At 61.7% G+C, this 43,336-nt stretch carries 36 protein-coding genes and 2 pseudogenes; 16 read left to right on the forward strand and 22 right to left on the reverse strand.

Going from position 1 to position 43,336, the window contains the following annotated elements; genetic code table 11:
- Positions 1 to 863, reverse strand: an 863-nt coding sequence (locus ACS5Q1_RS22035; RefSeq protein ID WP_473100185.1) for a hemerythrin domain-containing protein, incomplete at its 3' end; no start/stop codon positions are given.
- A gap of 1,075 nt (positions 864 to 1,938) precedes the next feature.
- Between ACS5Q1_RS22035 and ACS5Q1_RS22040 the strand changes: the two genes are divergently transcribed.
- On the forward strand, positions 1,939 to 3,150 hold the full coding sequence (locus ACS5Q1_RS22040) for a patatin-like phospholipase family protein (RefSeq protein ID WP_473100186.1): 1,212 nt from the start codon (positions 1,939 to 1,941) through the stop codon (positions 3,148 to 3,150).
- A gap of 1,463 nt (positions 3,151 to 4,613) precedes the next feature.
- On the opposite strand, the gene ACS5Q1_RS22045 is transcribed toward ACS5Q1_RS22040, so the two are convergent.
- Positions 4,614 to 4,832, reverse strand: coding sequence for a dodecin (locus tag ACS5Q1_RS22045; protein ID WP_473100187.1), 219 nt, complete (start codon positions 4,830 to 4,832; stop codon positions 4,614 to 4,616).
- Between the two features lie 1,223 nt (positions 4,833 to 6,055).
- Between ACS5Q1_RS22045 and ACS5Q1_RS22050 the strand changes: the two genes are divergently transcribed.
- The gene (locus ACS5Q1_RS22050) at positions 6,056 to 6,259 is read left to right on the forward strand and encodes a GcrA family cell cycle regulator (protein WP_473100219.1); all 204 of its coding nucleotides are present in this window, start codon (positions 6,056 to 6,058) and stop codon (positions 6,257 to 6,259) included.
- A gap of 16 nt (positions 6,260 to 6,275) precedes the next feature.
- On the forward strand, positions 6,276 to 6,605 hold the full coding sequence (locus tag ACS5Q1_RS22055) for a hypothetical protein (protein WP_473100188.1): 330 nt from the start codon (positions 6,276 to 6,278) through the stop codon (positions 6,603 to 6,605).
- Between the two features lie 60 nt (positions 6,606 to 6,665).
- On the opposite strand, the gene ACS5Q1_RS22060 is transcribed toward ACS5Q1_RS22055, so the two are convergent.
- The 8 genes from ACS5Q1_RS22060 to ACS5Q1_RS22095 all read right to left on the reverse strand — a co-directional run bounded on the left by ACS5Q1_RS22060 (position 6,666) and on the right by ACS5Q1_RS22095 (position 14,525).
- Positions 6,666 to 6,857, reverse strand: coding sequence for a hypothetical protein (locus ACS5Q1_RS22060; protein WP_473100189.1), 192 nt, complete (start codon positions 6,855 to 6,857; stop codon positions 6,666 to 6,668).
- A gap of 670 nt (positions 6,858 to 7,527) precedes the next feature.
- The gene (locus tag ACS5Q1_RS22065; RefSeq protein ID WP_473100190.1) at positions 7,528 to 7,656 is read right to left on the reverse strand and encodes a hypothetical protein; all 129 of its coding nucleotides are present in this window, start codon (positions 7,654 to 7,656) and stop codon (positions 7,528 to 7,530) included.
- A gap of 981 nt (positions 7,657 to 8,637) precedes the next feature.
- Positions 8,638 to 9,534 carry a DMT family transporter gene (locus ACS5Q1_RS22070; protein ID WP_473100191.1) on the reverse strand — a complete coding sequence of 299 codons (897 nt, stop codon included), beginning with the start codon at positions 9,532 to 9,534 and terminating at the stop codon, positions 8,638 to 8,640.
- A gap of 44 nt (positions 9,535 to 9,578) precedes the next feature.
- Positions 9,579 to 11,207: an NADP-dependent glyceraldehyde-3-phosphate dehydrogenase gene (locus ACS5Q1_RS22075; protein ID WP_473100192.1), complete on the reverse strand. Its 1,629-nt coding sequence runs from the start codon at positions 11,205 to 11,207 to the stop codon at positions 9,579 to 9,581.
- A 35-nt stretch (positions 11,208 to 11,242) separates the two neighbouring features.
- Positions 11,243 to 11,938 carry a bifunctional 4-hydroxy-2-oxoglutarate aldolase/2-dehydro-3-deoxy-phosphogluconate aldolase gene (gene eda, locus ACS5Q1_RS22080; protein WP_473100193.1) on the reverse strand — a complete coding sequence of 232 codons (696 nt, stop codon included), beginning with the start codon at positions 11,936 to 11,938 and terminating at the stop codon, positions 11,243 to 11,245.
- Positions 11,935 to 12,876, reverse strand: a complete 942-nt coding sequence (locus ACS5Q1_RS22085; protein WP_473100194.1) for a sugar kinase — start codon at positions 12,874 to 12,876, stop codon at positions 11,935 to 11,937. Before ACS5Q1_RS22085 ends, eda begins: the two co-directional genes overlap by 4 nt.
- A gap of 114 nt (positions 12,877 to 12,990) precedes the next feature.
- The gene (locus ACS5Q1_RS22090; protein WP_473100195.1) at positions 12,991 to 13,764 is read right to left on the reverse strand and encodes a GntR family transcriptional regulator; all 774 of its coding nucleotides are present in this window, start codon (positions 13,762 to 13,764) and stop codon (positions 12,991 to 12,993) included.
- Between the two features lie 236 nt (positions 13,765 to 14,000).
- Positions 14,001 to 14,525 carry an ureidoglycolate lyase gene (locus ACS5Q1_RS22095; RefSeq protein ID WP_473100196.1) on the reverse strand — a complete coding sequence of 175 codons (525 nt, stop codon included), beginning with the start codon at positions 14,523 to 14,525 and terminating at the stop codon, positions 14,001 to 14,003.
- A 348-nt stretch (positions 14,526 to 14,873) separates the two neighbouring features.
- Between ACS5Q1_RS22095 and ACS5Q1_RS22100 the strand changes: the two genes are divergently transcribed.
- A complete protein-coding gene (locus tag ACS5Q1_RS22100; RefSeq protein WP_473100197.1) occupies positions 14,874 to 15,866 on the forward strand; it encodes a 2-hydroxyacid dehydrogenase in 993 nt (330 codons plus the stop codon).
- 61 nt (positions 15,867 to 15,927) lie between these two features.
- Positions 15,928 to 16,905, forward strand: a complete 978-nt coding sequence (locus ACS5Q1_RS22105) for a TRAP transporter substrate-binding protein (RefSeq protein WP_473100198.1) — start codon at positions 15,928 to 15,930, stop codon at positions 16,903 to 16,905.
- A 122-nt stretch (positions 16,906 to 17,027) separates the two neighbouring features.
- Here ACS5Q1_RS22105 and ACS5Q1_RS22110 read toward each other — a convergent pair whose 3' ends face one another.
- Positions 17,028 to 17,168 (reverse strand): hypothetical protein, encoded by a 141-nt coding sequence (locus ACS5Q1_RS22110; RefSeq protein WP_473100199.1) that lies wholly within the window; start codon positions 17,166 to 17,168, stop codon positions 17,028 to 17,030.
- Positions 17,169 to 17,439: 271 nt separating this feature from the next.
- On the opposite strand from ACS5Q1_RS22110, the gene ACS5Q1_RS22115 reads away from it, so the two are divergent.
- From ACS5Q1_RS22115 to ACS5Q1_RS22145, 7 genes are all read left to right on the forward strand, one after another.
- Entirely contained in the window at positions 17,440 to 18,462 is a 1,023-nt protein-coding gene (locus ACS5Q1_RS22115) for a TRAP transporter substrate-binding protein (RefSeq protein WP_473100200.1), read from the forward strand.
- Positions 18,463 to 18,656: 194 nt separating this feature from the next.
- Entirely contained in the window at positions 18,657 to 19,856 is a 1,200-nt protein-coding gene (locus ACS5Q1_RS22120; protein WP_473100201.1) for a mandelate racemase/muconate lactonizing enzyme family protein, read from the forward strand.
- Positions 19,857 to 19,866: 10 nt separating this feature from the next.
- Entirely contained in the window at positions 19,867 to 20,634 is a 768-nt protein-coding gene (locus ACS5Q1_RS22125; RefSeq protein ID WP_473100202.1) for an SDR family oxidoreductase, read from the forward strand.
- Positions 20,635 to 20,706: 72 nt separating this feature from the next.
- Positions 20,707 to 21,738 (forward strand): L-idonate 5-dehydrogenase, encoded by a 1,032-nt coding sequence (locus ACS5Q1_RS22130; protein ID WP_473100203.1) that lies wholly within the window; start codon positions 20,707 to 20,709, stop codon positions 21,736 to 21,738.
- Positions 21,739 to 21,823: 85 nt separating this feature from the next.
- Complete coding sequence (locus ACS5Q1_RS22135) at positions 21,824 to 22,846, forward strand: TRAP transporter substrate-binding protein (protein ID WP_473100204.1); 1,023 nt, start codon at positions 21,824 to 21,826, stop codon at positions 22,844 to 22,846.
- Between the two features lie 115 nt (positions 22,847 to 22,961).
- On the forward strand, positions 22,962 to 23,567 hold the full coding sequence (locus ACS5Q1_RS22140) for a TRAP transporter small permease (RefSeq protein WP_473100205.1): 606 nt from the start codon (positions 22,962 to 22,964) through the stop codon (positions 23,565 to 23,567).
- Positions 23,564 to 24,844, forward strand: coding sequence for a TRAP transporter large permease (locus tag ACS5Q1_RS22145; RefSeq protein WP_473100206.1), 1,281 nt, complete (start codon positions 23,564 to 23,566; stop codon positions 24,842 to 24,844). Before ACS5Q1_RS22140 ends, ACS5Q1_RS22145 begins: the two co-directional genes overlap by 4 nt.
- Positions 24,845 to 25,160: 316 nt before the next feature.
- On the opposite strand, the gene ACS5Q1_RS22150 is transcribed toward ACS5Q1_RS22145, so the two are convergent.
- The 10 genes and pseudogenes from ACS5Q1_RS22150 to ACS5Q1_RS22195 all read right to left on the reverse strand — a co-directional run bounded on the left by ACS5Q1_RS22150 (position 25,161) and on the right by ACS5Q1_RS22195 (position 37,450).
- A complete protein-coding gene (locus ACS5Q1_RS22150; protein WP_473100207.1) occupies positions 25,161 to 25,337 on the reverse strand; it encodes a hypothetical protein in 177 nt (58 codons plus the stop codon).
- Between the two features lie 560 nt (positions 25,338 to 25,897).
- Positions 25,898 to 26,290 (reverse strand): annotated as a pseudogene (locus tag ACS5Q1_RS22155) (Tn3 family transposase); the annotation flags it as partial.
- 197 nt (positions 26,291 to 26,487) lie between these two features.
- Positions 26,488 to 28,710, reverse strand: coding sequence for a tyrosine-type recombinase/integrase (locus ACS5Q1_RS22160; protein ID WP_473100208.1), 2,223 nt, complete (start codon positions 28,708 to 28,710; stop codon positions 26,488 to 26,490).
- Entirely contained in the window at positions 28,707 to 29,291 is a 585-nt protein-coding gene (locus ACS5Q1_RS22165; RefSeq protein WP_473100209.1) for a tyrosine-type recombinase/integrase, read from the reverse strand. Before ACS5Q1_RS22165 ends, ACS5Q1_RS22160 begins: the two co-directional genes overlap by 4 nt.
- Positions 29,227 to 29,775 (reverse strand): site-specific integrase, encoded by a 549-nt coding sequence (locus ACS5Q1_RS22170; protein WP_473100210.1) that lies wholly within the window; start codon positions 29,773 to 29,775, stop codon positions 29,227 to 29,229. Before ACS5Q1_RS22170 ends, ACS5Q1_RS22165 begins: the two co-directional genes overlap by 65 nt.
- Positions 29,776 to 29,840: 65 nt before the next feature.
- Positions 29,841 to 32,426: pseudogene (locus tag ACS5Q1_RS22175) on the reverse strand (Tn3 family transposase); the annotation flags it as partial.
- Between the two features lie 155 nt (positions 32,427 to 32,581).
- Complete coding sequence (locus tag ACS5Q1_RS22180; protein WP_473100211.1) at positions 32,582 to 33,658, reverse strand: XdhC family protein; 1,077 nt, start codon at positions 33,656 to 33,658, stop codon at positions 32,582 to 32,584.
- A gap of 38 nt (positions 33,659 to 33,696) precedes the next feature.
- On the reverse strand, positions 33,697 to 35,997 hold the full coding sequence (locus ACS5Q1_RS22185; RefSeq protein ID WP_473100212.1) for a xanthine dehydrogenase family protein molybdopterin-binding subunit: 2,301 nt from the start codon (positions 35,995 to 35,997) through the stop codon (positions 33,697 to 33,699).
- On the reverse strand, positions 35,994 to 36,977 hold the full coding sequence (locus ACS5Q1_RS22190; RefSeq protein ID WP_473100213.1) for an FAD binding domain-containing protein: 984 nt from the start codon (positions 36,975 to 36,977) through the stop codon (positions 35,994 to 35,996). Before ACS5Q1_RS22190 ends, ACS5Q1_RS22185 begins: the two co-directional genes overlap by 4 nt.
- A complete protein-coding gene (locus tag ACS5Q1_RS22195; protein ID WP_473100214.1) occupies positions 36,974 to 37,450 on the reverse strand; it encodes a (2Fe-2S)-binding protein in 477 nt (158 codons plus the stop codon). Before ACS5Q1_RS22195 ends, ACS5Q1_RS22190 begins: the two co-directional genes overlap by 4 nt.
- Before the next feature lie 255 nt (positions 37,451 to 37,705).
- On the opposite strand from ACS5Q1_RS22195, the gene ACS5Q1_RS22200 reads away from it, so the two are divergent.
- The 4 genes from ACS5Q1_RS22200 to paoC all read left to right on the forward strand — a co-directional run bounded on the left by ACS5Q1_RS22200 (position 37,706) and on the right by paoC (position 42,647).
- A complete protein-coding gene (locus ACS5Q1_RS22200) occupies positions 37,706 to 38,284 on the forward strand; it encodes a TetR/AcrR family transcriptional regulator (RefSeq protein WP_473100215.1) in 579 nt (192 codons plus the stop codon).
- Between the two features lie 599 nt (positions 38,285 to 38,883).
- Complete coding sequence (gene paoA, locus ACS5Q1_RS22205) at positions 38,884 to 39,477, forward strand: aldehyde dehydrogenase iron-sulfur subunit PaoA (protein ID WP_473100220.1); 594 nt, start codon at positions 38,884 to 38,886, stop codon at positions 39,475 to 39,477.
- Entirely contained in the window at positions 39,474 to 40,424 is a 951-nt protein-coding gene (locus tag ACS5Q1_RS22210) for an FAD binding domain-containing protein (RefSeq protein ID WP_473100216.1), read from the forward strand. Before paoA ends, ACS5Q1_RS22210 begins: the two co-directional genes overlap by 4 nt.
- A 3-nt stretch (positions 40,425 to 40,427) precedes the next feature.
- On the forward strand, positions 40,428 to 42,647 hold the full coding sequence (gene paoC, locus ACS5Q1_RS22215) for an aldehyde oxidoreductase molybdenum-binding subunit PaoC (protein WP_473100217.1): 2,220 nt from the start codon (positions 40,428 to 40,430) through the stop codon (positions 42,645 to 42,647).
- A 378-nt stretch (positions 42,648 to 43,025) separates the two neighbouring features.
- Here the strand turns inward: paoC and ACS5Q1_RS22220 are convergent.
- Positions 43,026 to 43,336 (reverse strand): transposase (locus ACS5Q1_RS22220; protein ID WP_473100218.1); only part of this gene is annotated, 311 nt, incomplete at its 5' end.

Consider the following 43,336-nt stretch of genomic DNA (forward strand, 5'->3'; position numbering starts at 1 on the left):
TCGCTTCTGCGCCGGGTGTTAGAGGCCCGCCGGCGTGTCAGGTCATGCCAAAACCGGGCACCAGAGGTCCTACGGAGCGCGCTCCACCAGCTGGCGTCGGTCTTCGCCGACGTCGCATTGGAGCTGTCCTGGAGACCACGGGCCAAAACCGTACTGGACTGTGCGGCCGCCCGGAGATTGTGGGCCGCGTCTTCGCTCAGCCCCAGGGCCTCGCCGTCGGCCCGGCCAACGATCTGCAGGCCCTGGCCCGTTGTGCGGCGGGTCAGCTCTGACAAGGCGCCGAAGCTGGTCCCCATCGCCTCCTGCATGGCGTGCGCCATGGTCTGGGCACTTTCGACGCTGGCCCGCAGCGTGTCGGCCACGTCCTCCGTCACGCGCTGGACGGCTTCGGTCTGCTCACGGGCCCGGCGGTTATCGGCGCGTTTCATCTCATCAATGGTCGCCATCTCATCCTCCACTGTCTCGACCATGGCGTTGGCTTCCTCGTCACTCAGCACCTTGAGCACGGCGGGAAGCAGCTCCTTCCGGTCGTCGCGGATGTGCTGCTGAAATACGTTCCGCAGCTCGGTCACTTGGCTGATGAACTCAGCACTGTTCTTGGGCATCCGCTCCAATTCGCTGAGGAGCGCGGCCGTCTCCTCATTGTCAGTGATGGCCTCCCGCAGGAGATCGTGCATTCCGTGCCGGGTCAGCACCGGAAACAGATGTTCTTCCTGGAGGGTGGCGAGAAGCCCCAGCTCTTCTTTCAGCTCCGCATACAGCCGCTCGCGGGTTTTGACCGCGGTGTCAGAGGTCGCGAGAAGCTTGTCGAAGAGCCCGTTGGCCTTGTCCGGCGGAGCCTGGCTGAACCGTCCGTTCGTCATTGGTCCTCACAAGGGATGAAAGCGACCGTCTCAAGCGCTGTAGGTTGCGCCACAGCATGTGACACCTTTATGTCGACGGGACGAAAAACATCACGCGCGCCGCAAGGCCGACAGGGCCATACGTCGCGCCCGCGATCGGCGGCTCGTCTGGCGTGGACTTGCTACTCAACAGCCAGGACGTTTGTCCCTCAACCCCGGCCGCTCACGGAGCGGCCCGCTCTTGCTGTTCTTAACGCGGATTAATTCGTCAACGATGATCAAGGTTCCACGCTCTGTCGTGCGACAAAGCAGACCGCAATGCGCAAGCCGCCATTGCAAGAAGTCTCTGGCCTTTCGACCAGCGAAGTCAGGAGCATGGCCGACAGATCGCACCCGAGCAGGGCTATGGCTTCTCATGCCGCCGAAGCGTGCCCCTGTCGTTCTTATTTCGTGAACAAAGCAGCACTGGGGTGTCATTCGACCTCCATCCGTATATGAGCCGTATATGAGTGGAAACTGGCTTGCCGTCGAAACAAATTGAAGTCGCGTGTTGTCGTCCAGAAAGCCGGTTGCTGAGGTGACTGATCTCCCTCGGAAATCGTGAGTCCGTGCTCGCAGGTCATCTCCGCAAGATCTTCGGCAAGCAGATCGCCAGCTCTTGCAGGAGGAAGAGGTCGACCCGAACGGTGCCAATTTCCCGTTCATCAACGACAAAGGTATGTGCACCCATCGGATCCTATTGTCCCAAGCGATATTCAACCAGGCTACGGCTCCATAGGGCGAACTCATGGCAAGTGTGTCTCCAGGAGCAGCCTTCCGGTTTGATTGGAAACACTGACTGGTCATTTGGGGACGCTACCCTACAATTCGCCCTCTTGTCTAACGGGATTGGTCGACGCAACGGACAGGATACCTTTGCGATCTGATGTTCTGCGCGAATGGCATCTGCGCAACAGCGCACTCGGAATATGCAGTGTGGCGAGAGAACAGGCATTCACCGTTTTGAAATGGGATTTCCTCATGATCGAAGACGGATCAGAATCGTACCGTACCGCACGTCTTTGAGACCTGATGCTACATTGCGTGGTTTGCCTCGATGAGATCATCACCTGAAGTCAGGTCTGCTCGACTCGATCAGGAGCAATGCGTCGAGGCACATGCATCGGCCTCAATCGGTCATCCTCATGAGAGTCGCCAAGAAGCGAGATCCCTTTCACTCGCTCTTCAGGGTGGCGGGTCGTTCGGAGCATTCACCTGGGGCGTGCTCGACCGGCTCCTGGAGGAGGAGAATCTTTTGTTCGATGCTGTCAGCGGAGCAAGCGCTGGAGCTGTGAATGCTGTTCTCCTGGCGTCAGGCCTCGTGGACGGTGGTCGAGTGGGGGCAAGGAACCGGTTGGAACGCTTCTGGCAGCGAGCCAGTGAGGCTGCTCCCCGAATCCAGCCCGGCATTGCCGCCGCGATCGCAACCCGTATTCTGTCGCCGTATCAGTTCAACCCGTTCAACCTGAATCCGCTTCGCGCGCTTCTCGCCAACGAAATCGACTTCGATGTTCTGAGAGACAACCCAAGCCTACGCCTCCTGATTGGGGCGACGCGCGTCCGCGACGGCAAGATGCACGTCTTTCAGGAGAAAGATCTCACAATCGACGTCATTCTGGCTTCAGCCTGCCTGCCCGTGATCCATCACGCGGTTTCCATTGATGGTGAGACGTATTGGGATGGCGGCTACTCGGCCAACCCGCCGCTGATCCCGCTGGTCGCGCGATCTCAAGCATCCGAGATCCTCATTGTACAGATCATGCCCACGGCCGGGGCCGACATGCCGACAACGGCTTCTGAAATCGTGAAACGGATGGAACAGATTACGTTCAACAGTTCGCTCCTGCGCGACATGGATGCTCTTGCGGCGATGACGAAGCTCGCCGAGGTTGAGGTCCAAGGGTCACGTCTGCTCCAGAGACTGCAGAAGTTGCGTCTTCACCATGTCTCGGCTGAGACGGAGTACCCTCTGCTGAGCCAATCCAGTGCCCTGAACCTGGACTGGCGCTTTCTGTGCCAGCTACGAGATGCCGGGCGGGTGGCGGCAGATCGCTGGCTCTCTGGAGGCTCAGAGCTACCATCCATTGATCCGTCCAGAGCTGCAAGTCCACCACAGACTGCGGGACTGCCTCCCTCGACGAGAACACAATCGATCACCTCACCACTATCTTTGAGCGTGAGACACCTGTGGCAGAAGTCGCAGAAAAGGCTGGCAAAGCTGCTCAGTCTGTCCTGGAGAACCTCATCTGGCGGGGATGAAGCCGACTGACCCGACTGAGACCAGTAGTCTGAGTTCTTATGCGGTCAGAACAAGGGCTGTTCCTGTCGAGCCTGTGCTTGGCAGCCGATCTCATCAGACGTGGGAATGTGCGACGCATGATTATCGCCGATTGCCGAGATAGAGAGGCCATGAGCCACTCGACTGATGCTCATCCGCTAAAGCATCGGACCCAAAAGTGGACTTGCACGTCTGGGATCTATCCGATGCTTCTTCTTTAGACGAGAGCATCGTTCTTGCGGAAAACCGGGTCCACTTTTCCGCACGATGCTCTAAGGAACACCTGAGAGCCCGCACAGTCGCTCAGTTTATGATTTGCGCGAAATGTTCTGTGCGGGTTCCGCATAGGTCATATGCATGGACCGACCTACCACAGTACAGCCATCCCGCTCATTCTTCTCGCAACAACACGAACGGAAGCGCTCGGGATCATCCGTGTCTGACAGCACAGGAGATGGCCCATTGTCGATCGCATTCTTGCAAGCGGTAGATCGGCACCCGCCTCAGCTGCAAGAGGCATGGGTTACCAGCAAAATCTTTCTAGACGTCGACCATCGGATCGTTCGCCCGCTTGGTCCAAAGCCAATTCCAAGAGTGCTCGCTTTGCGGCTGGCGGAAACGGTCCGGGAGGCCATGTTTCGGCTGGAGCAGAGCTTCCCTTACACCAAGCCGGTCCGGCATAGCCGCCCCAGCGCTAACCGGTGAGCCTTACATGATCTTTCTCATGTTTTTCCGGGTGGCGACCCGTGTCTGGAAGCATGCCAGGAAATCCAAGTCGAGATAATCGCGCTCTCAAAAATATCTGAGGTCAGAGCCCGCGGGCTCTGCGATACAGCTGCTCAACCAAGATTTGAGCCCATGCTGATAGCGCTTATTCTCAACAGGATCCAAAGGTGGCTCATTTATCGCGCGACCATTCGAGAACTCGAATGCCTCCTGGAGTGAACACCTGGCGGTCTTGGCATCGGGCGCAAGGACATCAGGAAAGTCGCAGGCCAGGCGACCCCAGCCGCGCTGATACGATGATCATCGCGCTCACAACCTGAAGTGCTCTATCCCCGGAGACTGCCGCATGACCCAGGCTGTTCAAGAACAGGCCGCCCTGCCCGAGCCGCGAGGGCTGCTGGTCTCGCGCACGCTCACAATGCAGGTCTGCTCTGAACTATCCGTTAGAGCCGTTCTGTTGCCTGTCTGTCATTCCTGTGGACCGGAGTGAAATTCAACTTGAGAAAGATCTCATAAACGGAAGTGAGGATCGCAATCATTCTTGCGGGCCGCGCGTTCGTTAAACGAGCGGATAGAGGCATCGCATTGGGACGATGGCGCGGTGCGCGGCGACTGTGATACCACCACATGTTGAGCCGCGCTGTGCAGCACGTGTCGGTCAAGCGAAGGGCCGACGGCCCGGCCATCCTCCCGGACGTTGGACCGACCTGAAGGGCTGGTGCCCTTTGTTACGGAGACTCGTCTTCCAGAGTAAAGCCGGCCTTGAGCACAACTTGGTAGTGGCGGACCTCACCGTCCTCCACATGCCCGCGGGTCTGCACGACCTCAAACCAGTGCAGATTTCTCAATGTCTGGCCGGCACGCTTGATCGCCGTCTGGATGGCATCCTCAATGCTGGTCTCGGACGAACCGACGAGTTCGACCACCTTGTAGACATGATCTGGCATGGCACGCTCCAAATTATGATCTGGAGAGCAGATAGAAGCTTATGCCGAGATTGCCAGTCACACGATGTTCCGTAAGATGGATCGGGGACATGATCCTGCCGAGCCATCGAACAGGGTGATAAGGTCATTAGCCAACACGCTGCGGGTGGTGATTCAAGCCGTCACAAAACGGAATTTTGCAACCTGCCGCTACGGCAGCTGCGCACACAACAGGAGAGCGACACTGCCAGCTGTCAGAACTGTGGCCAGCAGAATGCCATCAACCAGTACATTCGAAGTTGGCCTGGGACTTACGAACCGCCGGATCACCGCGCAGCCCGCCTTGTGAAACGAGTTTCGCGGAATGACCCTGGACCAAGGATGCGGCCGTGGCGCGCCTGCAAGGGAAATCGGATCATCGAATAGCTCCCTGTCGAAGAGTGACCGTCTGGTGGCATTGCGAGGCCGATCGTCGGCTTGCTGCTGCAGCTGAAGGGGCATTGCTGTTACGAAGTTCTCCTGCCGCGAGACGATTGCCCCCGTCATCGTCGCGGACCTCGAGAGCCTCTGCGCTCGACAATAACCACCTGGGCCTGACGCGGGCGGGCGCGAGCCGCTCCTATCACTACTGCAGCAGTGCTCTCTGCTGCATTCAGAACCTCCGGCCGGACCTCAGCCTCTGGCAAGCCCATCAACTGCGCTGCGATCTCGATCTGAGCCTCGATGTGCCCGGTTAAACCTTGAGCGGCTGCGATGGCTTCGTTGAGTGCGGGAGGATCATGGCGTGTTCTTCGACGACTCCATTCGGCAGGTGTTTGCTTGCGACCCATCTGACCAATTCCCCTTGACCGACAGGACAACGCCCCGAGCAGGAATTTGTGCGTTGCACAATTGTCGCAGTCGGTCGGAAAGAGCGATTCGGGCGAGCGGTCATCCCTGGTTCCGCCTTCCGGCGGCTTGGCGGCAAAGCTTGGCTTTCAGCCGGCCAACTGCCTGTCATGAGCGAGCGTCGAGCGCTCCGCGTCCTGATCCGTGAGACGTCAAAGCCCGCTTCACCCGATCTCGTCTCATTTCGTGTGGCCGCTGCACCTTCAGCGTCACGGGCGATCCAAAGCGCCTGAGGGCGGGTTACCTCACCATATCCAACATTCGTCACGACCAAGGGGCTCAAGCCACCCAAAACTGCAGCCGATGGAACCTGTATGGCACTTGTCCGCTATCACCAGGTTACCCTCATGAGCCCGATGGTACTGTGTCTGAGATTGCTGAGCCCTCCCCGCGCGATCGAACCTCTCTTGAAGCTTCGGGCGCAGCAGTGCCGCTTTGTCGTCTCGGACGCTGGATCAGAGACGATCTTCTGCGGCGCGCCAACAGCGCCAGGGACGAGCTGGTGCCCCTGGCACAGGCGGCTGGTTTACACCAAACCGCTCTCCCCTCGGCTCGCCTGAGCGTTGGGTCCGTCTCGTGACTGCTTCTGACCGGTATCCCCGAACGCCAGACGGCCGCTACTTTGTTGTGCAGGGACGGCTCTGGCGCTTGAGCAATCCCGCTCTGGATCCTGCCGACCGAGAACGGCTCGTGGGTGAGTTGATGACGGCGCGCCGCGCAGTGCACGAGGCACGTGGTGAGGAGGCGACGCGAGCGGTCCGGATGCAGGTCGCCGCCGCAAAGACAGCGCTTGGTGAACGAGGTCCCGTGTGGTGGAGCGATGGTGCTCCGGACTACAACCGTCGCAGGGTGATGAACACGCCCTATGCGGACTGGTATGCGGCCTTATCCGATCCAGAGACTTAGAGCCCTGAGATAATCCGCTCTGCCGCGGGTTTGGCCATCTCTTCTGCTGAGGAGGCTCCGTTAACCGACCTTCGGAACATCGTCCCCGGGTGGCTCGGATGGCTCCGGTGGCAGCAGGTCCGGCTCCTCGTCGGGCTCAGGCTCCGTCTCGGGAACAGGCGTCGGCCAGTTAGGCTGCGGAGGCACTGGAATGTCGGGCTGCGGCGTATCAGGGTAGGGAATAGGCGTATCAGGGTAGGGAATATCAGACATGAGCATACCCTCAGAATCTTTTCAGGAAGCCGCTGCGGCTTGCCAGGTTCCTTTCCCCGGTAACTTTCGTGTCCAGGGGCTAGATAGGAAGGGGAGACGCCCATGCGCCTCCTCCTTGGCGCCTTTGAGTTCGACGTCAGGCTCGGCACCTCAGACAACCCAGCATCCGTCAGGGCGCACGTCTGCGCGCTGGCCGACAAGGATGGCTGTTCATCACGCTGGGGTGTTTTTCCACTGAAGAGATTGAATTGCCGGAGGCATCCGACCGGCGCCCGCGATCGCAGCGTCAGGCGTGGATCTGATCTGCACCATCTGAATCACGCACAGGCAGCCTCGCCTTCCCTCTCCTTCTGGATCAGGCGAACCAGAGACGGAGCAATCCTAAAATATGCGATGCGTGGGACGCGGTGCGGCCTCTCTCATAAATGTCGACGGGCTTTCGCCCTGCCGTGAACCTAGGACACAACCATGCGAGGGAAAGCTGCGTCTGGACGAGGGCATGCTGGCCATTGAGCCCTCTCCTAACAAAGAGAAGCGCCTCGCGTGTGCAGAGGCGCTTGAGTTCCAGGGAGGACCGCCCTCCAGCCGCTCCTCGTGGACTGGACCAGAATGCCCGATCAACGCGACTGTGGCTGTATCGAAAAGGACACAGGCCCAGGACAATGCGCCCTCAGAGACTGGCGAGCAGGAGACTGACCCCGATCAGGGCAGCAAGTGAGGCGACAAATCGGATGGCAGCCGACATGAATGTCGGCGTGAGCACAGGAGACGCGGACGCTGTGACTTCTGTCTGCTGCATGGTGAAGACCTTCAAAATTCGGCTGGTTCTGGGAAATTGGTGAAACAAGCGATCGATCGTGCCTCTCGGCCGGAGTTCATTTGCTCGATTGGCGCGCGGATGTCTGTAGCCTGCGGGACACAGGGCCTACCTTGATGCTGGTGCTGTGGGCAGTCCCGTCTCGTCGGCAGCGGCAAAAGGTCGGAGCAGGACCATGCGGCCCCGCACACCAATGTGAGGCGCGGCTAAACCTCCGCCGCACCCGTTCGTTTGCTGGCTGTCGGCTGCTGTCGGGACTTGCGCGTGTAGGCGTTCGGCCTGGTCCTTGGTGCGGGCGGATCAGCGGGGTTGTCCGATTCCGATTTCCGGCTGCTGAAGACCACCATGCAGCAGCTCAGGGCGAACAAAAACGGCATCACCAGAAAGGCGAAGATCTGAGGATCAGTCATTCCGATGAATTGCGAAGTGCTATGGTTGAAGGCTGCTACCCTTAGCACGCTGGTGTCATTGCGCTACGCCGGCCAGGACGGGGCTGGCATGCGTGATTGTCGCCTCCTATGAGCGGCCTCCATCGACGATGGGCGTCATTCCCTTGGCCCGCGAGCGCCCTGATTGAGGCATGAGACAGCGCCTCAGCCGGGGCGCTTTCAGAGTGCGCACGGATGAGCTGGATTCCTATACGGCGAAGGGATTCACAGCGAAGCCGCTGCAATCTCACACGCCCTGAGAGGCGGTATGCCGGTTGTTGGTCTTCACCAGCGGGTGGCCGAGCCAGGCGCATAACTCGTCCAGGGATGAGAAATCATGCTCACTCTTCCGGAAGGGCAAGGGCCGCCTGTTCCGTGGCAAATCCTCCAACAACTCGGCGGTCCAGGTGTAGGGTTGGCGTGAGCCGTTCCTGACAACGCTGGCAATGATGGTGTCATGCAGGAGAAGGTCATAGGCGCTGGGCGCCAGCTGGCTCAGGTGGTAGCAGCGCAGAGATCTGCTCTGTGCACTGATCTACTTTGCAAGAGCAGACGACACCCTAACCGTGCGCTCGCGATGGGCGGTGTAGAGGCCACTGGTGATGATCACGCTCGCACCAGCCAGCGTCCATTCGTCCGGCACGTTGCCGAATATGATGTGGCCTAGGAGTCCGGACCAGACGAGTTGGCTGTAGGAAAACGGCGCGAGGACGGAGGCGCGCGCCTGCTGGAACGCCAGCACGACCAGCCATTGCGCAGCGGTGGAGGCTACACCCGTGACGAGCGCCAGACCCACCTCATGCCACCCCGGCGTCACCCACGCGAATGGTACGAGAGCTGAGGTGACCAGCAAGCCGATGACCGCTGCATAGGCCAGGGAGACCAGGGGACCGTCGGCCACGCTCATCTTGCGCGTCACCACCAGGGCAACAGCCCAGCTGGCAGCCGACAGAATGGGCAGGATCGCAGCCGGATCGAACGCGCCTACTCCAGGCCTCACAACAATAAGAACGCCAAGAAGCCCTACCACGACGGCACTCCAGCGCCTCCACCCGACCACCTCTCCGAGGATCGGGATCGAAAGGGCGGTCACGATCATCGGCGAGATGAACGCGATGGCCGTGGCCTCGGCCATCGGCAGGAAGGCCAGTCCCATGATGAAGAAGATGGACGAGCCGAGCACACCGAGCGCCCGCAGGGTTTGCAGGATCGGTCGCTTGGAGCGGAGAGCATGTGCCTGTCCCGTGCCGACCGCAGTCCCCAGCATCAGGAGGGTGAACACGCAGAACCGCAGCCACGCCACCTCAACCGCGGGCAGGGTCGCGGTCATGAGCTTGGAGGCCGCATCCGAGCAGGAGAAGAAGGCCAGCGCGGCCAGCATGAGGACGATGCCACGCAGCGGCCGGTCGCGAGGGATGGCAGGTTCATTCATCGAGATGATCGGCTACCTTCGGTTCCACCCCAATGCAGTACCCGTCAAAAGATGAACCGCGTGTTGATGAAGTTGGATTTGTGCTCGGTCACAATGGTGTCCAGCAACTGCTTGTTGGCTTCTGTCTGCTTGGTGGCGATCATGGAGCGGATCGAGAACGAGCGCAGAGCATCGGTGACGGACAACGTGCCCTCGGCTGAGTCCTTGCGTCCAGTAAACGGAAACACATCCGGCCCACGCTGGCACTGACAGTTAATGTTGACGCGGCAGACCTGATTGACGAGCGGATCGACGAGGCGACCGATCTGGTCGGGGCTCGAGCTGAAGATGCTGACCTGCTGCCCGTGTTCGGATGTGATGACATATTCGAGAGCTGTTTCGAGATCCTCGAACGGCATCACGGGGACAACCGGCCCGAACTGCTCCTCCCGGTAAAGCTTCATGCCATCCTTTACGGGATAGACAACTGCTGGATAGAACAAGGTTCCACAAACCGCTCCGCCACCTTCGTTGACAACGCGGGCTCCCTTGGCCTTGGCGTCCTCAACAAGCTGGGTCATGTAATCGACCTTGCCAGGCTCTGGCAGCGGCGTGATGCTCACCCCCTTCTCCCAAGGCATGCCGACCTTGAGCTTGCCCAGCTCCTCCGTAAATCGGCGCAGGAAAGGCTCGACGACCGACTGATGAACAATCAGCATCTTGAGGGCTGTGCAGCGCTGGCCATTGAACGACAGACTTCCGAGGAGACATTCCTTAACGGTCAGCTCGATGTCGGCATCCGACAGAACGATGGCGGCATTCTTGGCATCGAGGCCTAGGATCGCCCGCAGACGATGTGCCTTCGGATGCAGCTTTTTCAGATGATCGGCGACCTTGCTCGATCCGATGAGGGTCAGCACGTTCACCTTCCCGGAATCCAGCAGGCGGGGCACGATCACGGAGCCACGCCCGTACACGGTGTTGATGACGCCCTTCGGAAACGCGCTCTGGAACGCCTCAAGTAGCGGATGAAACAGCAGTGCACCGTACCGCGGCGGCTTGAAGACGACGGTGTTGCCCATGATCAGCGCCGGGATCAGCGTGGCGAAGGTCTCATTGAGTGGATAGTTGTACGGGCCCATGCACAGCACGACCCCGAGCGGGGTGCGCCGGATCTGCCCGATCGTGCCTTCGACGATGTGGAAGCGCGAGTTGCTGTTATCGAGCTCCTTCAGCGCCTCGATGGTCGCCCGGATGTAGTCGACCGTTCGGTCGAACTCCTTCTCGGAATCGGCCTGGCTCTTGCCGATCTCCCACATGAGGAGGCTGACGACCTCCTGCCGGCGGGCAATCGTCTGGTTTGTGAAGTTCTGCATGCAGGCGATGCGGTCGGCGACCGTCATCGTCGGCCAGACACCTCGGCCCTCATCGTAAGCCGCCACTGCCGCGGCCAGGGCCTCCTCTGCCTCCGGCTCTCCCCCAACGGGATAGCTCCCGAGCTCGATCTGCTCCAGTGAGCCATCCCGGCCACGCACGCACACCGGGGACCGCACCGTTTCGACAGGCCCGTTCCAGGCCTTCAGCTCACCATTCACGAGGTAACTGCGCTGATGAACCGGGGAAGGCGGACGGTGCTCCGAGGAGATTTCTTCTTCAGAGGGGAAGAGCTGCTTGAGAGCTTCGGAGTTGATCATAGCCGGGATCTCCAATCTGCTTGGCGTGGGGGACTTCAGCGAGGCACTTCGTTCAGACCCTTATGGAACCCAGAGATCTGGGCGAGCGTCCGCTGGACGCGGTTGGTGATTGCGAGCCAGGCGCCATTCCTGACGTCGTCGGTGGGAGCGAGCCAGGAGCCCCCAACAGCAATGACGTTTGGCTGGGCGAGCCACTCTGACGCATTTGCCTCGCCAATTCCGCCGGTTGGACAAAAGCGTGCCTGGGGAAACGGACCAGCGAGGGCTGCAAGGGCGCCGATGCCTCCCGTCGGAACCGCGGGGAAGAATTTTACGATGTCAAAGCCGCGTGCGAGAGCAGCCATCAACTCAGTGGCTGTCGCTATCCCCGGTATGAAGGGCAGATTGGACGCTGCTGCGGCGTCGAGCAGGTCTGGAGTAGCCCCAGGGCTCAGAGCAAACTGGGCCCCCAATTCGGAAGCAAGAACCAGGTCTCGCTCCGAGACGACCGTGCCAACGCCAACGATCGCTCCCGATACGTTGGTTACGATGGCAGCGGCAGCCTCCTGCGCCACAGGCGTGCGCAATGTGATCTCAAGAAGGCGCAGGCCACCGGCGACCAGCGCCTGGGCGAGCGGAACGGCATCCTCGACGCGTTCGATCGTGATGACGGGAACGATCGGAGCATCCCGAAGGAGTGCGGCCAAGCGGTCCTGCCGAGGCATCTCTACGGGCCCAGAGACAGACTTCATGGATCATTTTCCTTCAAAGGAGAGGCCTTTGAACCAGTCATTGCGGGCATTCGTTCGCGCGGAATGATGGCGCCGGAATACCGAACCACGGCCCCTGCCAAGCGATGGCCCGCAGCGGCGGCGATCGCCGGGTCGGAACCAGCGAGGCGCGTGGCGAGATAGGCAGCAGCAAAGCTGTCGCCTGCAGCCGTCGTGTCGACGACGCGTGCCACCGGATCTGCCCTGACCACCAGATCCATGCCGCGGCTCAAGACCCGACAAGCGAGCTCCGGAAGCTTCAGGATGATTTCAGCGGATGATCCAAGACGAAGAAGTTTCCCTTTGCCCTCGCTGCCAAACAGCAAGTCGAGGTCCTCGGTCGAGGCAAGCACAATATCCGTGCGGTCGAAAGCGCCTTCGTAGGAAGCCTGTGCTGCGAGCCGATCCGGCCAGCTCCGCGGTCGGAAGTTGGTGTCAAATGCAACCCGGCAGCCTTGTTGGCGAGCGTTGTCGAGGATCTCAAACAACCGCTGGCGTCCCATCTCCCCGTAGAGCGACAGGGTGACACCGGAGAAATAGAGCAGGTCGTAGCCCGTCAGTGCTTCCGAGATGGCTGACGTTTCAGGATGCTCGAACAGCAAGCGCGCCGCGGCACTGTCGCGCCAGTACGAGAAGCGCCGTTCTCCGCTTGCGTCCGTCTGAATGACGTACAGACCTGGCAGGCATTCTGGTAGTCGCAACACCAGATTAGTCCTGATGCCCTCGGACTGCCACCCGGCGATCATCTCATCGCTCCACGGGTCGTCCCCAAGTGCGGTTACATAGTCAACGCGACCTCCCAGGCGTGCCAGGTAGACGGCCGTGTTGAGTGTATCCCCACCATAGCCGCGGGACAGGCGGCCGTCTGCCTCCTCCCTGAGCTCGATCATGCACTCGCCGATGCAAGCGATCCGGGACACCGTCATCTCTCCATCAGAACAGTCTGCGAAATGGCATCATGCCATTGTGTTGGATCAACGGCGTCATCGCATACGACTGGCTCAGGCATGGAGATGCTCGCACGCCATTGACCCTTATCGTGGCACGATCAGTGGCTCGAGACTGCAATCGAGAAGCGACGGGTCAATTTCGCGTTCCATGACATCGAACATGCTGTCGACGAAGTCGATGAGCACGTCGGATGCCGCCGCCGCTTCATTGATGTGCCGGTTGGCGACCCCATTGAGGACCGCAAGGTGGCAATCGATCGTGGTCTGCAGGCCCGTCTCCCCCTTGATGTGACGATGATGGACCCACCCGATCCGGCGGAAGATCGTGTGAAGCGGCCGCACGGTGTGTTCCAGGAACGGTTCCCCGGCCACAGCTAGAATCAGCTTGTCGATGCGCCGGTCGAGGACGTTGAACTCTTCGACCGTCATGCTGTCCCGCCGCTCGCGCAGGAGGCGTTCTATGTGCAGAAATTGGTTACGGTGCGACGGTCCTGACCGCTCGGCCGCCAGGCGGATCACGAACCGCTCGATGTCCCGCCGGAGCTGCAACAACATCCGCTCGCGGGCGAGGTCAATCGGAGCAATCTGAACGCCGTGCCGCGGCCGGATGAGTATGAGCGTGTCATCTGCCAGTCGGCTCACGGCCTGATGCACGGGCGTGCGACTAAAGCCAGTCATTTCCTGCAGGTCCTGGATCGACAGGAAACGGCCAGGCTTGAGCTCGCAGGTGACGATAAGATGTTCGATCCGCTCATAGGCAAGCTCGAAGAGATTGATGCGGTTGCTGCGGCGGGGTGGCGCCTCGGAGGCCTTGTCCGCTGTTGCTAGCTTCAGTCGCGTCTGCTTGCGGCCAGCCATGAACCTCTCCCTGTGCTCGTCGTCGGACCAAGAATAATCTTAAAAAGCGTCTAGAAAGATGTTGTGACATTTTACAAAATATTGCAAGTGGTTCTGTTCCGTTTCCATGCAGTGGTCCGGCTGGAATGTTGGGAGAGAAACGGGTTGGACAACCTTCCAGATATATAGCGACGTCACTTCTGGGGCGCTCCCTGCTTAACCGCCAAGCTTCAGTCGTCCCAAATCCCTTCTGACGCTCATTGACGTGACGAAATGGGAACCTTAGCCGTGCTACCATCTCGATGAGGTACCGTGATCTCCATTGGAGTTACAAGGTCGAAGAACTCAGTGTCATCCGCGCGCCCAGTCTGGGCCATGACCATCGCAAACGTCGATGGCGCTTGAAGCACAGTGACACTGTGGTGCCAAACTCCGCGGCGATACGTAATGATCTGTGCGGGAGAAATGATGAAGGACCTAAGCGTCTCTAGATCGGGACTCCCATCCTGGCTGTTCTCACAGGCTACAACAAGGCATCTCGCTCCTGTCAGCGCGAGAAAGGTCTGAGCTGAGTGTGGATGACGCTCAAGGCGCCGCAAGATTAAGGGGAAGCTTGCCGCGCTCTCCAGGGTCACGACCGAGAGTATCGGATGTCCTGCTCCCGCACTGCGTTCGAAAGCGGCGTTAACGAGATGCTGCCCGACCTTGCCCTCATAGGTATCTACCTGTCCAAAAGGCTTGAATCCTCCTAGAGTAAGAGGCTCGGGATGATAGCGCCTCATAGCTTCGCTTCTCCGTTAAAACGCGTCCCCGGATAGGGCTATAGGTGTGCCCCAGGAGTCATAATAATCCCTCTTGTAAAATATCACAATATGTTCAAATATGACTCCCATGCATTGGGGACAGGCAAAGGAGCCCCAGGCTGAGGGAGAAGCAAGGTGACACGCAGAGCAGTGCCAGCACTCACCACTCCAGCCGTGAAAAGCCGGAAGCCTACAGCGGCCCAATGGCCCCGCAGGCACTCAGTTGGATCTTCTTCGATCGCACGTCTCATCCAATAGAGCGGAGCTTACCCCTCGCTCCCCGCTTATACGTCACGGCACCGATCAAACCGTTTGTTAGAGGCTGACATGCGAATTGTTTTTCATGGTGAGAATGCAGCTTCGTTCAGCAAGGGATTTTCCACCCTGTACAACGGTGAGGCCGAGATCATTGTGCTCCCGGACGCTCTTACGACGGATGCAGAGCGGAAAGCCTACGCTGAAGCCGATGTAATCGTTGGCGTAAAATTCAACCAGACTTTGCCTTACCCGGCGAAACTCAAACTGTTCCACGTGCCTGGAGCAGGCTACGACGCTGTCGACCTCTCGGCGTTGCCATCTTCGGCGGTTGTCTGCAACTGCTTCGGGCACGAGCAGGCTATTGCCGAGTACGTCATGGCTGCCATATTGGCGCGGCATGTTCCCCTGGTGGACGCCGATCAGCGCCTGCGTCAAGGTGAGTGGGCCTACTGGTCAGGCTCGCCCGAGCGCGTCCATGACGAAATGGCTGGAAAGACCATTGGGCTGCTTGGGTTCGGCCATATCGGCAAAGCGATCGCTACCCGGGCCAAAGCATTTGAAATGGTCGTAAACGTCGCGAACCGCAGTCCGGTCAACTCCTCTGAACTCGTCGATCGGGCGTTCACGCTTGATCAGCTGCCTGAGTTCTGGGGCTCGGTCGACTATCTCGTCGTCTCCGTCCCACTCACAGACGACACCAAAGGCATTATAGATGCGCAGGCATTCGCAGCTATGCGTCCTTCAGCCGTCGTCATCAATGTCGGCCGCGGACCAACCATCGACGAGCAGGCGCTGTTCGACGCTCTGCAAAGCAGCCAAATTGCGGGTGGAGTCATTGATACCTGGTACTCATACCCATCACCGGACCGACCTGCTCCTCTACCGTCGTCTTTGCCGTTTCACGAACTGTCCAACGTGGTCATGACACCACATATGTCTGGCTGGACCAATGGCACCATCCAGCGCCGTCAACGTACAATTGCGGACAATGTAATGAGGCGGACCTCCGGTCGCGCCTGCAAGAATGTCGTTTGGGGAGACAGACTAACCCACGACAGATAGCACCTGCCAGAACTCACATCAGAAGGAGCCCGGCCGGTAATTCACCAATGGAGGAAAGAAGATGAAAACATTGAGCGTTGTGATCAGCTGCGTAATGGTGCTTTCGAGCACCGCAACGGCACTTGCCGCGAACTTCAAACTCAGGCTCGGACATGCAACTTCAGCTGAAAGCTCACAACACGTGGCAGCTCTGAAGTTCGCGGAGCTTGTCAAGGAACGAACCCAGGGTGACGTAGAGATCACTGTCTTTGCCGGGAGTTCACTTGGCAACGACCAGCAAATGATCAATCTCACGCGTGGCGGCTCCATCGATCTGGTGATTTCCGGCTCAACGAATTTCAACGGCATCGTGCCCCAGACTGCAGGGCTCGAATTGCCGTACATCTTTCGTGACTCTAGTCATGCGTACAAAGTCCTTGACGGTAAGGTCGGCCAAAGCCTGCTCGACGAACTTGGCAAGCACAACCTGAAAGGGCTGGCCTACTTTGAGAACGGATGGCGCGTTCTTACAAACAACAAACGGCCAGTCGTGACACCCGATGATGCAAAGGGCTTGAAAGTTCGTAGTACGCCTAATCCCTATCACATTCAGGCATTGCAGCTGCTGGGGATGAACCCCTCTCCCTTAGCGATCGCAGAACTCTATACAGCGCTGGAGACGGGTGCTTTCGATGCCCAGGAGCATCCATTGCCCGTGTTCTGGTCCTCTAAATTCTATGAAGTGCAGAAGTTTCTGACCCTGACCAACCATGCTTACTCGCCGACCCTTGCAATCATGAACAAGGCTCGGTTCGACAAGATGCCCCCCGCATATCAGAAGGTCCTTGTCGATTCAGCGCGCGAGGCGGCAGCCTACCAACGCGACTTCAACGCGAAGGATAGCGGCAGGATCATTCAGGAACTGAAGAAGATAGGCTTCCAAGTGGTGGAGCAGCCTGATCTGGCTCCGTTCCGGAAGGTGGTCTACGAGCCGGTCAGCAAGGCCTACGCTGAGAAGAACGGCATGGATCTCATTAGTGCCATCGAGGCCGAGCAGTAAGGGAAAGGTGGAAACCAGCATTGATGCTGGGAGGATTGAGAGGGGTGAAGAACTTGGTGTGGCTGGTTCCACGCTAGTCTCGGAACCATGCCCGGTACTCCGTTATCCCTCCTCCACCAGCTCTAGAAAAGCCTGGGCGCCATCTTTCCATGATCTGGCACCGCCTGCTCGTGCCCGCCGACATAATCTTTTACGGCCTGCACCGCTCGATCCAGATCGCCCTTGGCTAGGAAGATTATCAACTCCATGGCTTCAGTCCGCATGAGCGCCTATCCGCCACGACTTGGAGTGCCAATGTCGATGCTCCATGGACTGCCGCCCTTATACGGCGCCATGGCCTGGTCAATGGTTGAGGTTCTGGAAAGCGTATGCCGCTAATTCGTGCGAGGGCTCACAAACATGTTGTGATATTTTACAATGTGTTTATAGTTCACCTCACTCTCGAGAATTGCAAGGCCGCCAAGCTTTTCGCCGAGCCGCCCAATCGCACCACCAAGAGTGCGGACCATCACAGCCACAACAGAGGAGACACAGATGAACGGCTACTTCAGAACGATCTCGGGAACGGCCCTGCTGGCATCCGCCGTCCTGTCTGCCAGCTTCGCATCCGCCCAGGAGATCAAGGAGCGCACGATCAAGCTGGCACTCGCCAACACGCCGGAGTCAGCTCATGGCCTGGGGGCCAAGCGGTTTGCCGACGTCGTGAACCAGAAGAGCGGCGGCAAGCTCAAGGTCCGGGTCTATGCCGGCGGAACACTCGGCGGTGAGGTAGTGGTCGCCTCCGCCATGCAGGGTGGCACGATCGAGATGTCGATGATGGGCCCCGGGCTCCTCACCGGCATGGACAAGGATTTCGGGATTTTCGACACTCCCTTCCTCTTCGACAACTTCAAAGAGGCTGACGCCATCCTCGACGGCCCAGTGGGCAAAAAACTGCTCGAGAAGCTTCCGACAAAGGGGCTGGTGGGATTGTCCTATTGGGACCACGGCTTCCGCGTCCTGACCAACAGCAGGCGGCCTGTGGCAAAGATGGAAGACATTCAGGGCCTCAAAATCCGGGTGCAGCAGATCCCCGTGTTCATCGACACCTTCACGACTCTCGGTGCCAACGCGGTGCCCCTGCCGTTCCCTGAGCTCTACACCGCTCTCGAAACCAAGACGGTTGATGGTCAGGAGAACCCTTTCGTATCGATCGAGGTGACCAAGTTCTACGAGGTCCAGAAGTACGCGTCCAACACCCGTCACGCCTACTCTCCCCTCCTCGTGCTCGCGAGCAAGAAGTTCTGGGATCAGCTGTCTAATGACGAGCGTACGCTCCTGCTCGATGCGGCCAAAGAGACGCAACCCTATGAGCGCGAGACCTCGCGCTCCCTGGATGCCAAGGCTGCGGAAGAGCTGAAGAGCAAGGGTATGACGATCACCGAGATCTCATCCGAGGAGCGCTCCCGCATGCGAGAGAAGCTGAAGCCGGTGACCGAGAAGCATTACACGACCATCAGCGGAGCCCTCGTCCAGGAACTGACGGCGGAACTCCAGAAGGTGCGCGCTTCCCAGTGAGGTCATGAGTCTCCAGCGCCGAATAAGAGAATTCAGTTCGGCGCTGGAACTTAACGCGGACCGAATGCAAGAGCCTCGTCTGTCAATGCTCGGGCCCATCAATGCTGCGGGCAAGGGAACAGCGACGCTCCAGCACCACGGATCGAATTCGCCATTTGAAGCGACGGAAATTCTATAGGTTTGAGAGGCCGCCAATGAAAATCACAGCAATTGAGACCCTGAGAACTGAGGAATTCGCGAACGTCCTCTGGGTTCGCGTTCACACCGACAGCGGGGTTATCGGCCTCGGTGAGACCTTCTACGGCGCCGGCGCAGTGGAAGCCCACATCCATGACACACTGGCAGGACGCCTTCTCGGGCGCAATCCGCTGCACATCGAAGCCATTCACCGCGACATGGTGAACCTCCCGATGGCCCAGTCGTCGACGGGAGCCGAGTACCGGGCTGCCTCGGCGATCGACATCGCGCTGTGGGACGTCTTCGGCAAAGTCTGTGGTCAGCCGGTCCATCAGATGCTGGGCGGCCTGTGCCGGGACAAGCTGCGCATCTACAACACCTGCGCGGGCTACAAGTATGTCCGCTCAACGAACATCAAGCCGGTGTCCAACTGGAACCTGGGCGAGGCTGGGGGGCCCTTCGAGGATCTCGACGGCTTCATGAATAACGCTGATGCATTGGCGGAGAATCTTCTGGAGAGCGGGATCACGGCCATGAAGATCTGGCCGTTCGATCCTGCTGCCATCGAGAACAACGGTCTCTACATTACCGCGGAGCAGATGAAGACGGCGATTGCGCCGTTTGAGAAGATCCGGAAAGCCGTCGGCGACAAGATGGACATCATGGTCGAGTTCCACTCGTTGTGGAATCTGCCAACGGCCAAGAAGATCGCAAGGGCGCTCGAACCCTATGCTCCCATGTGGTTCGAGGATCCGATCCGCATGAACTCACCTCAGGCGCTCGCCGAGTACGCGCGCTCGACCGATGTCTGGGTCTGCGCCAGTGAGACGCTTGGTTCGCGGTGGCCATACAAGGAGATGCTCGAGCGGGATGCCGCCCATGTGGTGATGGTCGACCTGTGCTGGACCGGCGGCCTGACGGAAGGTCGCAAGATCGCTGCCTTGGCGGAGACATGGCACCGCCCCTTTGCGCCCCACGACTGCATCGGCCCGGTCGGCTTTGCCGCCGCGATCCACGCCTCCTTCAGCCAGCCCAATACCCTAATCCAGGAGTCGGTACGGGCCTTCTATACGGGCTGGTACAAGGAGCTGGTGACCACTGTTCCGACGATCAAGAACGGCTATGTGTACCCGATGGAGGGTCCGGGCCTTGGCGTCGAACTCCTGCCCGCCGTCTTCGATCGCTCCGATCTGACCGTGCGCCGCTCGGAACCGTGAGGTCTGTGCCATGTCAACAAACCTGTTTTCCCTTGCGGGCCGCACCGCCCTTGTGACCGGAGCCTCCCGGGGCCTCGGACGGTCGATGGCCGAGGGTCTTGCTGCAGCTGGCGCAACGGTCGTGCTGAATGGCTCCGACCAAGGGCGCTTAACCGCAGCCGCAACCGAGATGAAGGTTGCCGGGTACACGGTTCATGAGGCTCGCTTCGATGTCACCGACGAAGCGGCCGTGACGGCAACCTTCGAACGGTTCGATGCGGAAGGCATCGAGATTGACATTCTCGTCAACAATGCCGGCATCCAGCTGCGCAAGCCCATGGTCGAACTCGCGACCGACGAGTGGCGCAAGGTGATTGAAGCCAATCTCACCAGCGCGTTCGTCGTCGGGCGTGAAGCGGCGAAGCGGATGATCCCGCGCGGCCGCGGCAAGATCATCAACATCGGCTCGCTGACGAGCGAACTCGCCCGTGCCACGGTCGCCCCGTACACGGTGGCCAAAGGCGGCATCAAGATGCTGACCCGTGCCATGACGGCCGAATGGGCAGCGAGTGGGATCCAGGCGAATGCGATCGGGCCCGGCTACATGCTGACCGACATGAACCAGGCGCTGGTTGAGAACCCAACCTTCGATGCCTGGGTCAAGGGCCGAACACCGGCCAAGCGCTGGGGTAAGCCGGATGAGCTCATCGGGACCGCTGTGTTCCTAGCGTCATCAGCGTCCGACTACGTCAATGGCCAGATCATCTATGTGGATGGAGGCATGCTGGCAGTGCTCTGACAAGAGCCTGACCGGCGGTTCAACCTGAACGATGAAAAGCCGAACTTAAGTTCGGCAAGAGGAGGAAAGTCCATGCGCGGCGTCATCATTCATGGCCCCAAAGACCTTCGGGTCGAGGAAGTCACGGTCCCCCCGCTCGGACCGCATGATGTCCGGGTTCGGATCGAAGCCGGCGGCATTTGCGGATCGGACCTGCATTATTACAATCATGGGGGCTTTGGAACGGTCCGGGTGCAGGAGCCCATGGCCCTGGGACACGAAATTGCCGGCACCGTCGATGAAGTCGGCAGTGCCGTCTCTCTGGTCTCGAGAGGCATGCGAGTCGCCGTCAACCCGAGCCTGCCTTGCAACGATTGCCGCTATTGCCGCGCCGGCCAGCACAACCAGTGCCTCAACATGCGGTTCATGGGCAGCGCCATGCGGTTCCCACATGTACAGGGCGGCTTCCGCGAACGCATCACGGTGGATGAGGGCCAAGCCATCCCGATTGCGCCGACGATGACGATGGCGGCGGCCGCGATGGCCGAGCCGCTTGCAGTCTGTCTGCATGCTGCCCGCCAAGCTGGTTCACTGCTTGGAGCAAAGGTTCTTGTGACCGGTTGCGGCCCGATCGGGACCCTTGCCGTTGTGGCGGCGCGATATGCTGGCGCTTCAGAGATTGTTGCCACAGATGTGAGTTCCTACCCGCTGTCGATCGCAAGGCAGGTTGGAGCGACAAAGACGATCAACGTGGCCGAGGATCCGCAGGGACTGGCACCCTACACCCAAGAGAAGGGAACCTTCGATGTTCTCTTCGAAGCCTCAGGTAATGAAGCCGCACTCCGAGGGGCCCTCGACGCTCTGCGCCCTGGGGGAGTGACTGTCCAATTGGGCCTCGGCGGCGACATGAAGTTGCCCATCAACATCATCGTGGCGAAGGAGCTCCAAATCCGCGGGACGTTCCGGTTCGACGAGGAGTTCCGGCTTGCCGTCGATCTCATGGGCAAGGGCCTCGTCGATGTGAAGCCCCTGCTCACCCAAACAATTCCGTTCGAGCGCGCGGTGGATGCCTTCACTCTGGCGTCAGACCGCTCCCAGGCCATGAAGGTCCAACTCACATTCTGATCTGCGGACCATAAAGGTCTGCTGAAAGGTCGTTGCGAACCGCTGACGTCGGATGACGATCATGAACCAATCGGGAGGATTTGCCATGAAGACAACGACCAGGACCAGCTTATCGGGTCTCATAGGTCTGAGTGTGGCCCTTGTTGCTGCCAATGTGGGGGCCGCCGAAATCAAACAGCGTACGATCAAGGTCAGCTACGGCACGGCCGCGGATCACCCCTTTGGGCTTGGGGTGACCAAATTTGCGGACCTCGTGGCCGAAAAAACCGATGGCAAGATCACGGTGCGGGGCTATCCCGCGGGTCAGCTGGGGGCTGAGGTTCCTTCAATCTCATCCGCTCAGGGCGGTGTTCTCGAAATGGCCGTGACATCGACCTCGGCCGTTGTCGGCACCGTGAAAGAGTTTGCTCTGTTTGACTTTCCATATCTCTTTGCCACCGAGAAAGAGGCAGACGCAGTTCTGGATGGCGCGGTTGGAAAGCAGTTACTTGATAAACTTCCTGCCAAGGGTCTGACCGGCCTTTGCTATTGGGAAAGCGGCTTCCGCAACATCAGCAACAGCAGACGCCCTGTGACCAAGCTTGAGGACATTCAAGGGCTGAAAGTTCGCACCATTCAGAACCCCGTGTTTCTCGACACAATCAACGCGCTCGGCGCAAACGCCGTGCCAATGCCGTTTACAGAACTTTACACGGCGCTTGAGACCAAGGCGGTCGATGGGCAAGAAGGGCCTTACACGACCATTCTGACAAGCAAGATCAATGAGGTTCAGAAGTATTTAAGCCCTACCCAGCACATTTACGGTGCCGTTGTTGTCCTCGTCGGCAAGAAGTTCTGGGACCAGCTGAGCGGCGATGAAAAACAGATCCTGCAGGATTCGTGCGGAGAGGCTCGCGATTACGAGCGGGCGGTTAGTCGCGAATCAAGTCCCGCATCGCTCGCCGAGCTGAAGACTAAGGGAATGGTATTCAACGAGATCCCGGCCGACGAGCTCGCGAAGATGCGCGAGAAGGTCAAACCCGTGATCGACAAATACACGAAAGACGTCGGGGACGCGTTAGTCACTCAGGCTCATGCCGAGATCGAGAAGGTCAGGCAGCAAAAATAGGTGACCTATCCTCCGGCATTGAGCCCGATCCAAACCGGATGAGACGACACTTTCAATCGATGTAACGCGTCCACTCCAACAACAACAATAAGGACGCCAGACAGAGGAAACGCCGATGCACATGATCGTGGAAGGCTACTTCAAGCTGCTGAAGGTCCTGATTGCCCTCTTCCTGGCGATCATGGTCGTTCTGGTTTTCGGCAATGTGGTGCTGCGCTACGCCTTCAACTCAGGCATCACCGTCTCGGAGGAAGTCTCGCGCTGGCTCTTCGTCTGGCTGACCTTCCTCGGCGCCATCGTGGCCCTGCGCCAGCACGGCCATCTCGGGGTCGACATGCTCGTGAGACGCCTGCCCAACGTAGGCAAACGCGCCTGCCTGATCGTCACCCAGCTCCTCATGCTCTACGCCACCTGGCTGCTGCTCCAGGGCAGCTGGGAGCAGACCCTGATCAACTGGGATGTGGCCGCGCCAGCCTCTGGCCTCTCGACCGGTTGGTTCTATGGCGTTGGCATCGTCTTCGGTGTCTCAACCGGCCTGATCCTGCTGGCTGATCTCTACCGCACCATCACTGGCAAGCTTTCTGATGAGGAACTTGTCATGGTCAAGGAATCGGAAGAGCAGGAAGAGCTTGAGGCGCTCCAGCACGAACTGGCCGAGCGCGACCGCCGCGAGAGCGAGCTCGCCACCCCCGCACCTACACCCCGGAAGGTGCAGTCATGACCATCGCGATCTTCGTCGGCTCCCTTCTCGGCACCATGGCGATCGGAATGCCGATCGCCTACGCCCTGCTCATCAGCGGCATCGCCCTGATGTACTACATGGACCTGTTCGACGCCCAGATCGTGGCGCAGAACATCATCAACGGCGCCGACAGCTTTCCACTCCTGGCGGTGCCGTTCTTCATGCTGGCCGGTGAGATCATGAACACCGGCGGCCTGTCCAAGCGCATCGTGGACGTTGCCCTGGCGCTGGTGGGCCACGTGAAGGGCGGCCTCGGGTATGTGGCCATTCTGGCCGCCTGCATTCTCTCAGCCCTGTCCGGGTCGGCCGTGGCCGATGCCGCGGCCCTCTCGGCTCTGCTCGTGCCCATGATGGTCAAAGCCGGCCACAGCAAGCCGCTCTCCGGTGGGCTCATCGCCGCGTCCGGCGTGATCGGGCCGGTGATCCCGCCCAGCATCGGCTTTGTGATCTTCGGTGTCGTCGGCGGGGTATCGATCACCAAGCTGTTCCTGGCCGGTCTGGTGCCTGGGATTCTGCTCGGTCTCGGCTTGGCCTTCGCCTGGTGGTGGGAGGTGCGCAAGGAAACAATCGTCAGCCCGCCCAAGAAGTCCGCCCGTGAGATCCTGCAGGCCCTGCGCGAGGGTGTCTGGGCTCTGATCCTGCCCTTCATCATCATCTTCGGCCTGAAGTTCGGTGTCTTTACCCCGACCGAAGCGGCGGTGGTGGCGGCTGTCTACTCGCTGATCGTAGCGGTGTTCGTCTACCGCGAACTCAAGCTCTCGGAGCTGTTTGCAGTCTTTGTGACATCGGCTCAGACAACCGCCGTCGTCATGCTGCTGGTGGCCGCGGCCCTGGTCTCGGCATGGCTGATCACAGTGTCGGAGATCGCCACCTCCGTGGTCGACCTGCTCGAGCCGTTCATGGGCAACCAGACGCTGCTGCTGATTGCCATCATGGTGCTCGTGGTCATTGTCGGCACGGCCATGGATATGACTCCCACGATCCTGATCCTGACGCCAATCCTGATGCCGGTGATCAAGGCGGCCGGCATCGATCCAGTGTATTTCGGCGTGCTGTTCATCGTGAACAACTCCATAGGATTGATCACGCCCCCGGTGGGCACGGTGCTCAACGTGGTGGCCGGGGTGTCGAAGATCAGTATGGAAGACCTGATGAAGGGCGTCTGGCCGTTCCTGCTGGCACAGCTCGTCGTGCTGTTCCTGATGGTGCTGTTCCCACAGCTCGTCATGTGGCCCGCCAAATTGATCGGGGGCTAGTCCCAGACCACAGGGATCACCCAGGCTACGGCGCTGCAGATTTATGGAGTTACTTCAGGAAAGTGGAGAACAATCCCACGGCCATGAGGATGCCGTTACCGCCCAAAGCGCAGCCGCGAGGGAGCTGATCGAGGAGGTTAGCCCCAGACGCAAGCCAAACGGCGTGCAACTGTGACTTTTACAGCGATCTGCTCCTTTGGGTGTTGAAGCGGCTGAGTTGCAGCCGATGACAGCCAGCCGGCAGGCTGGCATGTCCAGGTCTTTGGAGGATCAAAGGGCGAGCTATAAGGCTGTGAGCCATGGCAGAGTCCATAGCTTATCCGAGGAGAGAGGCGTAGCGTTGCCGGCGGAGCGTGTAACGAGTTTCATCGGCTGCGTTAACCGCCTTCAGCACCTTGATGGCCGAAAGCCAAAACCACCCAAGCAGCGAGTCCGCATGGGAAGGCTTCTGATCTTTAGGAAAGTAGTCGATGCGGGTATTGATAGTGGCCATAGATCCGTCTTTCATACTGATAACGTAACCTCAGGCGCTTCCTCTTATCGTTCTTACTGGAAAGATGGTTTGCGCTACTCCTTAACACTAGACGAAAAGCAGCATGGTTCGGCTGCGTCTACTGCATGGCAGGAGCAGCAAAGAATTAATCATATGCTTTCGATGCACGCACCTCGGGCAATCGGTGTGGATCTGATCAATAAGCCCCGCATCGTCACCATTGTATGAGAGGGCAGCGCCATTGCCTTGGCCAAGACGGTGTCGTAGTTGCGCCCACTCCGCCACCTCGGTGACCTACCGTTTGAAGGTTTCGACATCTAGTTGGGGGCTGCGCCTCAGTCTGCCTCTTATGGGAGAGGAAGGACCCACGTCAGACACGAAACGGGAGACTGTGACCGGCGTCTGGCAAGGTGCATCCTCCGAGTACTGCCACGCACGACGTTACCCCAAGTTGAGCGCACTGGAATTGGGGGCAGCGCAAGATGTGTTCCTGATTGAGCGCTAAGGTAGAACGGACAGGGAACCTGGTCCAGGGCTGGGTCATGTTATTGTACGGACGGCTATGCGGCACGTGCCAGCGGCTTGGGCAGGCGCAGAGGACGAAAGCCATCCACGAGCACAGGCTGCTCGCCCCAGGCATAGGTGCCCGTGAGATTGATATGCTCCCAGCTCAGAGGCGATACGTGCTTGAGCACCTCAGGCGGAATGATGCGCCCCTGTCGGCGAAGATGATCAACAGCTCGTCCAAGATAGACCGTGTTCCAGTGGACAATGGCGCTCACGACCAGGTTCAGACCGGATGCCCGGAAGGCTTGGCTTTCAAACGAGCGGTCGCGGATCTCGCCACGCTCATGGAAGAACACAGCCCGTTTCAGCTTATGGGCTGCCTCACCCTTGTTGAGGCCCGCCTGGCAACGGCGCCGAAGTGCAGGATCGGAATACCACTCGATCATTATGTGGAATATGCGCGTCAAGGCTGGGTAGCCGAGCCAGGTGCCGATAGTGATCACGCCGATTACGGCCAGTCGGGAGCCTGGCGTCGGGCAACGACGTACCCCGCAGGCTCGCCCGCCCGCTACAGCGCTTATGAGGAGCGCGCGGGCGAGCGAACCTGCTCCGGTGAGCTACGCCACCAGCCAGAAGGCGGTCGTCATCCGAGCGTCCGTGGTCTCGCCGCGATGTCGCGCGGAGTCGGTCCTGCCGGTGTCGGGGTGTCGGCGAGCTTGGCGACGAGCGCCACCACCGCCTCGCGGTCGCCCTCGACCGCCGCGCGCTCGTCATCGGTGAGCGGGATGACCGCGAGGCGGTGGTCCATGCCCTCGTGCGCTTCGAGAAGCTGCGCTTTTGCGCTCGGCTTGGGGATGTAGAAGTCGCACTTGGCGCAGGCCATCCGGTGTGGGCATTGCTCGAAGAAGCTGTAGCTGCACCAGCCATGGCCAAGATCGTAGTGTTGCCAGGGCGCGCCGGCCGCGGCCGCGCCGCTCAGCACGGCTTCGCGATCGATCAGCACCTCGATCGTGCGCACGTTGCGCGCGAAATAGCCGGCGTCCCCATAAGCTTTCGTCAGCGTGTTGGGTGTGATCGCCGCGTAGTGTCTTGTCGTCTCGGGCGAGGTGTGACCGAGCCAGGCCTGGAGTTCGAATAAGGTCATCGGCTCCTTCGCGTTGTAGAGTTGGCTGGCGATGGTGGCGCGAGCCCGGTGGCTGGTGATGCGGCCGCGCACATCTCTGTCCGGCACCCCGCCCTTGGCGCAGAGCAGCGGGATGATGGACTTGTTGATGTAGGTATTGGCGACCGCACGGCCGCGAATGGCGAAGAGAATGTTGATCGGCTCACCCGTCTTGCGATCAGGGATGGGTGCCTGCGCGGGCCTTGCCGCCTCCCACGCCTCGACTGCGCGGCCGACAAGTGGATCGACGGGCTTGCTGAAGGCGGGGCCGGTCTTGTGGACGGGCACGTCGAGCAGGCACACAGGCGGCGCACTCGGATCGGTGCTGTCGGCCTGCCAGCGGATGCAGCCGACGCGCAGGCGCACGATCTCGTCGCTGCGCTGGCCGATGAACAACCAGGTGAGCGCGAGGGCGCGGACGAGTGCGAGCGGATAGGCGATGATGCCGCGCGCGGCAAGGTCGTCGGCTGTCAGGTTGAGCCCCGCCCAGACGAGCTTTGCCCAAGCATCGTCGGCGATGATGCGTGGTTTGGGGAAGATCAACGCCTTGACCGCGCGCGGCGTCACCAGCGCAATGGATGGATCGAAGCGCGGCGGGCACCAGCCATGCTCGTGGCCTTCACGGAAGAAGCCGCGGACCACCGAGATGTAAGACGCCTTGCTCGTCGGCGCGAGCGGCAGGCCCGAGCGCGCCTCGATGCTGGAGCGCCGCTGCGCGAAGTCGCCGATCAACATGCGGTCGACGCGCGCGACGTAGGCGGCGCAGGTGGCCCGCGTCCAGTCGCCCGGCGCTGCAACACCGGGCTGTTCCTGTGTCATCCAGCGCCCGACCTTGGCCAGGATCGCGCGGTACTCGCGGCGCACCGCCGGGGTGAGCGTCGAGGTGCCGTACCAGCGGTCGACGGCCTCCATCCACGCCGCCGGCGCGCCTTCGACCGTCATGCGCCACCCGCGCGTCGGCAACCCGGGCGGCGAGGCATAACCGAGCGCGGCAAGCGCGCGGTGGACGCCGTGAAGGGCCCCACCTGCCCACACCGTAAAGCCGGCATCGGCCCGAAGGCGGGCGAGCGCCTCGTCGGTCAGGTCTGCGAGCCTCGGGCTGCGGTTGCGCAACAGGAGTTCGCAGACGACGGTTCGCGTGCGCAGGTCGCGCGCATCGGAGCGATAGCCCTGCCGCGTCAGCGTGCCGATCACCTCGGCTACCGCCCCGTTAGCCGCCTCGCGCCCGAACACGCGCCAGATGAGCGCGAGGCGGTTGAAGGATCCGAGGCAGTGGAAGGCGTCGAAGCCGCATAGGAAGTAGGCATAGGAGCCAAGGCACGGCCGGACGGACGGGTCGAGCCAGCCCGGCCACGGAGCCTGGAATGCACCACGGTTCTTGCCGATCAGCGCGACCCACTCGTCGTCTGACCACGTCCAGAACGTCGTCCCCCGATCTGCGCAGCGATGCAGCACCAGGCCGACCGCGTCGAGTGCCGAGCGGACATGGAATCGCGGATCGGGCAGGTCGCGCATCGCCAGCCGAGCAGCGTCGAGCGGCGCCACAAGGCGCGCGACCACGGTCCACTCGGGTCTGTCCGCATCGTGGCAGCGGCCGCGGCGCAGGTCCCAGCCGAGCGCCATGAGAGCCTCGCGCTCGGCCGCCGACAGCGCGGGCGAGCGGTCGAAGCCGGAGACGTCGAGGAGCGGCGGACGCGCGCTCATGCCGTGCCCATCGGCGCTGTGGTCAAGAGCGCAATGCGCCGCTCGTGGAGCTGCGCCATGCCGGCGGCAAGCCTGGCGGCGAGGTCGCGGCCCGACAGGTGGATGTAGCGCAGCGTCGTCTCCGTCGAGCGGTGACCGGCGAAGGTGGCGATGGCGTGGACCTCCCAGCCGGCGCGAGCGAGGTCAGTGAGGCAGAGGTGGCGCAGCGTGTGCGTGCCGAAGTTGGGCTCGCCGGCGGCGAGTGCGATGCGCCGCACCACCTTCGACCAGGTCCAAGGGGTGATCGGCTCTGCCGGATTGCGGCGCGACTCCGACAGGAACAAGGGACCGCGGGCGGAACTGAACTTGGCGCGGTGCGTGAGATAGGCGCGCAAGAGTTCGCCGGCCGGCGCCGAATAGGGCACGATCCGCTCGCGGCGCGACTTCGTGGTCTCGGCGCGCACGCGCAGCATGCGGCGTGCAGGATCGATGTCGTCGGTCCGCAGGGCGCAGAGCTCCTCGCGTCTAAGACCTGCGTCATAGGCAAAGGCGAGCATCGTACGATTGCGGATCGGCTCGGCGGCAGCAATCGCCAGGATCACCGCCCAGCCGTCCTCGTTGGGGATCCACGGCAGGGATCCACGGCAGGGTTACGTAGCGGGGCACGAGACCGCGCCGGGCGGTTCCTGGACGTGCGCCGGGTGTGTAGCGGCCGCGGCCGACTGGGCTCGTGACGCGCAAGCCCTCTTCGACGAGGTAATCGTAGAACAGCCGCACCGCCGTCAGCCGTTGCTGGATCGTGGCGTTGGCGAGCCGGGGCGGCGACGGCGCGGAAGCACGAAGCTCAGGGCGGCGCGACGGCCGATCGGTCAGCTCGCGCACAAAGCGCGCGACATGGTCCCGCCCGGCATCGACAACGCTGACCGATTGCGCGGCGCAGAAGGCAAGATACTCGGCGAGGCCGCGGCCGTAGGCATCGACTGTGCGCGGCGCCAGCCCAAGGTCGGCGCGCATACGAAGCCAGGCCAGCGCTGGCGGGCACGCGGCCAGCGCGGGAAATCGCTCCTCGATCGACTTGGACGGCATCGACGCCCCCAGACTCGCGGCCCGACCAGCTCAGCCGGATTCCAAGTAACATACATGAACAGGGTGCGCTCGAGGCGGCCGACCTCCCGCAGGGCCTTGTTGAGCGCATTCTGGCGCGGAAAGGCTCCAATCTTCTTCAACATTACCGAAGGTGGCACTATCCCGGCTCGGAGTGACGCCGCCAACCGCAACACCTCGTCCCAGTTCTCCTCGACCAGCCGCAGGTCGGCTGCACCGCCGATCAATGGTGTGAGCGGCCCATAATCGGCCTGCTTGTCAATGATGAACAGCTTGCGGCCACCGAGGTCGCGAATGCGGGGAGCAAAGCGGTAGCCAAACAGGTGGAACAGCGCGAATACGCTCTCCACCGCGCCAGCCGTGTCGGTGGCGTGCTCGTGGATCTCGAGCGTGCTCTCATGGTGCAGGAGGCCGTCGAGCACATGGGGCGCCTCACTGGCCGCTGCGGGGATCACCTTCGAGTAGAACGAGGCGAAGCGATCGGACAGGAAGTCGTAGAACACCGCTCCTGGCTCGGAGCCATGGCGGGCATTGTAGTCGGCTGTGGCCTCGCCCCGGCCGCCGGCCGGGAAGAACTGTCCATCCGACGAGGCCGTCGTGCCCGAGCCCCAGATTGTCGAGAGCGGTTCGGCATGCTGGGCATTCACAATGGCGGCCACGGCGGCCGCGTAGGTCTCCGGCCGGATGTAGCGCTCGATCATCAGATTGAGCTGGTGGATCGTCACGCCACGTGAGCTTTCGGCCATGCGGTCGAGGCCGAGGTTTGTTGCATCGGCCAGGACCGCGCCCATGAGAGCAGGCTCGTCCATAGCGGCGGCCTCGCCGGTTCGGAAATGGATAAAACGATCCGCAAACCGGGTCCAGCCATTCACCTCGGCCAGCAGATCGGTGATGCGCACCCGCGGCATGAGATTGTACAGCCGGGCGCTGAGCACCCGTGCCTGATCCCGCTCGTCGCGACGGATCGGTGAGACGGTCAGTCCGTCCGCCGTGATGCTCGCCTCGGGGAGCAGATCCTGCTTCGCCGCGGTCGCAAGCGCCCGCAGCTTCCGATCCAGGGTCGCGGCGCGCTCGGCACGCCAGATGTGGAAATCATCGGGAACCGCAAGACCGAGTCGGTTCTCGCCCCGCATGAGCGCGAAGATCGGCTGGGGCAGAAGGTAGTCCTCGAAGGTGCGGTAGGCGCGGCTACCCTCGACCCAAATGTCGCCGGAGCGCAGCCGATCGCGCAGATGCACCAGCACCGCGACCTCATAGGCATGGGCATCGAAGCCGGCGCTCCCAGCCCTCACGTGCCGACGCCAACTCCGCTTCAGGAACGCCGTCGGAACATGGTCTGGCAGCCTGACCCGCTCGCGGTGGTAGATCGCCCTCAGCATCTCAATGGCCGCCAAGATCGGATCTTGCGGCTTGACCGAGCGAAAGACAAACGCATCGAAGATCACTCTCGCGACTCTACGCAGGGAGGCGCGGCGCCCGATCAGCTCGTCGAGGCCATCGCCCTCGTCAGGGCCGAGGGCGATGGCTGCGGCCTCAAGGCTGGTGGCAAGCCGGTCCCAGCCGAGCGCCCCCTCGACGGCCTGCGACAGGTTCTCTCCGCTCTCGATCGCCGCCACGAGGACACGGCCCAGCACCAGATGGGTGCGGGCCACGGCGGCCAGGGCCTCGGCCTGCTCGACGAGGCGTGCTTTCCGCGACGTCTCGGCTCGGCGGCGGGCCGAACCCAGCATCCGGTCAAACATCTCGATTGCAAGATCTATGAGTGCCGCCTGACGCTCGATGACAAAGGCCGCGAGGGTGGACAGCCGGCGCTCAGTCGAGAAGCGCAGAAGCTGCCTTGCGTGCGTGATCTTCGCCTCACGGGCCATCATGCCATAGCGGTTGGCATGGATCGCCTTCCGTCGCTCGTCCGATAAATCAATCGGACGCAAGATCCGCAACCGATCCACGACGCCCACCAGGTTCTTCAGCTTTGGGCCTTCCGGCACCTCTGCGATCCAGCCGTGAAGAGTACGGCCATCACCCTCGACCCTGGCGGTCAACAATGCCTCGAGGTGCTGGCAGGTGTCGGCATCGAGACCGCGGATGAGGTCGCGGTGGGCTTGGCGTCGCGCGAGGGCCCGGCCAGCCAGGGCAAAGCGTTCGACCAGAGGGGCGGCTGGGACGATGACGCGGCGGAGCTTCAGGTCATCGATAATGGCCCGCACGATGGGCTCGCCCATATCTGTTGCGACGGCAGCCACGGCACCGGCCGTGATGGCGGCCCGGTAATCGGCTTGGCGGATGGTGCGCAGGCCGAGAGAGGCAACGATCTCACCGACATGCTCCCGACGGGTCTCGTCACGCCGGGCGTAGAGATCGAAGATGGCAGGCGTGATCCCAATCTGCTCGCCGACGATCTCCACGATGGCGGCCGGCACGTGTTCTGCGAGCCGCAAAGGACGCCCAAGGTCGCGGATCAGAGCAAGTTGCACGGCGAAGCCAAGGCGGTTGTGCTGACGCCGATGTCGCTTGCAGAGGGCAAGATCCTCCGCTGCGAGAGCGTATCGACGCTGAGCCTCATCATGATCGGCCGGCGGATTGAAGAGCTTGGCGCGAAGCTGGGGCGAGAGGATGGAGGGCGACACGGCCATGGGGAACACCTCGGCTGATGTTCGGGCATCCCTCAAGCCTACCCAGCCTTTGTCGACGAAGCGTTGACGGTGGGAGTAGACCCCGGCCAATCCTTCCGCTGGAATCGAAACGCCTTCTTCCGTCAATCACGGACCGGTTCGAGGCGCTTACCTGCTCAGGAGCGCCTCCCCATACCTCTTAGCGTACAATCCTGTAGAGATTCCCACGCAACCCCTCCTTCCATGGGCGCAACCAGACGATAACGATCAACCACCTGGGCAAGTGCTGAAAGCGCCAGCGTCATGGGATCGCGCGCGGATGGAATCAGGCCGAGCGGGGCCGTAATACGGGTCAGAGCCTCTTCCGCTACCCCACGCTCGCGCAACTGCTCCAGTCTATTTGTGTGGGTGCGACGGCTGCCCATCGCGCCGATGAAGAACCAGGGCTGTGTGAGCACCTGTTCGAGAAGCGAAGGTTCCCAGGCATGATCGTGGAACAGGAACACGACCGCGCTCCAGGGATCTGCCACGAGGGCTGGCGATGGACCCGCGGTCGAAAGAAGCTCGGTGCAAGCGCCAAGTCGCACGCCAGACGCGATCAAACGCTCATCCGGGGTAAGAAGCGTCATCTGGGTCCCGGAAGCCACACCGAGTTGGACCAGTGCCAGGCTCTCGGCACCATGACCGACGACAACAAGCCTGAGGGATGGCGCGTACCAAGAGATGAACGTCTCCCCTCGCCAGCCGGTCAGGGGCTGGGCGCTATCCGCCAGGACGTGCAGGCTGCCCGATGCGCCTTGAGCCAAGGCGAGCGGTTGCCTTGCCTCCAAACGTGAGAGTGCTTGCCGGATGACGTCCGGATCGGGCATGGGTTGAAACAGCAGGCCCACACCTCCGCCGCATGGGAGCCTGATATCGATATAGGGGGAGCCGGCACCGTAGCGGACTTGCCGCGGCCGTCCGTCCCGGATTGCCTCCATGGCCTCAGCCACAACCGCGGCCTCGATGCAGCCGCCTGAGAAGGAACCGGCGAAGCGACCGTCCTCGGCCACACCCATGAGCGTCCCGACGGGTCGAGATGAAGAGCCTGTGAGACCCGTGATCGTGACCAAGGCGGCGCGCTGACCGCGCCACTCTGCCTCCGCCATGAACCGCAGGATCTCGAGCGGAGTTGCGGCGCCAGCAAACGCGGGCTCTGCCGGTGCACTATCCGCCAGGCCAAGATCTCGAGAGGCAGGTGCGCATTCAACCATTGTCCGATCCTATCGATCGAGCCTGACGAAAGATCACCTCACATCAGGCTTTCCAGAGTGATCGGAAGACGCCGGATGCGCTTGCCGGTCGCGTGGAACACGGCATTTGCGATCGCCGGCGCGACACCGACAATCGCGAGCTCACCCACTGCCTTGCCACCCAGCGGTGTCGCATCATAGTCGGGAATTCCGACCGAGATGATCTCGATGTGCGGGATATCGGCATTCGTCGCGATCCGGTAATCTGCAAGGTTTGCGCTCAAGATGCGTCCATTGCGCGGGTCGGTGATGCCTTCCTCCAGGAGTGCCATGCCAATCCCCATCACGATGCCGCCTTTGAACTGGCTGTCAGCAAGCTTCGGATTGTAAAGCCGCCCGGCATCGAGCGCGGAGACGAGGCGCGACACACGGATTGTGCCGAAATCCTCGTCCACCCTCACCTCGACGAAGTGGGCGCAGAACGAGTGCCGGGACTTTGGGATGCTCGTCCCTCTCTCCATTCCGCCCAAGGTGGTGAAGAACTTCAGCCGATCGGCGCTCGACCGCTCCTTCCTCGGCAACGTGTCGCGGGTCACCTCAAGGACGTCTCGCCCCGTCGCCGCCATTAATTCGGCAATGCTGATCCCATCGCCGCTCGGCGGCGCAATCCTCCCGCCTTCGATGATCAGGGTGTTGGCCCGATCGCGCAGAGGCGAGTTGGGATCGGTGAGACCGAGTGCAATCAGCTCCTCGCGCGCGGCAAGTGCGGTCGTGTGAACGGCTGCGGTCATCAGATTGGCAAGCTGAGATCCGCCGGCGACCGGTGCGCGGGGCAGGCGCGAGTCCCCGAGCTTTGTCGTCACCTGTTCAACAGGCACGCCAAGCGCATCGGCGGCCGTCTGCGTGAGGATCGTGTACGTGCCCGTACCCATGTCGATGGCACTCGACAGCACCTCGACCGAGCCATCGGCGAGGATTCTCACCATCGCCTCACCAGGGCTCGAATAGACCGGATGAGTCCCGCAGGCCATGCCCCAGCCGATCAGCTGGCGGCCCTCCCGCATCGACCGCGGCACGGGATTGCGCTGCGCCCAGCCGAACGCTTCCGCTCCCACGGCGTAGGCCTCCCTGAGCCGCCGCGACGACCATGGCTTGCCGGTTTCGGGATCAACATCCGGCTCATTGCGCAGACGCAACTCTACCGGATCAATCCCGAGCTCGATGGCCAGCTCATCCATCGCGCATTCAAGCGCGAAGGCGCTCGGGTTCTTGCCTGGTGCGCGAAAGGCACCCGGTGTCACGGTGTTCACCGGCACGACACGCTGGCGCGAGCGGAAATTCGGAACAGCGTACATCATGGACGTGACGACGCCGAGTGTTTCAACGAATGTTGCGTTCGCGGCTGTTTCGTTCGACCCGTCATGATCGATCGCGAGAAGCTGACCGTCCTTTGTGGCGCCGAGCTTCAGCATCTGTCGCGTGGCCGGCCGCCCGCCATAGGCCGTAAAGGTCTGCGGCCGTGATACGGCGAGCTTCACCGGCCGGCGCAGCATCCGGGCCGCGATGGCGGCCGCGGCCGAGTGCGGCAGTGCTTGACCCTTGGAGCCGAACCCGCCGCCGACGAAGGGCGAGACAATGCGCACATTCGCGAACGGCAGACCGAACCACATCGCATAGTGGTTGGCCATCCCGTCGATCCACTGGCTCGGTTCATAGATGGTGAGACGGTCATGGGCCTCCCAATGGGCAATCAAACCGTGCGGCTCGATTGGGACATTATATTCCCGAGGCGTCTCGTATGTCGCTTCGATCACCACGGGCGCTTCGGCAAGCGCGCCATCCGGGTCACCCCAATCCTTGTCGAGAGGAACCGGGTTGCCGTGACCGGCCCGCGGGTCATCCCGTGTTGCAATTACTGGCCCGGGCGCGACTTCGACGCGCACGAGTTGCGCCGCTGTCTGCGCCTGCTCCAGGGTGTCCGCGACAACGGCCGCAACCATCTCGCCGTTGTGCCGGACATCGGTTGCAAATGGGGTGTAATCGTCGCCGGGCGGCTTGTTGCCAAAGAAGTCTGCCTGCGGCTGAAGCCTCAGGCTGTTGCTCGCATCGAGCACGAGGTGCACGCCGGGACTCGCCTCCGCGGCACTTCGGTCAATCGCCACAATCCGCCCGGCCCCAACCGTCGACTGGACAATCACGCAATGGAGGAGGCCCTCCAGCCGATGCTCCAGTGCGTAGGTTGCAGCGCCTTGAACCTTCAGCGGCCCGTCTGTGCGGACGATCGCCCGGCCAAGCGGGCCGCTGGACGGAGACCCATCAGAGGCATCGCCATGTTTCACCCGGGGTTCGATGAGGGTCATTGGATGCCTCCAGCCTTGAGGATCGCCCGAGCGACGACGCGGGGCGCAAGATCGATCTTGTAGCCGTTCCCGCCAGAGGAGCTCGCGCCATCGACTGCAGCGATGCTCGCCTCGCGGACCGTCCCTTCATCCAGGCGGCGACCACGCAGCGCATCTTCGACAATCTTGGCGCGCCACGGCTTCGTGGCAACGCCGCCGAGCGCGATGCGGATGTCTTGGATCGTCACGCCGTCTGAGTCGAGTTCCAGCCCAACAGCGGCGCTCGCTGCCGCGAACTCATAGGATTGGCGGTCACGGATTTTCAGATAGGTGGAGTTCGCGGCAAGCGGTGTTGCCGGGACCGCAACGGACGTGATGATTTCGCCGCGTTCCAGAATGGTCTCGCGCTCGGGCGTTGCGCCGGGCGTCAGAAAGAACTCCTCGATCGGGATGGTGCGGGTATTGGTCTGGATGGTCGCTCCCAAGGCCATAAGCGCAACGGCAAGATCGCCAGGGTAGAGTGCAATGCAATGGTCGCTGGTACCGAGAACCGCATGATCGCGGGTGATCCCACCGATGGCTGAGCAGCCGGTGCCTGGATCACGCTTGTTGCAGGCCCGAAAGCCGGCCGGATCGCGAAAGTACGGGCAGCGGGTGCGCTGAAGCAGATTGCCGCCAATGGTCGCCATATTGCGGAGTTGCGCCGACGCGGCCAGGAGCAACGACTCCGCGATGGCAGGAAAGTGCTGCCGAATGGCCAGATCATCAGCCACGCGGCTCATGGTGGCGAGTGCTCCGATCGTCGCTCCGCTCTCGTCAACGGTGATCGTGTTCAGGCCGGGAAGCCGTGTCAGATCGATCACTGTTTCCGGGCGCACAACATCGCATTTGGCAAGGTCGAGAAGTGTCGTGCCGCCGGCCAGCAGCATCGCGTCGGGGTGCCGGGCAAGCGTTGCGGCCTCCTCAAGGCTGGTTGCCCGGGAATAATCGAAGTTCATCATGCCGCTGCCTCCGCCGCCTTGCGCACGGCCGATACGATATTGGGATAGGCTCCGCAGCGGCAGAGATTGCCCGCCATGAACTCGCGGATCTCGTCGTCAGAGCCGACATGCCCCTCACGAATGCACGCAACCGCCGACATGATCTGCCCTGGCGTGCAGTAGCCGCATTGAAAGGCGTCCTCTTGCATGAAGGCCTGCTGGACGGGGTGTGGTGTTCCATCCGGACCCGCCAGCCCCTCGATCGTTGTGATCGCGCAGCCCTCGGTCTGAACCGCGAGCGTCAGGCAGGCGAGAACCCGCTGCCCGTTTACATGCACCGTGCACGCCCCGCATTGGCCTTGATCGCAGCCCTTCTTGGTGCCGGTCAGGTGAAGGTGCTCCCGCAGGGCATCGAGCAAGGTTACGCGGGGCTCCAGGGTCAGGGTCCTCGCCTCCCCGTTGATATCCAGTTTCACTGGTCTCACACTCGCCATGAGCTATCTCCCTTTGGGGACGCCTGCCCCTCCTGTGCTTCAGGGTTGACTGTCCTGTGCCCTTGCCTGCCGATGACAGGCGGGCATTTGAGTGCAATAAGATCGCTGGGAGTTCTCCATAAACGGAGGCCCCTCCGGTTAGATCGAGATAGTGGCTGCGGATAGGGGATCAAGGCCGGTCCTGAGAAATTTGTAGAGAGTTGGGAACGGGCGGGTTTGGTACGGTCAGACAGGAATTCTCACGAGCAGGCTCCGGTGGCCGCCAAACCGTTGCGGGCGGATGCGCGTCGCAACCGCGACCGACTGATCGAGGTTGCGGCCAAAGCCTTTGCAAATTCCGGCGTCGATGCCTCGCTGGAGGCAATTGCCCGCGAGGCTGGTGTCGGGCCAGGAACTCTCTATCGCCATTTCCCCACCCGCGAGGTCCTGATCGAGGCGGTCTACCGCCGCGAAGTGGAGGGGCTGGTTGCCGCGGCGGACGAGTTGGCGCGCACCAACGAACCCGATGAGGCCCTGGCTGAATGGATGCAACGCTTCGTTGGGTACATGGCGACCAAGCGTGGCATGCGCGACAGCCTGCGGCTTCTCCTTGAGTCGAATTCGCCGCTCTTTGCGCAGACGTCCGGAGCTATCCCCTTGGCATTCAAATCACTGATGGAAAGTGCAGCCCAGGCGGGTACGATCCGGCCGGATGCGAACAGCGCTGACGTCCTGCATGCGCTCTCAAGCATTTACTCTGCGTCGGGCGGATCGGATTGGCAGGATCGCTCCGGGAGGCTCGTGAGCCTCATCATGGATGGGCTCCGCTATGGAGCTTCGCGGACATCGCAATAAATTGTGGGGCCAGCGCAAGATCTATGCCTGATTGAGTGCTACGGGAGAACGGATTGGCAACCCTCTTGCCGAGAGAGATCCGATGCTTTCTGTTCCGGCAGATGAAAGCTCACGATCATCTGCTAACACATTGCTGTTTCTGCGCTAACGCGATGCGCCTGATTAGCAGGGTAAGTCTTCCTGACGATACATTCAGAGGTGGTGTCTTTCTCATCACTACGTACCACCCGTGTACGCTTCGCAACGCCCTTTCACCAAGCCTAAAACGATTTGAGAAGTGATAGCAATCAGCTTGGATGGACACGTTCTTGCTACGTACGTTTTACCGTACAAGCAGGTACGGATCTTGCGATGCCCCTACGTTGCCTTCATGAATGTTGAGTATAGGGCTATGTCATGGAGGCCCCTTAATCCCTCAACTCGGTTGGAACCACTATAGGCGAGAGGCTGTTGTCGCCTGAAGACCAATGCCGGCCGCGACTCTGGCGAGCGAGGTCAAGTTCGGGCTGTGGCGGAGCGGAACCAGCCCTCGCAGTCAACAGGGGGAGGAGGCCAATATGTCGGATCTTGGCGAGCAGAATGTGAACCGGCGCGAGGTGATGGTCGGAGCTGGGGCCTGTGCGGCGCTCGCGGCGGCGCCGCTTTCGGTGAGGGCGCAACCCGCCCCGGTTGGGACGCCCGTGATGACACAGGTTGCGTTCAACGTGAATGGGCAGGTTCGCACGCTCGAGCTCGACACCCGCACAACGCTCCTCGACGCTCTGCGAGAGCACTTGCATCTCACGGGCACCAAGAAGGGGTGCGATCACGGCCAATGTGGAGCTTGCACGGTCGTGGTCGACGGGCGGCGGATCAATTCCTGCCTGACTCTCGCCGTGATGCACCAGGGCAGCGCGGTCACGTCGATCGAGGGGCTCGGCACGCCAGATAACCTGCATCCAATGCAGGCGGCGTTCATCAAGCACGACGGCTATCAGTGCGGCTACTGCACGCCCGGACAGATCTGCTCGGCTGTGGCGGTGCTGGACGAAATCAAGGCCGGGATCCCGAGCCACGTCACAACCGACCTCACGGCCCCGGTGCAGCTCAGCGAGGCCGAGATCCGCGAGCGGATGAGTGGCAACATCTGCCGGTGTGGCGCTTATTCCAACATCGTCGAGGCAATGACCGAGGTCGCGGAGAGGCAGGGATGAGAGCTTTCACCTATGAGCGCGCCAACGCGCCCGTTGAGGCAGCCGCCGCCGTCGCCCGGATGCCTGGCGCGAAGTTCATCGCAGGCGGCACGAATTTGCTCGACCTGATGAAGCTGCAGATCGAGACCCCCACGCATCTCGTTGACGTGAACGGGCTGAAGCTCGACACCATCGAGCTGACCCCGGAAGGCGGGCTTCGCATCGGCGCGCTCGTGCGTAACACCGACCTTGCCGCCGACGGGCGCGTTCGACGCGACTACGGTGCCCTGTCACGAGCGCTGCTGGCTGGCGCGTCCGGCCAGTTGCGCAACCGGGCAACGACGGCGGGGAACCTTCTCCAGCGCACCCGCTGTCCCTACTTTTACGACACCGCTCAGCCTTGCAACAAACGGCAGCCCGGCAGCGGCTGCTCGGCCATAGACGGGTTCAGCCGACAGCTCGGCATCATCGGGGTGAGCGATGCCTGCATTGCTACCAACCCGAGCGACATGGCAGTCGCCATGCGCGTGCTCGACGCGACGGTCGAGACCGTGCGGCCCGACGGCTCGACCCGGACGATCCCGATTGCTGAGTTTCACCGCCTACCTGGCGACACTCCCCATGTGGAGACGACGCTGGAGCCGGGTGAGCTCATTACCGCCGCGACCTTGCCACCGCCCATCGGCGGCCGGCAGATCTACCGCAAGGTGCGCGACCGCGCATCTTACGCCTTTGCTCTCGTCGCGGTGGCGGCCGTGATTCAGCGGGACGGCACAGGACGCGTGGCTGTGGGCGGCGTGGCGCATAAGCCTTGGCGGGTCGAAGCGGCCGAATCTGATCTGCTGCGCGGGCCCAAGGCGGTCACTGAACAGCTGCTCGCCGGTGCCAAGCCGACCCATGACAACGCATTCAAGGTACCGCTGGTCGAGCGCACGCTCGGCGCGGTGATCTCCGAAGCGAGGAGCTGAGACATGCGGTTCGACACTCCCGCTACCACCAATCCGATTGACCAGCTCAAGGTTATTGGCCGACCCACCGACCGGATCGATGGACGATACAAGACGACCGGCACGGCGCCCTATGCCTACGAGCGGCACGAGGTTGTGCCAGGCCAGGCTTATGGCTTTGTGCTGGGCTCCGCGATCGCCAAAGGCCGCATCGCTGCCATGCACCTGGAGGAGGCCAAGATGGCGCCAGGCGTTCTGGTGATCGTCACGACGCTCGACATGCCTCGATTGGAGCGCGGCATGATGAATGCCGCCTACCTGTTCGGCGGAGCGGTCATTCAGCATTACCACCAAGCGATCGCCGTGGTGGTCGCGGAGACCTTCGAGCAGGCCCGGGCCGCGGCCTACCTGATCCGCGTCGACTACCAGCCCGAGGCGGGTAAGTTCGACCTTGCCGCTGAGGCGCCGAACGCCCCTCTCGTTGGCGACGATAGCGGCGAGGGCAGCAGCGGACCTCCTGAAGCCCGGGTCGGCAACTTCGAGGGTGCGTTCGGGGCGGCGGCGGTGAAGCTCGACGAGACTTACACGACGCCCGACGAGAGCCACGCCATGATGGAACCGCACGCCACAATCGCGGCATGGGATGGCGATCGGCTGACTCTCTGGACGTCGAACCAGATGATCGCCTGGGGCAAAGGCAGCATTGCCAAAATCCTCGGCATTCCGGCAGAGAACGTTCGGCTCGACTCGCCCTATATCGGCGGTGGCTTCGGAGCAAAGCTGTTCATTCGGGCCGATGCCGTGCTGGCAGCGCTCGGTGCCAAAGCGGCGCGGAGGCCCGTCAAGCTGGCACTCACGCGCCCGCTCGTCGCCAACAATACCACCCACCGGCCTGCCACGATCCAGCGCATCCGCATCGGCGCGAATCGTGACGGCACGATCACGGCCATCGCGCACGAGAGCACTTCCGGCAATCTGGCTGAGGGCAAGCCCGAGACGGCGGTATCCCAAACGAGGCTCCTCTACGCGGGCGCAAACCGCCTGATGGCGATGCGGCTCGCCCCACTTGACCTTCCAGAAGGCAACGCGATGCGCGCACCGGGCGAGGCGCCCGGTATGATGGCGCTTGAGGTCGCCATGGACGAGATGGCGGAGAAGCTCGGCCTGGATCCAGTCGACTTTCGGATCCTGAACGACACCCAGGTCGATCCAGAGAAGTCCGACCGCCGCTTCTCCCATCGCGATCTCGTCGGGTGTCTTCGGCTTGGCGCCGAGCGCTTCGGCTGGGGCAAGCGCAATCCCCGGCCCGCCCAGGTGCGAGACGGACGCTGGCTCGTCGGAGCGGGCGTGGCGGCGGGCTTCCGCAACAACCTCCTGACAAAGTCCGCGGCGCGGGTCCGGCTCGACCGCCAGGGAGGGGTCACGGTTGAAACCGACATGACCGATATCGGAACGGGCTCCTACACCATCATCGCCCAGACCGCGGCCGAAATGATGGGCGTCGCGTTGGACAAGGTGGCCGTCCGGCTCGGCGACTCGGCCTTCCCAGCTTCCGCCGGCTCCGGCGGACAGTGGGGGGCGAACAACTCGACCGCCGGTGTCTACGCCGCCTGCGTCAAGCTGCGCGAGGCCGTCGTGCAGCAGCTCGGCTTCAACGCCTCCGACGCCGTGTTCTCGGACGGCGATGTGCGATCGGGTGACCGCCGCGTGCCGCTGGCCGAGGCTGCGAGCGCGGGCGAGCTTGTCGCGGAAGACTTCATCGAGTACGGCGATCTCGCCAAAACGCACCAGCAATCGACCTTCGCGGCACACTTCGTCGAGGTCGGGGTCGACGCAGCGACCGGCGAGGTTCGGGTCCGGCGGATGCTCGCGGTGTGCGCGGCAGGGCGCATCCTCAATCCAAAATCCGCGAGGAGCCAGGTGATCGGTGCGATGACCATGGGCGTCGGGGCGGCTTTGATGGAGGAACTGGCCGTGGACAAGCGGCGAGGTTTCTTCGTCAACCACGACCTTGCGGGCTATGAGGTGCCGGTCCATGCCGACATCCCGCACCAGGAAGTCGTCTTTCTCGACGAGGTCGATCCGATGTCCTCGCCCATGAAGGCCAAGGGTGTCGCCGAGCTCGGCATCTGCGGCGTCGGAGCGGCGGTCGCGAACGCGGTCTACAATGCCACCGGCATCCGCGTCCGCGACTATCCGCTCACGCTCGACAAGCTCATCGACCGCTTGCCCGAGGCCGTCTGAGACGCGCCTCGCGCCCTGGCTGCCAATTTAGTGGGCTGCGCGCCCTAGCAGACAGAGCTGTCGCTGATCCTACGAAACTGGTCGGGGCGGGTATCATCAGGGCACTCGCCGTGGCCTTTACGTCTTCTTGCACTGGACCAACTCCTCGGCGGCATTCACCCCGTGGAGCTGGAAGAGGCGTTTTGACGTATCCCTGCCGATACGGATAATCTGGTCCACGGACGGTCTCCTGTGGTTGAGCCTCCCACGACCTCATTCTGGTCCAGCGATGCCGTAAGGGGCCGTTCACCCCAACGCAAAACCTCATGCGCTCCTTGGCCCGAGAGAGACGGCTCCTTGAGCCGCCAACTGGACGATGCCTTAGAGGCTGGTGAGCAATTATCTTTCGCCTTTTCGCGTAAGGCGCCGCAGGATGCGGCTCATCGCGAGATAGAGCAGCATCTCGCCGGTTTCGACGAAGCGCTCATAGTCCTTGGCGAGGCGACGATTGGTGGTGAGCCAACCGATGGTTCGCTCCACCACCCACCTGCGTGCGAGCACCTGAAAGCCGCTCGGGCGCGTCGGTGGCTCTGCGTCAATCCGCATCCAGGTTCCGCCGCTCCACCAATGCTGCGGGATGGATAATCTCCAGCCCAGGGCTTTCTGAAGCCAGTCCCGCAAACCTCGATAAGCGGTGTCTGCCCACATCA

The sequence above is a fragment of the Microvirga sp. GN3 genome, assembly GCF_055792825.1.

Coding starts and splice junctions, on each gene's coding strand:
- ACS5Q1_RS22190 (WP_473100213.1), bottom strand. CDS start 36,977: ATGATGAACTTCGATTATTCCCGGGCAACCAGCCTTGAGGAGGCCGCA.
- ACS5Q1_RS22135 (WP_473100204.1), top strand. CDS start 21,824: ATGAAGACAACGACCAGGACCAGCTTATCGGGTCTCATAGGTCTGAGT.
- ACS5Q1_RS22050 (WP_473100219.1), top strand. CDS start 6,056: ATGGTACTGTGTCTGAGATTGCTGAGCCCTCCCCGCGCGATCGAACCT.
- paoA (WP_473100220.1), top strand. CDS start 38,884: ATGGTCGGAGCTGGGGCCTGTGCGGCGCTCGCGGCGGCGCCGCTTTCG.
- ACS5Q1_RS22060 (WP_473100189.1), bottom strand. CDS start 6,857: ATGTCTGATATTCCCTACCCTGATACGCCTATTCCCTACCCTGATACG.
- ACS5Q1_RS22170 (WP_473100210.1), bottom strand. CDS start 29,775: ATGCCGTCCAAGTCGATCGAGGAGCGATTTCCCGCGCTGGCCGCGTGC.
- ACS5Q1_RS22095 (WP_473100196.1), bottom strand. CDS start 14,525: ATGAGGCGCTATCATCCCGAGCCTCTTACTCTAGGAGGATTCAAGCCT.
- ACS5Q1_RS22110 (WP_473100199.1), bottom strand. CDS start 17,168: ATGCGGACTGAAGCCATGGAGTTGATAATCTTCCTAGCCAAGGGCGAT.
- ACS5Q1_RS22070 (WP_473100191.1), bottom strand. CDS start 9,534: ATGAATGAACCTGCCATCCCTCGCGACCGGCCGCTGCGTGGCATCGTC.
- ACS5Q1_RS22180 (WP_473100211.1), bottom strand. CDS start 33,658: ATGGTTGAATGCGCACCTGCCTCTCGAGATCTTGGCCTGGCGGATAGT.
- paoC (WP_473100217.1), top strand. CDS start 40,428: ATGCGGTTCGACACTCCCGCTACCACCAATCCGATTGACCAGCTCAAG.
- ACS5Q1_RS22120 (WP_473100201.1), top strand. CDS start 18,657: ATGAAAATCACAGCAATTGAGACCCTGAGAACTGAGGAATTCGCGAAC.
- ACS5Q1_RS22115 (WP_473100200.1), top strand. CDS start 17,440: ATGAACGGCTACTTCAGAACGATCTCGGGAACGGCCCTGCTGGCATCC.
- eda (WP_473100193.1), bottom strand. CDS start 11,938: ATGAAGTCTGTCTCTGGGCCCGTAGAGATGCCTCGGCAGGACCGCTTG.
- ACS5Q1_RS22150 (WP_473100207.1), bottom strand. CDS start 25,337: ATGGCCACTATCAATACCCGCATCGACTACTTTCCTAAAGATCAGAAG.
- ACS5Q1_RS22210 (WP_473100216.1), top strand. CDS start 39,474: ATGAGAGCTTTCACCTATGAGCGCGCCAACGCGCCCGTTGAGGCAGCC.
- ACS5Q1_RS22185 (WP_473100212.1), bottom strand. CDS start 35,997: ATGACCCTCATCGAACCCCGGGTGAAACATGGCGATGCCTCTGATGGG.
- ACS5Q1_RS22100 (WP_473100197.1), top strand. CDS start 14,874: ATGCGAATTGTTTTTCATGGTGAGAATGCAGCTTCGTTCAGCAAGGGA.
- ACS5Q1_RS22075 (WP_473100192.1), bottom strand. CDS start 11,207: ATGATCAACTCCGAAGCTCTCAAGCAGCTCTTCCCCTCTGAAGAAGAA.
- ACS5Q1_RS22045 (WP_473100187.1), bottom strand. CDS start 4,832: ATGCCAGATCATGTCTACAAGGTGGTCGAACTCGTCGGTTCGTCCGAG.
- ACS5Q1_RS22130 (WP_473100203.1), top strand. CDS start 20,707: ATGCGCGGCGTCATCATTCATGGCCCCAAAGACCTTCGGGTCGAGGAA.
- ACS5Q1_RS22140 (WP_473100205.1), top strand. CDS start 22,962: ATGCACATGATCGTGGAAGGCTACTTCAAGCTGCTGAAGGTCCTGATT.
- ACS5Q1_RS22090 (WP_473100195.1), bottom strand. CDS start 13,764: ATGGCTGGCCGCAAGCAGACGCGACTGAAGCTAGCAACAGCGGACAAG.
- ACS5Q1_RS22195 (WP_473100214.1), bottom strand. CDS start 37,450: ATGGCGAGTGTGAGACCAGTGAAACTGGATATCAACGGGGAGGCGAGG.
- ACS5Q1_RS22145 (WP_473100206.1), top strand. CDS start 23,564: ATGACCATCGCGATCTTCGTCGGCTCCCTTCTCGGCACCATGGCGATC.
- ACS5Q1_RS22160 (WP_473100208.1), bottom strand. CDS start 28,710: ATGAGCGCGCGTCCGCCGCTCCTCGACGTCTCCGGCTTCGACCGCTCG.
- ACS5Q1_RS22065 (WP_473100190.1), bottom strand. CDS start 7,656: ATGCAGCAGACAGAAGTCACAGCGTCCGCGTCTCCTGTGCTCACGCCG.
- ACS5Q1_RS22105 (WP_473100198.1), top strand. CDS start 15,928: ATGAAAACATTGAGCGTTGTGATCAGCTGCGTAATGGTGCTTTCGAGC.
- ACS5Q1_RS22125 (WP_473100202.1), top strand. CDS start 19,867: ATGTCAACAAACCTGTTTTCCCTTGCGGGCCGCACCGCCCTTGTGACC.
- ACS5Q1_RS22040 (WP_473100186.1), top strand. CDS start 1,939: ATGAGATCATCACCTGAAGTCAGGTCTGCTCGACTCGATCAGGAGCAA.